Origin of the sequence: Oribacterium sp. WCC10, from assembly GCF_900113415.1 — a bacterium.
Classification (GTDB): Bacteria; Bacillota; Clostridia; order Lachnospirales; family Lachnospiraceae; genus Oribacterium.
Genome location: NZ_FOPH01000005.1, coordinates 1 through 57,671 on the forward strand (window position 1 = coordinate 1; position 57,671 = coordinate 57,671).

Annotated in this window: 48 protein-coding genes, 2 pseudogenes and 1 other annotated feature; of the genes and pseudogenes, 7 read left to right on the forward strand and 43 right to left on the reverse strand. The window is 42.4% G+C overall.

What is annotated here, in order from left to right:
- Nucleotides 1–397: 397 nt before the first annotated feature.
- The 7 genes from pfkA to hprK form a co-directional block, all read right to left on the reverse strand.
- Entirely contained in the window at nucleotides 398–1,375 is a 978-nt protein-coding gene (gene pfkA, locus BM294_RS04835; protein ID WP_091205386.1) for a 6-phosphofructokinase, read from the reverse strand.
- Between the two features lie 154 nt (nucleotides 1,376–1,529).
- Nucleotides 1,530–5,012 (reverse strand): DNA polymerase III subunit alpha, encoded by a 3,483-nt coding sequence (locus tag BM294_RS04840; RefSeq protein ID WP_091205387.1) that lies wholly within the window; start codon nucleotides 5,010–5,012, stop codon nucleotides 1,530–1,532.
- 149 nt (nucleotides 5,013–5,161) lie between these two features.
- Nucleotides 5,162–5,422 carry an HPr family phosphocarrier protein gene (locus BM294_RS04845; protein ID WP_091205388.1) on the reverse strand — a complete coding sequence of 87 codons (261 nt, stop codon included), beginning with the start codon at nucleotides 5,420–5,422 and terminating at the stop codon, nucleotides 5,162–5,164.
- Nucleotides 5,423–5,506: 84 nt separating this feature from the next.
- Nucleotides 5,507–6,205 carry a DNA-binding protein WhiA gene (gene whiA / locus BM294_RS04850; RefSeq protein ID WP_091205389.1) on the reverse strand — a complete coding sequence of 233 codons (699 nt, stop codon included), beginning with the start codon at nucleotides 6,203–6,205 and terminating at the stop codon, nucleotides 5,507–5,509.
- A 222-nt stretch (nucleotides 6,206–6,427) separates the two neighbouring features.
- The gene (gene rapZ, locus BM294_RS04855; protein ID WP_091205390.1) at nucleotides 6,428–7,291 is read right to left on the reverse strand and encodes an RNase adapter RapZ; all 864 of its coding nucleotides are present in this window, start codon (nucleotides 7,289–7,291) and stop codon (nucleotides 6,428–6,430) included.
- Nucleotides 7,276–8,208 (reverse strand): UDP-N-acetylmuramate dehydrogenase, encoded by a 933-nt coding sequence (gene murB, locus BM294_RS04860; protein ID WP_091205391.1) that lies wholly within the window; start codon nucleotides 8,206–8,208, stop codon nucleotides 7,276–7,278. The genes rapZ and murB overlap by 16 nt, the downstream gene beginning before the upstream one ends.
- Before the next feature lie 62 nt (nucleotides 8,209–8,270).
- Nucleotides 8,271–9,212: an HPr(Ser) kinase/phosphatase gene (hprK, locus tag BM294_RS04865; protein ID WP_091205392.1), complete on the reverse strand. Its 942-nt coding sequence runs from the start codon at nucleotides 9,210–9,212 to the stop codon at nucleotides 8,271–8,273.
- Nucleotides 9,213–9,566: 354 nt separating this feature from the next.
- On the opposite strand from hprK, the gene murI reads away from it, so the two are divergent.
- The 6 genes from murI (at nucleotide 9,567) to BM294_RS04895 (ending at nucleotide 17,793) form a co-directional block, all read left to right on the forward strand.
- The gene (gene murI / locus BM294_RS04870; RefSeq protein ID WP_091205393.1) at nucleotides 9,567–10,385 is read left to right on the forward strand and encodes a glutamate racemase; all 819 of its coding nucleotides are present in this window, start codon (nucleotides 9,567–9,569) and stop codon (nucleotides 10,383–10,385) included.
- A gap of 309 nt (nucleotides 10,386–10,694) precedes the next feature.
- Nucleotides 10,695–10,922 (forward strand): preprotein translocase subunit SecG, encoded by a 228-nt coding sequence (gene secG, locus BM294_RS04875; protein ID WP_091205394.1) that lies wholly within the window; start codon nucleotides 10,695–10,697, stop codon nucleotides 10,920–10,922.
- A 72-nt stretch (nucleotides 10,923–10,994) separates the two neighbouring features.
- Complete coding sequence (gene rnr / locus BM294_RS04880; protein WP_175494514.1) at nucleotides 10,995–13,160, forward strand: ribonuclease R; 2,166 nt, start codon at nucleotides 10,995–10,997, stop codon at nucleotides 13,158–13,160.
- A 141-nt stretch (nucleotides 13,161–13,301) separates the two neighbouring features.
- Nucleotides 13,302–13,784 (forward strand): SsrA-binding protein SmpB, encoded by a 483-nt coding sequence (gene smpB / locus BM294_RS04885; protein WP_091205672.1) that lies wholly within the window; start codon nucleotides 13,302–13,304, stop codon nucleotides 13,782–13,784.
- Nucleotides 13,785–14,045: 261 nt separating this feature from the next.
- Nucleotides 14,046–17,330, forward strand: coding sequence for a response regulator (locus BM294_RS04890; RefSeq protein ID WP_175494516.1), 3,285 nt, complete (start codon nucleotides 14,046–14,048; stop codon nucleotides 17,328–17,330).
- A 37-nt stretch (nucleotides 17,331–17,367) separates the two neighbouring features.
- Nucleotides 17,368–17,793 carry a response regulator gene (locus tag BM294_RS04895; protein ID WP_091205396.1) on the forward strand — a complete coding sequence of 142 codons (426 nt, stop codon included), beginning with the start codon at nucleotides 17,368–17,370 and terminating at the stop codon, nucleotides 17,791–17,793.
- Between the two features lie 108 nt (nucleotides 17,794–17,901).
- Here the strand turns inward: BM294_RS04895 and pheT are convergent, their stop codons facing one another.
- The 32 genes and pseudogenes from pheT to BM294_RS05050 all read right to left on the reverse strand — a co-directional run bounded on the left by pheT (nucleotide 17,902) and on the right by BM294_RS05050 (nucleotide 53,504).
- Nucleotides 17,902–20,340: a phenylalanine--tRNA ligase subunit beta gene (gene pheT / locus BM294_RS04900; RefSeq protein WP_091205397.1), complete on the reverse strand. Its 2,439-nt coding sequence runs from the start codon at nucleotides 20,338–20,340 to the stop codon at nucleotides 17,902–17,904.
- 25 nt (nucleotides 20,341–20,365) lie between these two features.
- A pseudogene (gene pheS, locus BM294_RS04905) lies at nucleotides 20,366–21,316 on the reverse strand (phenylalanine--tRNA ligase subunit alpha); the annotation flags it as partial.
- 235 nt (nucleotides 21,317–21,551) lie between these two features.
- Nucleotides 21,552–21,802 (reverse strand) — a binding site (T-box leader).
- 77 nt (nucleotides 21,803–21,879) lie between these two features.
- Nucleotides 21,880–22,401 carry a cyclic pyranopterin monophosphate synthase MoaC gene (gene moaC / locus BM294_RS04910; RefSeq protein WP_091205399.1) on the reverse strand — a complete coding sequence of 174 codons (522 nt, stop codon included), beginning with the start codon at nucleotides 22,399–22,401 and terminating at the stop codon, nucleotides 21,880–21,882.
- A gap of 85 nt (nucleotides 22,402–22,486) precedes the next feature.
- The gene (locus BM294_RS04915; protein ID WP_091205400.1) at nucleotides 22,487–23,545 is read right to left on the reverse strand and encodes a sulfate/molybdate ABC transporter ATP-binding protein; all 1,059 of its coding nucleotides are present in this window, start codon (nucleotides 23,543–23,545) and stop codon (nucleotides 22,487–22,489) included.
- Nucleotides 23,546–23,700: 155 nt separating this feature from the next.
- Nucleotides 23,701–24,384: a molybdate ABC transporter permease subunit gene (gene modB, locus BM294_RS04920; protein WP_091205673.1), complete on the reverse strand. Its 684-nt coding sequence runs from the start codon at nucleotides 24,382–24,384 to the stop codon at nucleotides 23,701–23,703.
- 42 nt (nucleotides 24,385–24,426) lie between these two features.
- Nucleotides 24,427–25,413 (reverse strand): molybdate ABC transporter substrate-binding protein, encoded by a 987-nt coding sequence (gene modA, locus BM294_RS04925; RefSeq protein ID WP_091205401.1) that lies wholly within the window; start codon nucleotides 25,411–25,413, stop codon nucleotides 24,427–24,429.
- Between the two features lie 44 nt (nucleotides 25,414–25,457).
- On the reverse strand, nucleotides 25,458–26,381 hold the full coding sequence (gene mog, locus BM294_RS04930) for a molybdopterin adenylyltransferase (protein WP_091205674.1): 924 nt from the start codon (nucleotides 26,379–26,381) through the stop codon (nucleotides 25,458–25,460).
- A gap of 17 nt (nucleotides 26,382–26,398) precedes the next feature.
- On the reverse strand, nucleotides 26,399–27,400 hold the full coding sequence (gene moaA / locus BM294_RS04935) for a GTP 3',8-cyclase MoaA (RefSeq protein ID WP_091205402.1): 1,002 nt from the start codon (nucleotides 27,398–27,400) through the stop codon (nucleotides 26,399–26,401).
- Between the two features lie 17 nt (nucleotides 27,401–27,417).
- Nucleotides 27,418–28,455 carry a molybdopterin-binding protein gene (locus tag BM294_RS04940; protein ID WP_091205403.1) on the reverse strand — a complete coding sequence of 346 codons (1,038 nt, stop codon included), beginning with the start codon at nucleotides 28,453–28,455 and terminating at the stop codon, nucleotides 27,418–27,420.
- A 23-nt stretch (nucleotides 28,456–28,478) separates the two neighbouring features.
- Entirely contained in the window at nucleotides 28,479–28,850 is a 372-nt protein-coding gene (locus BM294_RS04945; RefSeq protein WP_091205404.1) for a winged helix-turn-helix domain-containing protein, read from the reverse strand.
- A 271-nt stretch (nucleotides 28,851–29,121) separates the two neighbouring features.
- Entirely contained in the window at nucleotides 29,122–30,066 is a 945-nt protein-coding gene (locus tag BM294_RS04950) for a histidinol-phosphatase HisJ family protein (RefSeq protein ID WP_091205406.1), read from the reverse strand.
- A 150-nt stretch (nucleotides 30,067–30,216) separates the two neighbouring features.
- Nucleotides 30,217–30,990 (reverse strand): spermidine synthase, encoded by a 774-nt coding sequence (locus tag BM294_RS04955; RefSeq protein WP_091205407.1) that lies wholly within the window; start codon nucleotides 30,988–30,990, stop codon nucleotides 30,217–30,219.
- A 252-nt stretch (nucleotides 30,991–31,242) separates the two neighbouring features.
- Complete coding sequence (locus BM294_RS04960) at nucleotides 31,243–31,770, reverse strand: NUDIX hydrolase (RefSeq protein WP_091205409.1); 528 nt, start codon at nucleotides 31,768–31,770, stop codon at nucleotides 31,243–31,245.
- The gene (gene hisI, locus BM294_RS04965) at nucleotides 31,767–32,138 is read right to left on the reverse strand and encodes a phosphoribosyl-AMP cyclohydrolase (RefSeq protein ID WP_091205411.1); all 372 of its coding nucleotides are present in this window, start codon (nucleotides 32,136–32,138) and stop codon (nucleotides 31,767–31,769) included. The genes BM294_RS04960 and hisI overlap by 4 nt, the downstream gene beginning before the upstream one ends.
- Nucleotides 32,139–32,358: 220 nt before the next feature.
- Complete coding sequence (hisF, locus tag BM294_RS04970; protein WP_091205676.1) at nucleotides 32,359–33,117, reverse strand: imidazole glycerol phosphate synthase subunit HisF; 759 nt, start codon at nucleotides 33,115–33,117, stop codon at nucleotides 32,359–32,361.
- Between the two features lie 10 nt (nucleotides 33,118–33,127).
- Nucleotides 33,128–33,847 carry a 1-(5-phosphoribosyl)-5-[(5-phosphoribosylamino)methylideneamino]imidazole-4-carboxamide isomerase gene (gene hisA / locus BM294_RS04975; RefSeq protein ID WP_091205412.1) on the reverse strand — a complete coding sequence of 240 codons (720 nt, stop codon included), beginning with the start codon at nucleotides 33,845–33,847 and terminating at the stop codon, nucleotides 33,128–33,130.
- A gap of 36 nt (nucleotides 33,848–33,883) precedes the next feature.
- Nucleotides 33,884–34,543 (reverse strand): imidazole glycerol phosphate synthase subunit HisH, encoded by a 660-nt coding sequence (gene hisH / locus BM294_RS04980; RefSeq protein WP_091205414.1) that lies wholly within the window; start codon nucleotides 34,541–34,543, stop codon nucleotides 33,884–33,886.
- Nucleotides 34,544–34,569: 26 nt separating this feature from the next.
- Nucleotides 34,570–35,856, reverse strand: coding sequence for a histidinol dehydrogenase (gene hisD / locus BM294_RS04985; RefSeq protein ID WP_091205677.1), 1,287 nt, complete (start codon nucleotides 35,854–35,856; stop codon nucleotides 34,570–34,572).
- A 92-nt stretch (nucleotides 35,857–35,948) separates the two neighbouring features.
- A complete protein-coding gene (hisG, locus tag BM294_RS04990; protein WP_091205416.1) occupies nucleotides 35,949–36,605 on the reverse strand; it encodes an ATP phosphoribosyltransferase in 657 nt (218 codons plus the stop codon).
- On the reverse strand, nucleotides 36,602–37,690 hold the full coding sequence (locus BM294_RS04995) for an ATP phosphoribosyltransferase regulatory subunit (RefSeq protein WP_091205418.1): 1,089 nt from the start codon (nucleotides 37,688–37,690) through the stop codon (nucleotides 36,602–36,604). The genes hisG and BM294_RS04995 overlap by 4 nt, the downstream gene beginning before the upstream one ends.
- A complete protein-coding gene (hisB, locus tag BM294_RS05000; protein WP_091205419.1) occupies nucleotides 37,690–38,283 on the reverse strand; it encodes an imidazoleglycerol-phosphate dehydratase HisB in 594 nt (197 codons plus the stop codon). Before hisB ends, BM294_RS04995 begins: the two co-directional genes overlap by 1 nt.
- A gap of 185 nt (nucleotides 38,284–38,468) precedes the next feature.
- A complete protein-coding gene (gene hisC, locus BM294_RS05005; protein WP_091205420.1) occupies nucleotides 38,469–39,581 on the reverse strand; it encodes a histidinol-phosphate transaminase in 1,113 nt (370 codons plus the stop codon).
- Between the two features lie 276 nt (nucleotides 39,582–39,857).
- Nucleotides 39,858–40,124, reverse strand: a complete 267-nt coding sequence (locus BM294_RS05010; protein ID WP_175494518.1) for a hypothetical protein — start codon at nucleotides 40,122–40,124, stop codon at nucleotides 39,858–39,860.
- 365 nt (nucleotides 40,125–40,489) lie between these two features.
- Nucleotides 40,490–47,221 carry a hypothetical protein gene (locus BM294_RS05015; RefSeq protein WP_242944422.1) on the reverse strand — a complete coding sequence of 2,244 codons (6,732 nt, stop codon included), beginning with the start codon at nucleotides 47,219–47,221 and terminating at the stop codon, nucleotides 40,490–40,492.
- Between the two features lie 51 nt (nucleotides 47,222–47,272).
- Nucleotides 47,273–47,434, reverse strand: a pseudogene (locus BM294_RS16790) (type IV pilin protein); the annotation flags it as partial.
- 5 nt (nucleotides 47,435–47,439) lie between these two features.
- Nucleotides 47,440–47,991, reverse strand: a complete 552-nt coding sequence (locus BM294_RS05020; RefSeq protein WP_091205423.1) for a hypothetical protein — start codon at nucleotides 47,989–47,991, stop codon at nucleotides 47,440–47,442.
- Between the two features lie 10 nt (nucleotides 47,992–48,001).
- Nucleotides 48,002–48,361 carry a type IV pilus modification PilV family protein gene (locus BM294_RS05025; protein ID WP_091205425.1) on the reverse strand — a complete coding sequence of 120 codons (360 nt, stop codon included), beginning with the start codon at nucleotides 48,359–48,361 and terminating at the stop codon, nucleotides 48,002–48,004.
- Nucleotides 48,362–48,400: 39 nt separating this feature from the next.
- On the reverse strand, nucleotides 48,401–49,246 hold the full coding sequence (locus tag BM294_RS05030) for a hypothetical protein (RefSeq protein WP_091205426.1): 846 nt from the start codon (nucleotides 49,244–49,246) through the stop codon (nucleotides 48,401–48,403).
- 14 nt (nucleotides 49,247–49,260) lie between these two features.
- Entirely contained in the window at nucleotides 49,261–49,956 is a 696-nt protein-coding gene (locus BM294_RS05035; protein ID WP_091205427.1) for a hypothetical protein, read from the reverse strand.
- Nucleotides 49,957–49,973: 17 nt separating this feature from the next.
- Nucleotides 49,974–51,068 carry a hypothetical protein gene (locus BM294_RS05040; protein WP_091205429.1) on the reverse strand — a complete coding sequence of 365 codons (1,095 nt, stop codon included), beginning with the start codon at nucleotides 51,066–51,068 and terminating at the stop codon, nucleotides 49,974–49,976.
- A 15-nt stretch (nucleotides 51,069–51,083) separates the two neighbouring features.
- On the reverse strand, nucleotides 51,084–52,454 hold the full coding sequence (gene pilM, locus BM294_RS05045; protein WP_091205431.1) for a pilus assembly protein PilM: 1,371 nt from the start codon (nucleotides 52,452–52,454) through the stop codon (nucleotides 51,084–51,086).
- 171 nt (nucleotides 52,455–52,625) lie between these two features.
- Nucleotides 52,626–53,504, reverse strand: a complete 879-nt coding sequence (locus tag BM294_RS05050; protein ID WP_091205432.1) for a prepilin peptidase — start codon at nucleotides 53,502–53,504, stop codon at nucleotides 52,626–52,628.
- Between the two features lie 362 nt (nucleotides 53,505–53,866).
- Between BM294_RS05050 and BM294_RS16535 the strand changes: the two genes are divergently transcribed.
- Nucleotides 53,867–54,427 (forward strand): hypothetical protein, encoded by a 561-nt coding sequence (locus tag BM294_RS16535; protein WP_091205434.1) that lies wholly within the window; start codon nucleotides 53,867–53,869, stop codon nucleotides 54,425–54,427.
- Nucleotides 54,428–54,545: 118 nt separating this feature from the next.
- Here BM294_RS16535 and BM294_RS05060 read toward each other — a convergent pair whose 3' ends face one another.
- From BM294_RS05060 to BM294_RS05075, 4 genes are all read right to left on the reverse strand, one after another.
- Complete coding sequence (locus BM294_RS05060) at nucleotides 54,546–55,061, reverse strand: hypothetical protein (protein WP_091205435.1); 516 nt, start codon at nucleotides 55,059–55,061, stop codon at nucleotides 54,546–54,548.
- A gap of 168 nt (nucleotides 55,062–55,229) precedes the next feature.
- The gene (gene fliY / locus BM294_RS05065) at nucleotides 55,230–55,841 is read right to left on the reverse strand and encodes a flagellar motor switch phosphatase FliY (protein WP_091205437.1); all 612 of its coding nucleotides are present in this window, start codon (nucleotides 55,839–55,841) and stop codon (nucleotides 55,230–55,232) included.
- Nucleotides 55,842–56,069: 228 nt separating this feature from the next.
- Nucleotides 56,070–56,813: a PspC-like choline-binding domain-containing protein gene (locus tag BM294_RS05070; protein ID WP_091205439.1), complete on the reverse strand. Its 744-nt coding sequence runs from the start codon at nucleotides 56,811–56,813 to the stop codon at nucleotides 56,070–56,072.
- A gap of 174 nt (nucleotides 56,814–56,987) precedes the next feature.
- Nucleotides 56,988–57,563 (reverse strand): prepilin-type N-terminal cleavage/methylation domain-containing protein, encoded by a 576-nt coding sequence (locus BM294_RS05075; RefSeq protein ID WP_242944424.1) that lies wholly within the window; start codon nucleotides 57,561–57,563, stop codon nucleotides 56,988–56,990.
- Nucleotides 57,564–57,671: the final 108 nt, after the last annotated feature.

Below are 57,671 nucleotides of genomic sequence, written 5' to 3' on the forward strand. Positions count from 1 at the left end.
ACGGTGTATTCAGATGGTTTATTAAAGTTACCCTCAAACCAATAATTTCAAAATTTTGTTTAAAACCTATTGACTACTAATAGTTTGTCACCTCATTGTCTCCCTATTATCTTCTCATCATCTCCTTATTATCTTCTCATTGTTATAGCGTCCACTACTCAAGATACAACACATCCCTACTTCCTGAGCACACAGTATAAACAGTTAAAATTAAATGAAATTCTTTTATGAATACAAAAAGTGACCCCTCAAAAAGAGATCACTTCTAAAAATACTATATGATATTTTCATCCGATCATCCTGACTGAATATATGCTCCGATATCCCTGAACCGGAACTGTATCCAGTACTGTTGCTAAATTCCGAAAAGATATCAGTAAATCACAGGAATCACCAATTATCTTACAAGCAGATTTGCAATTCTGAACTGCTCCTCAGGTATATCCTTCTTCATCTGGAGAGCCTCCTGAATATCGAAATCAACAAACTCACCATTCTTGTAAGCTACGACTCTGTTTGACTTACCGTCACGAAGGAGCTCTGCTGCCTTGGCGCCCATCATAGATGCATAGTAACGATCCTTACAGGTTGGTGAACCACCACGCTGGATATGTCCAAGGATAGTAGCTCTTGTCTCGATACCTGTAGCTGCCTCAATGCGCTTAGCCATAGATGTGCTGTGCCCGATACCCTCAGCATTGATGATGATGTAATGCTTCTTTCCTCTCTTACGTGCCTCGATGATACGGTTGATGATAGACTGTTCGTCGCCATCATAACGCTCAGGGATAAGAATCTCCTCAGCTCCGTTTGCAACGCCGCACCAAAGAGCGATATATCCGGCGCGTCTTCCCATAACTTCGATGATAGAACAACGCTCATGAGATGTAGAAGTATCTCTGAGCTTATCGATAGCTTCCATGGCTGTATTTATAGCTGTATCAAAACCTATAGTGTAATCTGTACATGCTATATCAAGGTCGATGGTTCCCGGAACTCCGATAGTATTGATTCCCAGTGCAGAAAGCTTACCTGCGCCTCGGAATGAACCGTCTCCACCTACAACAACCATACCGTCGATGCCATGTTTTCTGCAGATTTCCGCACCACGCTGCTGACCTTCAGGGGTTGTAAACTCCTTACATCTTGCTGTGTAGAGTATAGTACCTCCATGGCTGATAGTGTCTGATACAGAGGTTGTATCCATATCTACGATCTCTTCCTGAAGGAGACCTGCATAACCTCTCATGATACCTTTAACCTTAAGTCCTTCATGAATCGCCGTTCTTACAACAGAACGAACACAGGCGTTCATGCCCGGTGCATCTCCGCCGGATGTTAAAACACCAATTGTCTTCACAGCTTTTGCAGCCATAGTAGTTCCTCCACATTTTGTCAAAATTCTCTCATAGCCATCTCTGAAAGTCTTTAAGCCGAGATAAATCCGTCATCTCAACTAAACTTTTTAATAGGTTTACTACAGGAGATACCTGCTGAAATAATATTTCAAACTGAGTTTATATAATAGTTTAGTTTTGTTCTTTTTTCAATACTTTATACGTAACTTTGACATTTTTTTCACCAAGTAAAGTGTTCAGCTTGTTCTGAAGATTCTCATCTATATGAACCGCCTGGTCACGATTCAATCTCTTAACAGCCTTTTCCTGCCTGAGATAGATGCCAACAACGTCATCACCCTGATGTTCATATAATATACGGTCAATCCGGGGTTGTAAAGAAATGTAATGTTCCTTTGAATCAAACTGCAGCCACAATTCCTTTGGTGCATCGCTGAAAGCATAGATATTGTCAGCTATCAGCTTACTGTCTTCGTCATCCGAGGTAGTGACATGACCGTATATAAATATCTTTCTGTCAACCGTAAGAAGCGGTCTCTTTAGCTGATAGGTATTGGGGAACACAATCACTTCCACTGTCCCGACCATATCCTCTATCTGTATAAATGCCATCTGCTTCTGAGTTTTCGTAGTCTTGGTCCGTACATCCGTAACAATACCGCCTATGGTAACACGCTGCTGGTCTCTGAGATTCGATCTTCCGGTCTCGGGATCTCGCTTGAAATCATGACTTCCTGCTGTGACATTGGCCTTTATAACATCTCTGTACTCATCCAAAGGATGACCGCTGAGATAGAATCCCAATGCCTCCTTCTCAAACTGCAGAAGCTCTCCCTGAGGAAACTCGCTGAGTTTCGGCAAGCGTATCTTAAACTCATCGGCTTCCTCGCTTTCTGAACCCAACAGATCCGCCAGTGTCATTTGCCCAGCCATAGAATTGACCTTTTCCTTCATTTTGTTATCGATGATCATCGGAAGAACTGCAATCTTTTCCCTTCGATTTCCTGGAAACTCATCGGTACCGCCGGCCTGTATAAAATACTCTATGGCACGTCTGTTAATGTTCTTTTCCGATACTCTGATGACAAAATCCTCAAAATCCTTAAACGGCCCATGCTGGTGTCGTTCCCTGATGATCTGCATGGCTGCGGTGCGTCCCACACCCTTTACAGCACTGAGTCCGTACCTTATAGCCCCGTTTTTAACAGAGAAACCTACTTCAGCCTCGTTTACATCAGGAGGAAGTATCTTTATACCGAAAGACTTGACCACATCAATATACTCGGCGGTTTTTGCCATATTATCCATAAAAGATGTCATAGTCGCCGCAAAAAATTCCGCAGGATAATAACAACGCAGATATGCCGTCTGATATGCCACCACTGCATAGCACGCTGCATGAGACTTGTTGAATGCATACTTCGCAAAATCAATCATCTCGTCGTATATATGGTTTGCCGTCTTTTCATCTATGCCATTTGCAATACACCCCGGGATATGTTCCTCTTCGTTTCCGTAAACGAAGTTCTGGCGCTCCTTCTCCATGACCGATGTCTTCTTCTTACTCATGGCACGACGAACCAGATCAGATCTTCCCATAGAGTAACCCGCAAGATCACGGACTATCTGCATAACCTGTTCCTGATAAACGATACAGCCGTAGGTATTCTCAAGTATGGGTTTGATCTCCGGGCAGTCATAGGTTATAAGCTCCGGATGTCTCTTACCCTTGATATACTTCGGTATAAAATCCATAGGCCCCGGTCTGTAAAGTGCCACACCGGCTATGATATCTTCAATGTTTTCGGGTTTAAGTTCCTTCATGAAGTTCTTCATGCCAGCAGATTCCAGCTGGAATACGCCCTCGCACTTTCCTGCCGAGATCATCTGATATACCTTCGGATCATTGTAATCCATATTGTATACATCGAGATTCGTGCCGTAGGACTCATTCACGTACCTGATTGCATCCTTTATAACTGTAAGTGTTCTCAAGCCAAGGAAATCCATCTTGAGAAGTCCAAGCTCTTCTATGGTCGTCATGGTAAACTGAGTAGTCAGAGAACCATCAGATCCCCTTGAGAGCGGCACATAGTTAACCACGGGCTGTCCCGAGATAACCACTCCTGCCGCATGCATGGAGCTGTGTCTGGGAAGACCCTCAAGTCTTCTGCTCATGGATATGATGCGTCGGGTCTCCTCATCGGACTCATACATCTTTCGAAGCTCAGGATTGGACTCCAGAGCCTTATCAAGTGTCATATTGAGTTCATTGGGCACCAGCTTCGCTATGAGATCACACTTTGCATAAGGAACATCAAGAACACGCCCCACGTCCCTGATAACACCCTTGGCAGCAAGCGTACCGAAAGTGACGATCTGAGTCACGCTGTCCTTCCCGTACTTTTCCGTAACGTAATCTATAACCTCCTGACGGCGTTCATACTCGAAGTCCACGTCCACATCGGGCATGGTAACTCGTTCAGGATTGAGGAAACGCTCAAAGATCAGGTTGTATCTCATAGGATCTATGTCGGTGATGCCTATGGAGTAGGCAACAATGGAACCTGCCGCAGAGCCTCGACCCGGGCCTACCGATATGTCGTGAGTCTTTGCAAAATGTATGTAATCCCACACTATAAGGAAATAGTCTACGAAACCCATGGAGGTTATGGTATCAAGCTCATACTTGAGACGATCCCTGTACTTGTCTGCTTCCGAACCGTAACGGTCTTTGAGTCCCTGTTCGCAAAGCTCTGTAAGATAGCTCAATGATGTATATCCATCAGGCACCTGATACTTTGGCAGATGGTAATGACCGAACTCAATCTCAACATTGCATCGCTCTGCAATCCTGTGAGTATTGTCCAGAGCCTCTTCGGCATAAGGGAAAATGGCTCTCATCTCATCTTCGGACTTGATATAGAACTGTCCCCCCGGATACTTCATACGGTTCTCATCAGAAACCTTCTTTCCGGTTTGGAGACAAATCAATATGTCATGCGCCTCTGCATCGGCTTTGAATGTATAATGAATATCGTTTGTCGCCACCATGGGTATGCCGGTTTCTTCGTGAATCTGCAGGATTCCTGCATTGACACGTCTCTGTTCGGGATAGCCATGATCCTGAAGTTCCAGGAAAAAGTTGCCTTCGCCAAATATACCAAGATAATGAAGTGCTGCCGCCTTTGCCTCATCATACATATTGCGGGCAAGATTTCTCGAAACCTCCCCGGCGAGACACGCCGAAAGAGCTATGATACCTTCATGATATCTTTCAAGGATTTCATAGTCTACTCGCGGCTTATAGTAGTAGCCGTCTGTAAAACCTGCTGATACTATCTTCATGAGATTCGCATATCCTGTATCATTCTCGGCAAGAAGAACCAGATGATAGTATCTGTCATCCCCTTTTGTGATCTCTCGGTCAAATCTGGATCCTGAAGTTAGATATATCTCACAGCCAATGATAGGCTTGATTCCCTGTTTAACGGCCTCTTTGTAAAAGTCTATAACGCCGTACATGACTCCATGATCTGTGATAGCCATGGAATCCATACCCAGCTCCCTGCATCTCGATATCATCTCGGGAATACGTCCCGCACCATCCAAAAGACTATATGATGTATGAACATGTAAATGTGTAAAAGCCATCTGTTACTCCCGGTTAAAAAATCTAATGCTGTAGATTATATCACACTATATAAAAAATTAGAATATACGTTCTTTAAAATAGTCAAAAAGAAAGGACAACCGCATCATAGCGACTGTCCTACATCTTCGTATAAATATATAGTTATCAATCAAACTGCTACGCCCTGAAGATACTCTGAGATAGCATCCACTGCAGCATCTTCATCTGTACCTTCAGCGGAAATGTTGATCTCCTGACCGTTGTTGATACCGAGTGCCATCATACCCATGATAGACTTTGCATTCACTTTTCTTGGGCCTTCAGCCATGTAAATGCGTGACTCATATCTACTTGCGATCTGTACAAGCATAGCAATCGGATGGTCATCAGCTTTCTTTGGTAAATTTACTACCACATTTGTGTCCTTCATATTTGTCCTCCATGAAGATCAGCTAGATGTCTGCAATGAAAACTCTGATTCACATTGCTAACTAACAAAAAACTTTACTTCTTTTTATACTCCCTCGGCGATCTTTTTACGTATACCGTCGGCAATACTTGCCAACTTCCTCATACGATGATTGGCACCGCTTTTTCCAATCGGTTCACTGAGACGTTCAGCCAGTTCGGTAAGCGATGCGTTCGGGTCTTCCAGCCGCTTCTCTGCGATCTCTCTCAAACCGGGATCAATCTTCCGAAGTCCCAATTCCCTTTCTATCAGCTCTATATCAGCAACCTGTCTGATACCGGCAGAAACCGTGCGCTGAAGATTCGCAGTTTCACAATTAACGCGACGATTCACCTTCTCGCTTACTTCTTTAAGTATACGAACATTTTCAAATTCCATCAGACCATCAACTGCACCGATCAGATTGAGCACATCGGATATCTGAGCTGCGTCCTTAAGATATACAACCAGGTGTCCGTTGCGATCCATGATCCTCGGTTCCAGCCCGAATGAACCAAGTCCATCCGAAATACGATCTGCATCAACCGCATCATCACATACAAACTCCAAATGATAATCCTTTTTTGGATCTGTAACTGAGCCGGAATTCAAAAAGCGTCCCCTGATAAATGAACGGGTCTTAAAATCTTTAGAATCGACGTTTCCAATATTAATAACTTTTTCATAAGCTGTAAAGTCTTTTTTCCTTAACTCATCCTTTACTCTGCCTGAAAAAGAAATCCTGTTTTTTGATTCCTGAGCCATAACATCCTCCGGGCATTATATAAAAGTATTATAATACTCCTATAAAAGCTCTGACCTTTTGGTCAAAATCTTCTATAATTGAGAGAATTCGGCATTTTTAAGTGAAAGCAAATTTTTTCCGCATAGAAGAAATATACAATTATTCATAAAGTTCATAAGAAAAATTGTATAAGGTTTCACCCGGATAATGCTTGATAATGCTTAAAAATCTTAAACCTTCTCTCAATGATATATATCTCTATGGTCTATGCGGAGTCCGTAGTCTGCTGTTTTCTTTAATTTTTCATAAAGAAGACTTGCAATAGTGACAGAGCGATGCTTTCCACCCGTACATCCTATGCCGATAAGGAGCTGGTTTTTTCCCTCTTCGATGTAATGAGGTATAAGGAAATTCACCATATCCAAAAGTTTCGTCAGGAACTCATCAGCCGTACCGTCCTTCTGAACATATGTCCTTACATCCTGCTCAAGTCCGGTGTGGGATCTGAGTTCGGTAACATAATAAGGATTAGGAAGGAATCTCACATCAAATAATAGATCCGCATCCTCAGGTATCCCATACTTAAAGCCGAAACTAAGTATAGTCACCTGCAGATTCTCATAAGGATAATGCTTTTCGAAAATATCTGCAAGCTGCCTGCGAAGTTCTTTGGTGAGAAGGTGAGTGGTATCGATGATGCAGTCTGCATTATCCTTAAGCCACGACATCTCCTGACGTTCAGCCTCTATTCCGGTCTCGACTCTTCCATCCTTACTGAGAGGATGCGCACGCCTTGTTTCCTTGAATCGCTTTATGAGTGTTTCGTCGGCAGCATCAAGGAACACAACTTCATAATCGACATTCCCTTTTATATCCCAATTGTCAAATATCTCTTTAAGGAGAGGCAGATCTCCGCCGGAACGAACATCGATGCCGAGGGCCGCCTTCGATATCTGACCATTACCGTCAGCTATGAGTTCGGCAAACTTGTCTACCAGAGGAATAGGCAGATTGTCTACACAATAGTATCCCATGTCCTCCAGTGACTTAAGTGCGATGGTCTTCCCCGCGCCGCTCATGCCTGTGATTATCAGAAGTTTCCCCATAGCTTAACCTCCGGAGTAAGCTCAACTCCCTGTTCCAAAAGCACTCTCTTACGGATCTCTCCGATAATCCAGTAGATATCCGAAGCCCTTGCGGTTCCGTCATTGATCACGAATCCACAGTGTTTCTCACTGACCTGCGCTCCTCCGTGACGATAGCCTCTCAGTCCGCAGTCCTCTATGAGTTTTCCTGCGAAGTGCCCCTCAGGTCTCTTAAAGGTGGAACCGGCAGAATACTTATCTATAGGCTGTTTTTCCTTACGTCTGTTCTGATAATCAGCCATCAGCTCCCCGATGGCCTTCTTATCGCCCTTTTTCAGTGCAAATGTTGCCGCCACCACCACATATTCCTTCTCAGGAACGATGCTGTGGCGATATCCGAGTTCCAGGTCAGACGTTTTTAATGTAAGCTGCTTTCCGTCCCTTGTCAGAACTTCAACAGTTTCAAGTACATCCTTCATCTCTGTGCCATAGGCACCGGCGTTCATGGTTACGGCGCCGCCTACTGTTCCCGGAATACCTCTTAATGCTTCCATACCCGCAAGACTATGATTCGCTGCAAACTGTGCGGTTTTCCCAAGAGAAGTTCCGGCAAGCGCACGAATGCGATAAATTTTACCATCTGAAACTGCTTCTTCAGATGATTTCAATTTGCTTTCTTTGCCTGATACAGCATCTTCCAGAAGTTCGATTCCGTCCAGTGACTTTCCGATCTCTATAACAACCGAATCAACACCGCTGTCGCTGACCAGAAGATTTGTTCCATTACCTATGATCTGATACGCAATGTCTTCATCATGAAGAAACTCAATAAGTTTCCTGAGCTCATACTCATCCTCCGGGATGGAATAAACTTTTGCAGGTCCCCCCACCTTGAAGCTTGTATGCTTCTTCAGCGGTTCATTCTTTAATACTTTCATATACCTCCAAGTTATATCGCAAGCGATTTATATGTTTTCAAGGCATCTGCCTCAAAAGCACATCATCCTTCATTATTGGCTTTCATATTCGCTGTAACTCTGTCATAGAGTACCTGGGCAGCATTGTAACCCATCTTCTTTGCACGGTTGTTTACAGCCGCACACTCTACGATGATGGCAATGTTTCTGCCCGGACGAACCGGTATATCATAGCATATAACTTTGTTTCCTAAAAACTCTGTGTAATTATCCTTAAGTCCGAGTCTGTCATAGTCCTTGTCCTTTGACCACTCGGCAAGCTTGATGACCATGTTTATATTCTGTGTATCCATAACACACTCAACACCAAACATCTGCATTACATCTATGATGCCAATGCCTCGAAGTTCGATAAAATGCTTAGTTATATCAGGCGCAGAACCTACAAGTGTCTCATCACTGACTTTACGGATCTCGACAACGTCATCAGATACCAGTCTGTGGCCGCGTTTGATAAGCTCAAGGGCAGCTTCGGACTTACCGATACCACTGTCTCCCATGATGAGAACACCTTCACCGTAAACATCAACAAGAACACCGTGTACAGAAATCATAGGTGCCATCTTCACCTTCAACCATCCGATGATCTCGGACTCAAGCTCGGTTGTAGGTCTTCCCGACTGAAGAAGAGGTATCTTTGCGGCACGGCATGCCTCTATCATACAGCTGTCCGGTTCAATGTTTCTGGCGTATATGATGCATGGGATTGGATACTTTGTTATGGCATCATACTTGGCACGACGCTGGGGAGCCTCAAATGTCATAAGATAGGCATTTTCAACATTACCTATGAGCTGAACTCTCTCCGAATCAAACTGATCAAAGAATCCTGCAAGCTGTAATGCAGGACGGTTTACATCAGGAATATTAATGAATTTATCGTCTGTTGAAACCTCCGGAGTAAGGTTTACGAGCTTTTCTCTCTTGATAAGTTCACTTACGCTGACTTTATCTACACTTGTCATGATGACCCTCCATTCTTAACGAACATAATTAAGATAAGTATATTTTGACAAGGTGAAAAAATCAACTTGATGAAGTTTCACAATGCCGCAAACTTTAACCATAAAAATTTCTCTTTGACACTTGCGCCAATAACCGGATATTTCTCATTGCACTCGAACCACATGTCCGGTCAAACTTGATTTACAAAAAGAAAGGTTCTATGATTATTCTTACCCGACGTGTGATATGACATTGTCACACGTATGATGTAAGTATCAAAAGTACCTGCCACTCACTGATTAGCGCCAACACTCTCGTGTGCATAGAGCAGGAATCCTTACATCATTTTATTTTTTGATTTTGGAGATTTTGTAATGATTTCAAAAAACTCTCCCATCGGCGTTTTCGATTCAGGCGTCGGCGGGATTTCCGTGCTTCGTATCTTAAGGCACGATATGCCCAATGAAAACTTTGTTTTTTTCGGAGACAGCATCAACGCTCCATACGGTGAAAAAAGTGATGAACGGATAAAAGAGATGTGTGATGATAATATCCGTTTCCTTTTTAAAAAGGACGCCAAGGCCATCGTCATCGCATGCAATACAGCAACCTCGGCTGCAGCTACATTTCTGAGAGAAAAATATCCCGACACCATAATCGTGGCAATGGAGCCTGCCGTAAAACCGGCCGTGGATAAATCCGAATCCGAACATCCTAAAGTGCTTGTTCTGGCGACCAAATCAACGATTCATGGCGAAAGACTGCATCATCTTATAGGCCGTTTTTCGGAAAATGCAGACATTTATCCTGTTGCGGCTCCGGGTATCGTTCCTCTTGTGGAGTCGGGAAAAGAAGATTCCGAAGAACTCCTTCAGTATTTAAAGGAACTTCTGAATCCTTTCAGACGTAAGGAAGACGGCGGCGAGGGCAATCCTGTTGACAGTGTAGTGCTTGGATGCACACATTTTCCTTTTGTGACCGGCAAGATAAAAGAAGCTTTAGGCTATGAAGTTACATTTTACGATGGTGCATACGGAACCTCCCGTGAGACAAAACGCCGTCTCAAAGAGGCCGGTCTTCTCACAGACAGCACTGAACCCGGGAAGATCGAGCTCTACTCTACTGCGGAGGGAGACAATCCCACAGCTCTTGAAAAAAGACTTTTGGAACTCCCATTCAAATATGAACCTTAATGATGAAAGAAATAAGTATTATTGCATGATGTGATCAATAACACATACAGAAATGCAAAGAATGGGCATCAGGCTTTCGAGTTGAAAGGAACATCGCGTGCCAACATGTACGAGCCGGATGTACGCAGTACAGCAGGGACGATCATGTTGGCACGCGGGTATACTTTCAACTCGAGTGAGCCGGTGCCCGCCCTGCATTTTCGTATCTTTACTTATATCACCTTAAAGTTTAGCTTGAAGTTTACAATAAAGCGTGTTATAGTACCATGGTATTTTGAATCTATCATATGTATAAGGTGGTGAGGATTTATGAAAATCGCACTTGTTATTATATTTTGTATCATCGGTATAGCACTTTCTGCTATTATTCTTATGCAGGAAGGTAAGAGCGCAGGTCTCGGTGCCATTTCCGGTATGGCTGAGTCATACTGGTCAAAGAACAAGGGACGTTCTATCGAGGGAGGACTTGAGAAGTTTACCAAGTTCGCTGCTGTTGCATTTTTTGCTATAGCACTTCTTCTTGATGTTATCTGGTGATTTACATTTAGTTGATGACGTTATATAAGCCTGCATACATATAGTATGCAGGTTCTTTTTTTAGGAGTTTTTATGGAGGATTATCAAAAGGATAAGCTAGCCAGGCTGATCGTGGATCTCGTTAAAGACAAGATCTATCAGCCTATGAAAGCAAAGGAAATGGCCAATCTCATCGGTATACCAAAGGCCGAGAGAGCTGCTTTACAGGAGGTTCTTGACAGACTGGTATCCGAAGGAAAGATCGGCATTTCACAGAAAGGCAAGTACGGACGCACAGAAAATTTCACTCATGTCGGTACATTCACAGCCAATCAGAGAGGCTTCGGATTTGTAAGCCTCGAAGGACATGAAGACGAGGATGATATATTCATTCCCGCTGATTACATCGGTCAGGCACTTGACGGAGACAAGGTCAGAATCATCATCACCAAAAATGCTGATTCCGACCACCGCTCGGAGGGACATATCACTCAGATACTTGAGCATGCCAACAAAGAAATCGTCGGAATATACAGAAAAAACAAGTCTGTGGGTTTTGTTGAGCCTGACAATCAGCGCATACTTAAGGATATTTTCATCCCTCAGGGACGTGATATGAGGGCTGTAAACGGTCACAAGGTTGTAGTGAAGATACTTAACTACGGAGACGAGAAGCACAAGCCGGAAGGTGTTATCAAAGAGATCCTCGGTCATATCAATGACCCGGGCGTTGACATTCTTTCCATAGTAAGAGCCTATGGTCTGCCGGAAACATTTCCGAAGGATATCATGAAGGCCGCGGAGTCTGTACCCGATACGGTTCCCGAAAATGAAGTTGCTTTGAGAAAAGACCACGACTTCAGGGATCTCACTACAGTCACCATCGACGGTGAGGATGCAAAGGATCTGGATGATGCCATCTCTCTTCAGTATGACGAGAAAAATGAGATGTACAAACTGTATGTTCATATTGCGGATGTTACACAGTACGTGACAGAGCACTCTCTCATCGATCAGGAGGCTCTCAACAGAGGAACTTCCGTTTACCTTACAGACAGAGTCATCCCAATGCTTCCCAGAGTTCTTTGTAACGGCATCTGCTCTCTCAATGAAGGCGAAGACAGACTGACCCTTACCTGTATCATGGATATCGATAAAAACGGCAAGATAGTGGATCATGAGATCTGTGAGTCTGTAATCCATTCAAACAAGAGAATGACCTACAACGGTGTTCATTCTATTCTCACCGGGGAAGAACTTAAAAACGGCGAAGACATAGAGTCATATCTTCCATATAAAGATCTGCTGTTGAGAATGTATGAACTTTCCAAACTTCTCCGCAAGCGTCGTCATGAGCGCGGCGGAATCGATTTCGACTTCCCTGAAACCAGGATCCTTCTTGATGAAAAGGGCAAGGTGACTGAGATTCTTCCTTATATACGTAATGAAGCTCATATGCTTATTGAGGATTTCATGCTGGCGGCCAACGAAACTGTAGCCGAAGATTTCTTCTGGCAGCAGGTTCCGTTTGTATATCGTGTACACGAAAAGCCGGATCCCGAAAAGTTCATGGCTCTCGGAATGGCTGTTTCCAATTTCGGTCATTTCATAAGAATGCGCGACGAGGAAAGCATCAGACCAAAGGAGGTTCAGAAGCTTCTCGAGTCCATAGAGGGTTCTCCTGAAGAACCTATCATCAAGACCATGACTCTTCGTTCCCTGAAGCAGGCAAGATACTCGACAGAATGCAGCGGTCACTTCGGCCTTGCAGCCAAGTATTACTGCCACTTTACTTCTCCCATACGAAGATATCCGGATCTTCAGATACATCGTATAATAAAGGAAGACTTAAGGGGCGAACTCAAAAACAAGCGTCTTGAGCATTATAAAAAGCTGCTTCCGGTTGTAGCTGACCGCTCTTCCACTCTTGAAAGGCGCGCTGATGAAGCAGAACGAGAGACTGATAAGCTTAAAGAGTGTGAGTGGATGCAGCATCATCTCAATGAAGAGTTTGACGGAGTTGTTTCCGGGCTCACAAACTACGGAATCTATGTTGAGCTTCCAAATACAGTGGAAGGTATGGTATCCTTAAGATTCATAGACAGTGATTACTTTGTATTCCACGAGGATAAATATGAGCTTGTGGGTGAACGCACAGGAAAGGTTTACCGTCTCGGTGACAGAGTACGCGTCAGAGCCATCGGCGCGGATAAACTCACCAGAACTATAGACTTTCAGCTGTTAAAAAACGAAGAATAAATCATTTGCACTGATTCAACGAAGTGGATGTCTAATTATCATCCACCTACTTAGGCTATACAGCAGACACACTTTTCGCTGTATCATATGATCAGTGTTTCTCCGGAAGTTTATCTTCCGGGAGATTACGGGAGGACTTATATGGCAAATTACGGAAAAGAAGAAGGCACAAAGCTGATTGCCAACAACAAAAAAGCATATCATGATTATTTTGTAGATGAGACCTTTGAGTGCGGAATCGAGCTTGCCGGAACTGAAGTCAAGTCACTGCGGCTCGGCCAATGCTCCATCAAGGAAGCCTACTGCGGCATCAGAAACGGCGAAGTCTATATACAGGGCATGCATGTCAATCCTTACGAGAAGGGCAATATCTTCAACAAGGATCCATTGAGAGACCGTAAACTCCTCATGCACAAGTCCGAGATAAACAAGATCCTGGGACGTCTCAAGGAGCAGGGCTATGCTCTCGTTCCTCTTCGTGTTTACTTCAGAAAGTCTCTCGTCAAGGTAGAAATCGGCCTTTGTCGTGGCAAGAAGCTTTATGATAAACGTGCCGATCTTGCAAAGAAGCAGCAGAAACGTGAACTGGAAAGAGATTTTAAGGGCGCAAATCTGAGAGTCTGAACTTATTACCCGGTCCATATAATTTGCAGTCTGTCATTTTGGAATGGTCATACCTGGTTGAAGCCTTGCTGCAATCGACCTGATTCCGGATTCATCCGTTAACGGATTTTACCCGTTGTGATTACGTCAGTTTTCATGTTTTTATAATGTATACATCCCCTTATGTTTTATGCGAAATATTTTTGTATAAAACATAAGGGGATTTTTATTATCCCTTAATTAATATCTGCCGATATGAAATATGATGTAGTGACGGTTTTAATGGATGCAGATAAATGGTGGGTTATGTATCAAAAGACATTTGTAGTACATAGTCTGGCTGAAGTAAAAAATGTTGTTGAGGATCCTGATTTAAGAGGATTTTTCACCAACACCAAAGATGCTTATGTCCAGATCTATACAGCGAAAATACATGAAGATGATCTGAAGGAAATGCTTGTCATTCTGCATACTTCCTTTCCCGGTATAAAGACTGCGGGTATGTCTCTGTTCGGAACTCCCGATATCAACAATGACTATGCCGCAATCATGAGTTTTATGTTCTTTCATTCATCTCATGCCGAAACATTCATATATGATTTCACGACAATATCCGAGGAAGACGGAACCAGAGAGCTGAACACATTGTTCAGAAGCAGCAGTGACCTCAAAGCTGTTGCTCTTTATCCGGTCGGTCACTCCATCGGAATATCCAGAATCATAGATGATATTTCAGCAGGACTTGATGATATACCGTTTTTTGGAAGTCTGGCCAGCGCACATCTTGACGATTTCTCGAAAACCATTCTGCCATATTCATTTACCGATGAGACCGTAAAATACGGTATGGCTGTGGTTGCATTTTACGGAGAGGAACTGAATATTCTGATAGATGCCTGTCTCGGATGGAAACCTCTGGGCCGTACCTTCACGGCACACATAAACAAGGATATCCAGTTAAGAGTAGGTGATACCTGCCTTGAGAAACTGGATGATACGCCGGTTGTTGAACTGTACAAGTATTATCTTGATGCAGATGTTGACACTTATAATCTGTCCAATATCACAGAATTCCCTATTCTGTTGGCAAGAAACGGCATCCCTATGGTGCGAATACCGTTTATGGCAGGTGATAACGGTGAATTCTACTACTATGGAGATATAAATGAAGGAGAAAGGGTGCAGATAGGCTACGGAAACCCGAGAGAAATACTTCGGGAAGCCGAAAAGCTCAGTCTCAGAATGCAGGATTTTGTGCCTGAAGCATTAACCTCTTTTATCTGTGTCAGCAGATACATGCTCCTTGGAAAACGTTTCACAATTGAAACCGATGACTTCAAAAGGATACTGCCGCAGGCAACCTTTGCCCACGGTGCAGGTGAGATATACAAATATCGCGGATTCGGCGGAATGCTCTCAGGTTCCATAGTATCCATCGGTATGCGTGAAGGACCGATAACCGAGTCTATGACGAGAACCAGTTACCGTCTCGGGCAGGAGCTTAGACCAAATGGTATCGTTCCTCTTTCAGAGCGACTTGTGTCCTATCTTGAAAAGACCTCTTTCGATTTGAATGAAATGGCTATCAAGGCTGATCAGGCAAACAAAGCGAAAAGTGAGTTCCTTTCAAGGATGTCACATGAGATCAGAACTCCTATAAATGCCATCATGGGTATGAACGAGATGATTCTGAGAGAATCCACAGACCCGCACATTCTCGGTTATGCCGGAAGCATCGCAACTTCAGGAGAACTTCTTCTCGGAATCATTAATGATATCCTTGACTTTTCAAAGATAGAAGCCGGAAAGATGCCTCTTATTCCTACCGCTTTTGACCTTTTGAAGCTGATTGTCGACCTTGTTCAGATAACAAGACAAAATTGCGAAAAGAAGAATCTGAAGTTTGAACTGATACTGAATGAAGACATGCCATATATGCTTCATTTTGATGAGAAGGTTCTGAAACAGATCATCAGCAATATACTCTCAAATGCCGGCAAGTATACAGATGAAGGCAAAGTCACCTTTTCACTTGATTTCGAAAAGATAGATGACAACTATGAAAACCTTACTGTTCATGTCATTGACACAGGTATAGGTGTAAAGCCGGAAGACCAGAAACGTCTTTTCGTGGATTTCGAACGGTTTGATGAACAGAATCACCGTACCACTCAGGGAAGCGGTCTCGGTCTTTCGATAGTTCAGAGACTTCTTGAAATGGCAGACAGCAAGCTTGAATTCACATCGGAGTACGGAAAAGGTTCTGACTTTTACTTCACTGTCAAAATAGAAGTATTACAGTGGGATACCATACGTTCACATAAAGATGATTTTGATCTGAATATTTCTACAGTCAAACATTATCACGAGTCTTTCCGGGCTCCTGATGTCAGGGTACTTGTTGTAGATGATGTGGAGGTCAACAGATTTGTATTCCGCTCTCTTCTAAAAAAGACGGAGTTGAATATCACTGAAGCCTCCGGAGGTCAGGAAGCCATAGATCTTTGCACCAAAAACAAGTATGATCTCATCTTCATGGATCACCTTATGCCGGATGTGGATGGTATCAAAGCATTCCACTCTATAAGAAAACTTGATGCGGACTGGACGCATGATGTTCCTGTCATTGCACTTACTGCCAATGCCATAAACGGTGCCAGGAATATGTATTTGGAAGAAGGCTTCATAGATTATCTTCCAAAACCCATATCTCCTACCCATTTAGAGGCAAAACTGATACAATATTTACCAAAGGATAAAGTTCAGATAGTTGAGGACGAAGATACCGGCAACTCCGATCCACCCGGATTTTCTGTCATGGGAGGAAGCAGAGCCATTGACGAAGCCGCCGGTATGGTTCAGGCTTCAGGTGTGGATATCATATCGGGTCTCAATTACTGTGGCGATATCGTAACCTACCAGAAAGCCCTTGTAAGCTTTGTGGAAAGTATACCAAACCACCTTGCAACTCTTAAGCATTGCAAAGACACACAGGATATTAACGGATTTATACTTGTATCGCATTCCGTAAAGAGTACTGCAAAAGCCGTAGGTGCCACACAACTCGGAAGGCTTGCGGAGATACTTGAAAAGGCTGCAAAAGCCCACGATTTCGAGACCATCATTGAACATGCACCGATTTTCGCAATGAATCTCAGTGCTATTCAGGAGAAATTAAACCCTGTGGTTGCACAATATAAACAGTATATGGCCGTCGGTTCACAGAATCCTTTAATAAAGCATTCTTCTGATTCCGAGAACAATAACCAGAATACAACGTCTAAAGATAGCAATAAATCATCTAAAGGAGAATCAAAGGATATGATGCAAGACCCGATGGAACGTATAGGAGAAATCCATAAACTTAATGGAGAAGAGACGGTTCAGGCCGTTAAGGTTCTTAAGCAAAAGGCAGATGAATTCGACTTTGATTCCTGCGAAAAGCTTGTGGACTTTCTTGCAGCACAGTCTATTTCCAAAGAAATAAAGTCTACACTCATGGAAGTAAAAGCTGCACTTGAAGATATTGACTGGGATAAGGTTCAAAGTCTTCTTTCAGACTTATGATGCCAAATCATTGTATTTTATAAACAGGTAGGTATATATGGCTACAGATGAAAAAAAATTAATATTACTGGTTGATGATGATATCATGTACCTCAAGATGCTTCATGGCGCCATGATGCAGCAATATCGCATCGCTATGGCGAAAAACGGTGATCAGGCACTGGCTTATCTCCAAAAAAACAAACCTGATCTTATACTGCTAGATTATATGATGCCTGTCAAATCAGGCCGGGAAGTTTTCTATACCATGCATGATGATCCTGAGCTCTGCGACATTCCTGTCATTTTCCTGACGGGTGCCAATGACACTGAAAGCGTCATGGAAGTCCTGAAGCTTGGACCCGCAGGATATGTACTTAAGTCCACATCTCTCATGAAAATAACCGAGACTGTCAATAAATTTTTCAAAGATCAGGCCAGAGCACTTTTAGGCGATGATGGCCCGAATGCAGATTTTGTTTAAGTGCTATAAATTAAAAGCAACTTCGATTGCACAGACCCCAAATGATTAAATTTGGGAATCTGTGCAGTACGAAGTTGCTTTTTTTATTCCGATACAGTGATATGTTATTTAGCTTCTGAGTGATACTCCGAGTCTCTCAAGACCGTTAAGAATCTTCTTAACCACTGCGCCGATCTCATCATCAGTAAGAGTATGATCCTGGGCACGAAGTGTAACCTTATATGCCATTGACTTGTATCCTGCAAGAACCTGGGCTCCTACATATACGTCAAAGAGTTCAACATTCTCACAAAGCTTACCTGTTCTCTGGATAAGGATGTCCTCGATCTGACCTGCTGTAACATCAAGAGGTACAAGCATTGAGAAGTCACGGCTTACTGAAGGGAACTTTGCAAGAGCTGTGTACTTGATGTCATCATTAACAAGAGGGTAAACCTCCGGCATGTCAAGAACCGCAACGTAAGCTCTGTCACCGATTGAATAGTTCTCAAGAACTGTAGGATGGATCTCACCAAGGAAACCGATGACCTTCTTGTTGTAAATGATATTGGCACGACGTCCCGGGTGAAGGAATGGCTTTGTGCAGCCCTCTGCATCATAGTGGAAACGTCCGGTGATACCAAGCTGGTTAAGTATATCCTCAACATCACCCTTCATTGTAAAGAAGTCACCCTCTCCGATTGAACCGAGAGTAAGTGTCATTCTCTCATCAGGAAGCTCAGTTACAGGAAGAGCCTTAGGTATATAGACATTAGCCATCTCATAAAGCTTTGCCACCTTGTTTCTACGGTTATAGTTTGTAGAAAGAGATGTAAGCATTCCGTTCATGCTGGAGGTTCTCATAACAGAGAAGTCCTCACCGAGAGGATTGGAGATTCTGATCTGCTGCTTCTCTGCCGCATCCTCAGGGAACAGAAGCTTATCATAAACCTTTGGTGACTCAAAGCTGTACATATAAGCCTGTGAATAACCAAGTGCCTGAGCATAATGTCTTACTCTTTCGTTTACCATAAGGTCAGGAGCAAGGCGGCCTGCTACATCCGAACCACCGGGAAGTGTGGTAGGAACATTGGCATATCCATAGAATCTTGCAATCTCTTCAGCTACATCGCACATACGGTGGATGTCCTGACGGAATGTCGGTGCTGTAACTGTGAGGCTGTCGCCGTCAGCATCAATATCTGTCTTAAGCTCGATACGCTCAAGGTACTCCTTCATCTCCTGTGCTGTAAGATCGAATCCGATGAGAGCATTGATATCGGAAGCCTTGCACTTGACTACTGATGGCTCACGCTTTACAGGGTAAACATCAATGATGCCTCCCACAACCTCACCGGCCTGAAGTTCTTCGATAAGAGCACATGCACGGTTAATAGCTGACTCGGCAAGGTTTGGATCAAGTCCCTTCTCGAAGTAAGCGGAAGCATCTGTTCTGTCGCCTACCTTACGTGCACTGAGTCTGATGTTGGTTCCATCAAATGTAGCGGCCTCAAATACCATGGTCTTAACATCATCGGTTATCTTTGAATTCTGTCCGCCCATGATACCTGCAAGACCGATAGCACCCTCTGCATCGCAGATAGTAAGAACTGTGTGGTCAAGCTTTCTCTCCTGCTGATCAAGTGTCTCAAAAACATCTCCGTCAGCTGCGCGCTTAACGATGATCTTGTGACCTCTGATCTTGTCGTAATCATAGCTGTGCATAGGCTGACCATACTCAAGCATAACGTAGTTTGTGATATCAACGATATTGTTGATAGGACGAATGCCGGCGCTTGCAAGACGGATCTGCATCCACTTTGGTGATGGAGCGATCTTTATATTCTTAACCATTCTTGCTGTGTAACGTGGGCAAAGGTCTGTATCAACAACTTCAACTGAAAGATAGTCATGGATATCTTCGTTGTTTCCTGACTTCTCTTCCTTAGGCATATGGAAAGCCTTCCTGAATGTCGCAGCACCTTCTCTTGCGATTCCGATAACGCTGTAACAGTCAACACGATTTGATGTGATCTCATACTCATGGATTGCATCATTGAATCCAAGAAGTGTAGGAGCATCCTGTCCTACTTGAGTTCCCTCAGGGAAGATATAGAGACCCTCTTCAGGTGCCTCAGGATAGAATTCACGGCTTGAACCAAGCTCTTCGATAGAGCACATCATACCGAAAGACTCGATACCGCGAAGCTTTCCTGCCTTGATAGGTACTCCATCCTCAGGCATCTCTCCACCGTCATGTCCACCGGCAACCTTACCACCGTCAAGAACTACAGGCACAACATCTCCAACCTTCATGTTCTGGGCACCTGTTACGATCTGAACATTCTCAGCCTCTCCTACATCAACCTGGCAAATCCAGAGGTGATCCGAGTCAGGGTGCTTCTCCATAGACTTAATCTGACCTGTAACTATCTTATCAAGATTTTTATTTAAAATGCTGCAGGTCTCAACCTTTGTACCGGTGAGAGTTACTGCATCTGTCCACTCCTTAGGAGTGCAGTCAAGATCAGGAACGTATTCCCTGATCCAATTCATGGATGTATTCATATTGATTCTCCCTTGTTAAATAAAATCAGAACTGGCTGAGGAAACGTGTGTCGTTCTCATAAAGAAGACGCATGTCATCGATCTCATACTTAAGAAGTGCGATTCTCTCAAGACCTACACCGAAGGCAAAGCCCTGATACTCTTCAGGATCGATTCCGCACATCTCAAGAACGTGAGGATGAACCATACCGCATCCAAGAATCTCAATCCATCCCTCGCCCTTACAGAAACGGCAGCCCTTGCCACCGCACTTGAAGCAGGAAACATCAACCTCTGCTGACGGCTCTGTGAACGGGAAGTGATGAGGACGAAGCTTTGTCTTTGTATCCGGTCCGAAAAGTTCCTTTGCAAATGTATCAAGAGTTCCTTTAAGGTCTGCAAATGTAACGTGCTTATCGATAACGAGACCCTCAATCTGATGGAATGATGGAGAATGTGTAGCATCCACTGCATCAGAACGGAAAACTCTGCCCGGGCAGATCATACGGATAGGAAGCTTGCCCTTCTCCATAACTCTCGCCTGAACTGATGATGTCTGTGTACGAAGGAGGATATTCTCATTGATGTAGAATGTATCCTGCTCGTCTCTTGCAGGATGTCCTGCAGGGATATTGAGCTTCTCAAAGTTGTACTCGTCAAGCTCTACTTCAGGTCCTTCAACAACCTCATAACCCATACCTACGAAGATTCTCTCAACTTCCTCAAGAGCTCTTGTATTTGGATGTGCATGTCCGTAAACCATCTTCTTTGCAGGAAGCGTAACATCGATCTTCTCTGCTGCCATTCTCATTTCCTTGGCCTTATCCTGAAGGGCTGTCATATGCTTCTGAAGTTCTTCCTCAACTTCCTGACGGATAGCATTGACCATCTGTCCGAACTTAGGCTTCTCCTCAGGACTTAAGTCTTTCATTGACTTAAGAAGTGATGTGATCTCACCCTTCTTTCCGAGGAACTTTACGCGGATATCATTAAGTGAATTGATATCCTGTGCTTCACGGATACTATCCGAAGCAAGCTTTTTAAGCTCTTCCAACTTTGTGTTTTCCATTTGATTCTCCTTCTACATAATTGGGAACTTGCCACTTTTTATTAACGGGCAGTAAAAAGAGTCACTACCCGATTTCGCATCAGCCACCACGTGTGCATCAGTACAGGTACAACGCCAGAGTGGAGACTTTACAGCGAATAAAAAAAGTCCCTGTGTATAAATACACAGGGACGAAAATATCGCGGTACCACCCATCTTCCCGATACATGCCTTTAGTTTCGTACAGAAACATAAACACTGCATCAGACTCTCAATATGCTTAACGCGCATCAACGTTTCAGACTACTGTAACTTCACCTGAACAACTCCGGTGGGAAAATTCATACCAGATATCTCTGAGACCGCTCTCAGCGCCTCACGGTCACTCTCTTTCAGAGATGCTTCTGTACTACTGAACACCATCAATGTCTTTTAGTTTATTAATTTAAAACTTGTTCTATGATATTTCTTTCACCTGTAAAAGTCAAGTCATCTTTTACCCCCGGAAGTTTTCAACTCTCATCTGCCCCATAACCCTTGTCAGATGCATCAAATCTAAAGTCCCCGCTTTTTCCGCCATCCTTTTCAACAAGATGTATATCACTCATGATCATCCTCTTGTCTATGGCTTTACACATATCATAGATAGTGAGAAGTGCGACATTGACGCCTGTCAGCGCCTCCATCTCAACACCGGTCTTTCCCTCAGTCTTCACCTGACAGAAAGCCGTGATGGAAGTTGTCTCCCTGTCCATCTCAAACCATACCTTTGCATTGGTAAGAAGCAGAATGTGACACATGGGAATAAGTTCTGATGTTTTCTTTGCACCCATGATGCCCGCCACCTGGGCAACCGTCAATACATCACCCTTTTTTATCTTCTTACCTTCAATCGCGTCAAATACTTCTTCCGTTACCTTAATGGTTCCTCTGGCAAGCGCCATACGTCTGGTAATGTCTTTACCGGACACATCCACCATGTAGGCATTACCATTATCATCAAAATGTGAAAATTCATTTGTATTATCAGTCATATAAAACCTCTGTTATAAAACTCATGAAACAGAAACACACGTCATATTACGACGTGTGTGTCCGTTTCTCATGTAAAAACATCTTCTATCGGAGAAACAGCACATCATCTTCCCTGAACTGAAGATAGTCCGGCATTCCATTTTCCCTGATGTCTTTTGCAACATCCCTTTGGACAAACCAGCTTATGAGACACTCCATAGAAAAGTCCGGTTTTTCAGGCTTAACATAATAATTTGTCTCAAACTGAAGCTCCGCTCTGGAATATAGCGAAAATCTCACAGCATTTTCGGGACGATCCCCCCAGACAGGAAGGAAGTGGTGGGCTCTGTATCCTATGTAATGTGTTCCGGCGGGTACTTCCTTCTCAAATCGAAGCTGTATCCCCCAGTCAAGTGCATTGACTCTGTGGGAATCCATGACTTCGACTTTTGAAAAGTTCTTGCAGCCGGTAAGCATTGCCGCCGACTTAGTGCCGGGAGAAGCAAATATATCCTTCGTTAACCCATGATTTGTGACCTTACCTTCATCTATGATCAAAAGTCTTTCACTGAAGCGGTATATCTCATCTCTTGAATGTGAAACCATGATAACTGTTCCGTCGTAGTCATCAAGCATTGACATCAGCTCCACCTGCATTTTGTCCTTGAGATAAATGTCGAGAGCCGAAAACGGTTCGTCCAGCAGTATCACATCCGGCGCATAGGCCATGATCCTTGCGATGGCAACCCTCTGCTGCTGTCCGCCGGAAAGCTGTCCGGGCAGTCTCTTTTCGAGTCCCTGCAGACTGAACTTTTTTATCATCCTCTGCACAACAGGATAATTATATGCTAAAGATCCCCTCAGCCCGGCTGCGATATTTTCCTCCACAGTCATATTGGGAAAAAGCGCATAGTTCTGAAACAAATAACCTGCATTTCGCATCTGAGGTTTAATGTTTACATGCCGTGCAGAATCATACAGAGTGTGTCCGTTAAGGCTTATCATTCCCGAATCCGGCTTAACGATTCCTGCTATAGAACGAAGAGTCATACTCTTTCCCGATCCCGATGCGCCGAGAATCCCTATTCGTTTTGAATCTTCCCTGAAGCTTACATCCAGCGTAAAGCTTTCAAACTTTTTTTTGATATTTACTTCTATTGCCATTGTTTACTCTAATAATTCAAACGATGTAAAGGATATGTTACCTGCTTTGGGCTAATGCAGCATGCGATGCTGGTATCAAACGTCACTATACCAACAAAGTTTCAAATCAACGTGCAAGCACGAGATTTGGTACTTTTGACCCTTATATCATCATACTACTTTTTCGCAGAAATCCTGCTCATAAGAAGCATCAGCACAAATGCAATAGCCACAACTATCAGAACCCATATACCCGCCGTGATATAGTCCTGATCCATCATCACCATGGCGATGCGTTGTGATATGGTCGCAGTCTTTCCGGGGATATTTCCCGCAAGCATGGATGTAGCCCCGTATTCTCCAAGAGCTCTCGCAAATGTCAGTACCGCTCCGCTCAGTATTCCCGGAGAAGCGCATGGAAGCATTACCCTGCGAAAAATGTCGTATTCGGACATTCCCAATGTTCTTCCTGCATTGATCAGATCCCGATCCACAAGTTCAAAGGCCGCTCTTGCATTTCTGTACATAAGAGGAAATGCTATAACCGAAGCGGCGACGACGCACCCCATCCAGCTTTGTATCACCTTTATGTTGAAATTGTCCCACAGGAACATCCCGAGTGGCCTTCTCCTTGAAAAGATCAGCAACAGGAAAAATCCTGCCACCGTTGGCGGCAGGACCATGGGAAGTGTAAGTATTCCATCGATTACAGCCTTCGCTTTTGCATTAATATTCATGACCTTCCAGGCTGTGAAAACTCCAAGGAAAAAACATATCACTGTTGCAACTATTCCGGTTTTCAGGGATATCCATAAAGGACTCCAGTCAAGACTTGATAAAAGTTCAGCCATCTGATTGATGCTCCTCATATAACATACGGAAATGCTGATTTAAGTGTTTCCTCAGTTCTGAATATCAGTGTCAAAGTAATACTTCTCAAAAACTTCCTTTGAAGCATCACCTGTAACGTAGTTCACGAAATCAAGAGCCGCTTCTTTTTCCTTATCGTCGGCTTCCTCATTAACCACCTGTGCTATAGGGTAGATGACATTACCGCTAAGCTCATAAGGAACCTTCTCGATAATCTCTACCTTGTCCTCAAATCCATAGGTATCAGAGTAGTAGGTTGTTCCGACTTCGCATGAACCCTCGGTGACTGCGGCAAGTACCTTTGAAACATTGGACTGCTCTGAGATCTCTACACCATTCAATGCATCCGATATTTCCTGCGTTGTTATCTTTGAAGCGTCGTCTGTCTCCGGAAGAAGTCCGAGTTTTATCATTGCTTCTCTCGTATACTTTCCAACAGGAACCGTTCCGTCTGCGAGTGCGATGGAAGAAGCATCACTGATATTCTGAAGTCCTGTCACCTTTGTACCGGAATCCTTAAGGGTAATGACACAGACCTGATTGTTAACCACATTTTTTCTTGTATCCGGTACTAGAAGTTTTTCTTCTGAAAGCTTATCCATCTGCTTCTGAGCAGCCGAGAAAAATACATCACATGCGTATCCCTCTTCAATCTGTGAAAGAAGCTTACCTGATGAGTCCGCATTGAAGACAATGTCTACTTCAGGATGAATCTCATTGTAATTGTCAGCAATTTCCTGCATTACATTCTTAAGCGATGCAGCTATGAAAACCTGAATCTCGGTTTTTTCTCCGGTTTTATCCTCAGCTTTTTCTGAATCTTCTACAGATTCTTCTGCTGCTTCCGAAGTGCCTTTGACTTCTGAACTGCCTGCTTGTGTCTCTGCAGTTTCCTGAACCGCACTCTCATTTCCGTTAACTGTGGTGGTTTCTGTCTTAGCTTCAGGTGTTCCGGTTCCGCAGGCTGTAAGTCCCAAAAGAATAGATACAGACAGCATGACCAATATAGATTTTCTCATATCTTTCTCCCCGATAATATAAATGGCCTGAATGTCAAAAGTCCTCAGTCTGTTGCAGTTCCTCTGAGTATCCCGATGCCATGCTCGATAGTGCCAAGCAGGAACTCCAGATCCTCGCGACAGGCTTTAGGACTGCCAGGCAGATTAATGATCAGAGTTCTCTTTCTGATACCTGCCGTCTGTCTTGAAAGCATAGCATGAGGAGTAAACTCCATGCTGTAGTTTCTGAGTGCTTCACCGATACCCGGAACTTCTCTGTCACAGACAGCCTTTGTTGCTTCCGGTGTAAGGTCACGAACGCTGAATCCTGTGCCGCCTGTGGTAAAGATTACATTAACCTGTCTCTGATCTGCAAGTCGCATAAGCTCCATCTCAAGACGTGGTCTTCCGTCCGGAAGCACCATCTGCTCTATAATCTGGTATCCCTTCTCCTCAAGTCTCTCCCTTATGGCAGGGCCCGACTTATCTTCATAAACACCCTCTGATGCTCTGTCTGAAAGTGTGATTATGGCTGCTGTTAAAGGTCTCTCCGGATCCGCAGGAATCATGGTTATCTCCATACCCGGCTTAACCTTGCCACCCTTCAGAACTATGGTGAACACACCTTCTCTTGGCATGATGCAGTCACCCATAACCTTATATATCTCGCAGTGACTGTGACAAGCCTTGCCCACCTGAGTGAGTTCAAGAAGACAGTCTCCAACCTGAAATCTTGTACCAACCGGCAGGTTCTTCAGGTCAAATCCCTCGCAAACGATATTCTCGCCAAAGGCACCGAAATCCACCTCAGCTCCCTTTTTACGAAATTCATCTATCTTTTCAAACGCAAGCAGACTAACCTGTCTGTGCCAGTTGCCGGCATGTGCATCTCCGACGATTCCCCACTCCGGTCTGAGTTCGATTTCCTGAACCGGCTTTTTCTGGGTTCCTTTCTTCTCACTTGTGCATACAGCTAATACTTTTCCCATAATATCTCCATCCTTTATCATCCGCCAATCTCTATCATCTCTCTGGTTTCAGTTATCTCTGCAAGCTTCTCAAAGCAATGAGCTTCCGGCTTCTCCAAAACAGATTTCCTTATCAATGAAACCAGCTCATCCTGTCTCTTTTCATAAGCCCCGGTATCTACACCGGCATAAGAAGCAAAAACTTCCCTGATGTCATAGGTTTCCCCATAGCAGAGACAAGGCTTCAACTTTCCGGTAACTGTAAGCCTGATTCTGTTACACTCACTGCAGAACTTGCCATGTATGGCACTGATGAACCCTATGGATCCCATGAAACCCGGAATTCTCACATATCTGGCAGGTCCGTTTCCGTGAATACTTACATCTTCTTCCATATCAGGGAAAATCTGCTCTAGTCTGTCCTGAAGCTCTTCATTGTATATGACATCGAACTTTTTACCGTAACCTATAGGCATCATCTCTATAAATCTGACATCTACAGGTTTCTCTTTGGCAATCCCTGCAAGCTGCAGCCATTCCTGATCATTCATCCCTCTCTGAAGAACTGTGTTGATCTTTACTCTGATACCTGCTGCCAATGCCTCTTCCATGCCTTCTATCACATCTCTGTGCTTATCAAAACCGGTAATATCTCTAAATACTTCCGGCCGGAGCGTATCGAGGCTGATGTTAACAGCATCAAGCCCTGCAAGCTTCAGTTTGTCAATATTTTCTTTCAGAAGCACACCGTTTGTAGTCATGGTAACCTGTTCCACACCCGGCAGTCTCTTCAGTCTTCCGACAAAATCAGCGCAGTCCTTTCTCACCAAAGGTTCTCCGCCTGTGACTTTGAATTTTGTAATGCCGCATGTAACGGCTGCTTCTGCAATCTCCAGCAGCTGCTCATAAGAAAGTACCTCAGGCATAGGTACCTTCGGAACCTTCATTCCATTTGGCATGCAGTATCTGCAGCGAAGATTACAGCAGTCTGTGATCGACATTCGCATATAATCGATCGTTCGATTGAATCTATCCAACATTTGTCTCAAATCCTTCTTTATGCTCCCTGAACTCCAAAGGAACAATTAGGGAAAATACATGTTTTACAATGCATACAGTAGCCGCCCATTCCAAGACGAGCTATGTCTTCTCCGGTCAGCACCTCACCAGCCAGTATTCTCGGAAGCATCAGATCAAATATGGTGCGCTTCTCATGCATTACACAACCCGGAAGTCCAAGCATAGGTATCTCATTGTTCTCACCTTTATATGCGAGCATGAACATGGCTCCCGGAAGAACAGGTGCACCATAGGTCACAACATTATCAGCAGTATGACTTAAGGCATAAGGAGTCTTGTCGTCGGGGTCAACGCTCATTCCACCGGTACATATAACCATGTCGGCACCCGCTGCAAGCACCTTTCTGATACAATCGATAACCATCTCCGGATCATCGGAACTTATCTCATGAGCCACAACTTCCGAACCGAAAGCCTTAAGCTTCTGCTCGATAACCGGAGTAAATGTATCCTGAATGCGACCGTAATAAACTTCATTTCCTGTGGTGACAAGTCCCACCTTTTTCTTCTGATACGGAAGAAGCCTGAATATCGGCTCATCTCCAACCTGAGCCTTGATATCCTCCATCTTTGATCTCTCTATAGCGAGAGGAATGACTCTCATACCCGCAATATGCTGGCCCTTCTTAACCGGAAAATTGTTGTGTACGGAAGCGATCATCATCTGTCCGTAATTATTTACACGGAAAAGTCTTTCACTGTCTATCTTGAGGAGTCCGTCACACTCAGCGATAAGTTCAAGCTTACCTTCCTTTATATCTTCACTTCTCGTAAGATTATCATTTCTGCAAAGATCATAGAGAACCTGAGCCGCATCATTTTCATGCATCATCTCGTCGTCCTCTTCCCAAATGTAAATATGATCCTTACCCACTGAAAGAAGCACCGGGATATCCTCTTCCCTGATGACATGCCCCTTACGAAAAACCGGTCCCTTTTCTACGTCCTTTATGATTCTGGTTATATCCTGACACAGCATCTGACCTACTGCATCTTCTGTTCTCATCAATTTCATTGTTCTGATCTCCTGACGTTTTGTCACTCAGCGTTCTTAAGCCATTCGCCGTTGTGGAATATCTCGTTGTACTTCTGCACACATACCTCATCCATCTCATGTAAAAATCTTTCGTACAACTCGATGATCTTTTCCCCATGCTCGGTAAGGTACGATTTTCCTCCGTCTTTTCCACCCTGGCAACGTTTGACCACACTGTATCCCAGGGTTTCTTCGCACTCGTGAATAATGCTCCATCCCTTACTATAAGAGATGCCACACTTCTCACAGGCTTTCCGCACACTTGAAAAAGCATTGATCTGCTTAAACAGCGCCACACTCTCTGCACCCAAAAAAGGCTTTGACCCGCATATCTGTATACTCAGTTCCGGTCTAAAGTGACATTGGCTTTGCATATTAAACTCCGTTTTTTCTCAACTAAACTCTTGCTCCCATGGTAAATTCAACAAACATATAAGATATATTTCACTCTTATACTTACATACAGCCGTTTCGAAAAATATCTCTTCCACAGGCATGTGCTTAATAAAAACATTCCGCATATAGCCTGATCTATATGCGGATATGTTAAAAATTTACCATTGTTATATTGTAGTACAAAAAATCCAAAATGTTATACTGACATGAATTGTTTATCGTATTTTCTCGGATACAAAGATTATTTCATCAAAGCATCAGTTTCTTCCAGAACAGTCTCCGTCCATTATCGGATCTTGTATTAAGAGCCTCTCTGTAAAGTTCCGGATCGTCCGAATCCTTCATTTCTCTCACGAGAATGTTTACATGTCGGAAGCCAAGCCCTTTAGCCGTTTCTATAGCTTCGTCAAAACATCCGTCAAGGAGTTCCTTCTGATGAGCATCTGAAGATATAAGTATCTCGCCGCCAAGTTCCCGGAGATATCTCAAAAGTTCTGTTCCCGGATATGCTTCTTTTTTTCTTCCTCTGTTTACTGCACCAAGGTTAAGTTCAAACGGAATACCGTATCCGGCAAGCTTCTCCATAGCTTTACGTGCGGGTACCAGATATTTTTCGGAGGTCTCATCAAGGAAATGTCCACCATCCTCCTTTGAAAGATCGTTAAATCTTGTTATGAGATCAAAGTGTCCGATAAATGCAGGCTTCATCCTATCGCATATAAGTGCTTCAAATGCATAATACCGCTCAGACATCTCATAGAAGTCATCGTGAAAATATTTTCTGCAATGATCATGAAGCAGATCTACCGACGCATCGACTCCGCATATGTCACAATCCGGTTGATTTTCGCGATGTGTTCCATAGGGCACTGTCCGGTTCCATACATCACTTCCCTGTACAGGTACAAAATGAGTAGAACCTATATAGTACTCGGTATCCTCAGCCGCATAAGGGTCATAAACATTATCAAGCTCAACACCTCTTATGATGTCGATGTCCTCGCGGTACTGTTCCTGAAGCCTCTTTATCTCCCTAATATATGCCGGGATGTCCATTGAAACTCCGGGATCCACATGTCCGCTGAATCCAAGTTCTGTGAATCCTTTCCTGACAGCTTCTTTAATCACGGATTCCGGAGTGTCCGATCCATCGCAAAATGTTGTATGTGTGTGAAAATTTGCATTAATCTTCATATATCCTCCCACCTCTAATCACAGAGAAGAAGTGTTTATCAGTATTTCCTCAAAGTCTCAGAAGATGACACGTACTCTCAGAATAATTGATACTTCGTATCGAAAATCCGGCCAAAAAATCGCTTCAAAATACGTTCACACAGAAATCTGTCACATCTCAAAGGGTGCATCCGAAGCAAAGAAAATGCAGTTCTGCGGGACGTATGGATTTATTTCTTCATCACATTGAAGAAGAAATGTATAGTTGAATACTTCAGAAAATACATCCATATCCTCTTTTGCCTTTGCGTATCTCGGACCTCTAAGCGGAATAACCATATTGGCGGCATAGATACCGTTTTCATTGAGACACGCCTTAACAAGCTCTGCGGATTTCTTGAGGAGAGAACTTGATTCATGTCCGACATAAGCATCATTCAGTATCACATCGTATCTAAGGTCTAAGGCATTACCCGCTTCTCTGATGCTGAGCGCTCTGTCGATGAGAAACTTATTGCCATCCCCGACTATAATCTGCAGATGCTCTCCGGCTTTTTTTTCGAGTTCACCGAGACCGAAGTATCTTCGTGCGGTATCTATAACCGGTTCGCTTATCTCGATGGCATCCATATACTTATCCGGATACATCCCAAGATAATACTTAGGATATGCAAATCCTCCCCCACCGATAAGAAGAGTTCTCTTTATATTCTTGTTCAGACTGAATATCCAGTTGAAGCTTTCCATATAGTCAAAAGGAAGCTCAAACTCCATCTCAGGATCCGTGAACTGAGCCGACTGCATGGCATCATCCACTAGAAGAAAACGCATATGTTCTCCATCATAAAAACCCTCACAGACTTCAATGTGTCCTGTGAGGGGGTCTTCTCTTGTATAAAGAGTTTTACGCTCTTCGATATATTCATCTATATTGAAATTTTCCATCAAATATCCTTTTCAAGCAGGAATTCCTATATCAGTAGACCGCAAATGCTGTTGACACTCGCTGATTAGCGCCAACGCACACATTCGTATGCATTGAGCAGGAATCCTTATGATTCCTTTGAAACGCTCAAAGCCGCGTGGCTCCTTCGATTAAAAATCGAAGGCAGTTATGCTGCTGAACACTCAAACTTGGGTCCTTTTGCAGTGCAATGAGCCAAACGCGCCGGACAGGTAATCAGCAAAATGTCACGACTATGTCCTGTTAAGCGCCTGCAGGAGCCTCTTATAATGCAGGAATTCCGAATTTTTATTTAGACCTGTGATCTCGTCTATTGTAGCAAAACGATGATCGATAGCCTCTGATTTCTGGATATTAACATCATTCTCATTAAATGGGAATATAAAGTGATAGATATCTACAAAATAGTTGTCGCCTCTTTCGAGATCCTCATTCATATAAGAGTATATCGGAGTTCTCTGATCCATCGGACACACAGTCACGTCAAGTCCGGTTTCCTCCTGGACTTCTCTTACAACTGCATCAAACGAAGACTCGCCTGCCATGGAAGCGCCTCCCGGAATCTCCCAGGCTCCCGCTGCCCACTTCTTGTCCAGGGCTCGGCGGGTTATGAGCATCCGCCCGTCAGAAGGTCTTTCAAGGATGGCAAGAACATACATCATGAACTCGCCTTTTTTGAGTGGCGTTTTCCTGTCGGCTATACGTCCCGTTCTCTCCTTTTTATCATTATAAATATCCATGTATTCTATTTTCTGACTCATCTGATTCTCCCTATAGGCTTGTTCTCCGGCCACTCCTTCCGAAGCGACTCGTCGAAACAGCTGTCATTTCCCCGGTGGCAGGCAGGTCCGTCTTTCACCACCTGCACAAGTATGGCATCATTATCACAGTCCGCTTCCATAGTTACGATATGCTGATAGTTTCCGCTGGTTGCTCCCTTCAGCCAGAGTTCCTGACGTGAGCGGGACCAGAAACAGGTACATCCTTTCTCAAGAGTGATTCCCATGGACTCACGATTCATGTATGCGAGAGTCAACACCCTCTTTGTCACATAATCCTGAACTATACATGGTACCAGCCCCTTTTCATCAAACTTCACCTTATCAATGTCAAATGCTTCTATCGCCATACTCTCACCCCAAATCCATCTTTCAGAAATATCTTCACATTCAGTAAAACTCACACTATGTGATCCATACCGTTTTCAACCGAAGCGCATAGTTCTGCATGAACATATGACGTAAGTGTCAAAAGTATTTGCCACTCACAATGATGCGCTGCACGTACACATTCGTGTGCAACGTGCTGCATCAACATATCATTCGGGCAAAAACATGAATAGATACCATTTACAGTCTCACCGGAATACCTTCCTCTTTCAGTGTCTTCTTAAGATCACCGATCTTGACTTCACCAAAATGAAATATAGATGCCGCAAGTCCTGCGGAAATATCCGGTATCTCATGGAAAAGATCTACGAAATCCGAGATTGATCCAGCACCTCCTGATGCGATGACAGGAACCTGTACGATTTCATTAACAGCCTTCAGCATCTCAATATCAAAGCCCTTTTTAACTCCATCAGTGTCAATGGAATTGAGAACCACTTCACCTGCTCCGCGCTCCACTCCTTCCTTTATCCAGTTAAGGGCATCCATGCCGGTGTCGACTCTTCCGCCGTTAAGGAATACATGGAAGCTGTCATCCACGCGCTTTGCATCAACAGAAAGGACAACACACTGATTACCGTATTTTCTGGCCGCCTCATCAATAAGTCCCGGATTCTTGATGGCACCGGAATTGACCGAAACCTTGTCCGCGCCACATTTTAAAACCCTGTCAAAATCCTCTACTGTGTTGATTCCTCCACCCACCGTAAGAGGGATGAAAATCTGACTGGCCACTTCTGTAAGTATATCCGTAAAAAGTCTTCTTCCCTCGAAGCTGGCGGTAATGTCATAGAACACCAGCTCATCGGCTCCGCAGTCACTATAATACCTGCCAAGCTCAACCGGACTGTTTACATCCTTGAGTCCCTCGAAATTTACGCCCTTTACCACACGTCCGTCTCTCACATCAAGACATGGAATTATTCTCTTCGTAATCATGTTCTCTCCATCACCCTTCATTCACAAGCTTCAACGCATCTTCAAGCTTTATGGCTCCGTTATACATCGCCTTTCCGAGAATGGCTCCGTATATATCCATCTTTTTAAGTGCTCTTAAATCATCAAGCGTTGAAACTCCGCCCGATGCGGTAATGTCTATACCCTGAAGTCCGGAAAGCTTATCATACAGCGGAAGATTGGTGCCCTTCATTGCTCCATCCCTGGAGATGTCTGTAACGATAGCTGTTTTTACACCCATGTCTCTAAGGTTAAGAAGAAAGTCAAACATGTCCACATCGAGAACTTCCAGCCAGCCCTTTACAGCTACCTTTCCATCCTTTGCATCAACTCCGACCGCTATCTTCTCTCCCCACTTCGCAACCGCCTCTTCGAGAAATGCTTTGTCCGTTACAGCCTTGGTTCCGAGGATAACTCGTGATACTCCTGCGCTTAGATATTTATCGATAGTCTCAAAACTTCTGATTCCTCCGCCTATCTCAATATTGAGACCTGTCTCCTTTGCGATGGAACTCACCACATCGAAGTTTGGTGTTGTCCCGTCCTTTGCTCCTTCGAGATCTACGAGATGCAGCCACCTGCCTCCCATGGCCTCGATATCTTTGGCGGTGCCCAACGGATCTTCACTGTAAACCGTCATCTGTGCATAATCGCCTTTTACAAGTCTCACCACCTTGTGGTCATAAAGATCAATTGCCGGAAAAAGAAGCATAAGTCCTCCTATTTGCTAAGTGTATCGGGATTCCCATCAAAGTTCCGCAAATGCCTTCAGTATCTTAAGTCCCACTTCTCCGCTCTTTTCCGGATGGAACTGTGTACCGAAGACATTGTTATTCTGTACTGCTGCGGTCAGAAATGATCCATACTCGGCTGTTGCCGTAAGATTTCTGACACATTCAAATGCCGCATAGCTATGCACAAAATAAACGTGATCTCCCTCTTTTAAATCCTTAAAAATCGGAGATCTGCCGTTAGGAGCTCCGAATGCGTCACATTTTGCAGCTGATAATCCATTTCTCTCTATAAAATGAAGACTGTTCCATCCCATATGAGGAATATCCAGATTCTCAGGTATCTCCCCTTCTATAGGACGAACCACTCCCGGAACCAGTCCCAGTCCCTCATGTTCGCCATATTCATAGGACTTTTCAAACAGAAGCTGCATTCCCAGACATATTCCCAGAAACGGCTTTCCTGTTGCAGCCTGCTCCTTGACAAAATCAAATAGTCCTTTATCTCTCAGTTTTTGAACCGCGTCACCAAAGGCTCCTACTCCCGGAAGAATGACATGATCCGCATTCTCTATGATTTCCTTTTCTGATGTAACTACAGCTTCAGCTCCTATAGAAGCTATGGAACTTTTCAGTGAAAACAGATTTCCTACTCCATAGTCAATTATTGCAATCATTTACTATCTCCTGTCACAGATGGTCGTCAGTCCCTGTCCTCTTTGCCAAAACGAATATCTACCGCACGGGCGTGTGCTGTGAGTCCTTCTCTTCTTGCAAAAAGTGAGATCTTGTCATAATCATTTTCCAATGCTTCCTTTGTGTAGTAGCTATACTGCATCTTCTTAACGAAGTCATCCACTGAAAGCGGGCTGTAGAAACGGGCTGTTCCGGATGTGGGAAGTGTGTGATTCGGGCCTGCGAAGTAGTCTCCGGTAGGCTCTGCATTGTAACGTCCAAGGAAAACCGAACCTGCATTCTTTATAAGAGGAAGATAATCAAACGGCTGGTCAACGCATACTTCCATGTGCTCAGGAGCTATACGGTTAGCCACATCGATACCTTCCATCAGGTTGTGAGCAACTATTATCTTTCCGTTATTCTCTATGGAAGGACGTGCAATATCCTCTCTTGTAAGCTTCTTAAGCTGAACCTCCAGTTCTTCCTGAACTGCCTTTGCAAGCTCCATGGACTCTGTGATAAGTACAGCGGAAGCATTTTTATCATGTTCAGCCTGACTTAAGAGATCAGCCGCAACAAATCGCGGATCTGATTTTCCGTCTGCCAGTACAAGTACCTCTGAAGGGCCTGCAATCATGTCGATACCAACCTGTCCGAATACCTGCTTCTTTGCTTCTGCCACAAATGCATTACCCGGTCCAACGATCTTGTCGACTCTCGGTATTGACTCCGTTCCGTATGCAAGGGCAGCAACCGCCTGAGCACCGCCTACCTTAAATATACGTCCCACTCCTGCGACGTGTGCCGCCGCGAGGATATATGGATTGACACTTCCTTCTTTATTGGGAGGTGTGACCATAACGATCTCGGATACTCCCGCAATCTTTGCAGGTATGGAATCCATCAGAACCGTGGATGGATAAGCGGCTGTGCCTCCGGGAACATAGAGTCCCACTTTCTCAAGAGGGATCACTCTCTGACCCAGGATGACACCCGGCTTATCCGCCATTATAAAACTGTTTCTAACCTGCTTCTCGTGAAATGCACTGATGTTCTTTGCAGCTTCCTCAAGCACAGCGATAAACTCCGGCTCCACCTTTGTAAGCGCATCCTCGATTTCCTTTTCAGAAACCAGGAAATCCGAAAGCTCTACATGATCAAACTTTGAGCTGTATTCCTTTAATGCTTCATCACCCTTCTCTCTCACATGGGCGATGATATCCTTAACGATATCCTCTACACTGCTGGTTGGTTCAAAACGGGCGAAAATCTCTTCATCCTTAATCTTTCCCATCTCAAAAATCTTGATCATCACTTTTCCTCCGGATTGTCTGCCGACCTGGATTCCTGTCTCAGCCGGCATCATACTCATGATTCTTACTGATTACTTCATCACATATTTTGCTAATGCTCCAGCTTGATGGTATCCACCTTCTCGCCGCTTGTAACTATCCCTGACAGGCCGTCTCTCAGCCGCATGATCTCCTCATGTTTGAACTGATAGCTCACCTTGTTGCAGATAAGTCTCGCACTCACGGGAACCACTTCCTGAAGCACGGTAAGATCGTTCTCGCGAAGAGTATTGCCGGTCTCAACGATATCGAAGATAACATCACTGAGGCCGAGAAGCGGCGCAATCTCTATGGAGCCGTTCAGCTTGATGATGTCAATGTCTCTGCCGATGGACTCATAGTATTTGGATGCAACATTTGAAAACTTGGTAGCCACTCTTAAAGTGCGTTCTTCATTGTCATAAAAATCCTTCGGGCCGGCCACACACATACGGCACTTGCCGATACCGAGATCCAAAAGCTCATAGATATCCGGCTCGTACTCAAGAAGAATATCCTTTCCGCAAACACCGATATCCGCTGCGCCTCTCTCAACATATATAGCCACATCCGACGGCTTGACCCAGAAGTAACGTACCCCTTTTTCTGTATTTTCAAAGGTCAGTTTTCTGTTTTTTTCAAGAATCGCAGGACAGTCAAAGCCTGCTGCAGCCATCATGGAATAGGTTTTCTCACCAAGACGGCCCTTTGCCAATGCAATGTTAATCATATTTCAGCCGCCTCCTTTTCTGCCTCACATAATGTAAGCACCTTACGTGCTTTTATCTTGTGCTCCATCTTTGAAAGCTCATCAAGACGAACGCTTCTGACCTTGGAGCCTGCACGGTTAAATGTTTCCACCACCGCTGCCACCTTTGCCGGAGTATCACTATCTCCATCATAGGTGATGAGATAATCCACATCATACTCACGTACCTTTTTCAGATAATTCTCGACTGTATCGAGGTAAAGCGCAAATCCAATGGCTCCGACATCACGTCCCATTTTCTCAGGAAGCTTGTCGTATCTTCCGCCTGAAAGAACAGTGAAAGGAATATCTGCTACGGCTCCCTGGAAGATAAGTCCGTTATAGTAATCCATGGAATTAACCAGAGAGAAATCAAGATAGATGGAATCAAGTACACCAAAGCTGTCAAGGATAGACGCAAGCTCAGACAGATGAGCAACCATCTTTGCCGAAACATTGGAAATCGCATACTTCTTGAGCTCTTTCACTCCTTCCTTAAACGGCTTATAAAGATCCACCATACCTTTAAGTGTCACTGCGCTTGCCTCTGTGAGCTTGCCCTGTTTCACCAGATCATCAAAACCCGCGGCAGACTTCATGGAGAACAGCTTGACAGCTTCCTCTTCGGTTTTCTCACTGAGTCCCATGGTCTCAAACATTTGCTTCAAAAATGCCGCGTCCGAAACTCTGATGACATATCTTTCAGATACAAGCTTGAGCGACTTTGCAGCCAGAGCGATGACCTCCGCTTCGCTGTAGGAATCAATCCTGCCGATGCACTCTATACCGGACTGCGGAATCTCATGATATCTGTTGTCCTTGGGGCGATAAACAGTCTCGTTATAGTAAACCTTTTCTTCACCGCCAAGATTGGACTTTATGATGCTGAGTGTCACATCAGGTTTAAGCGCAAGAAGAGAGCCGTCAAGATCTGTAAATGTGATCAACTGGTTGGACTTAAGAAAATCCCTGTTGTCTGCGTAGAGATCATAGGGTTCGAACTTCGTCATCTTAAACTGACGATAGCCGTATCTCTCATATAAATCATTAAATTCAGAAGTATTCATCAGGCCAGTACCCCCTTGGTGCTAGGAATATCAGTTCCGAAACGCTCATCCATAGAAACAGCCTCTCTGAGGGCACGGGCAAGTCCCTTGAAACATCCCTCTGCGATATGATGGCTGTTAAATCCGGCAAGCTCTCTCATATGAAGAGTTATGCCTGCATTCTGAGCGAAAGCTGTCATAAATTCAGTTATAAGCTGTGTGTCGAAAGTTCCGATTTTTTCTGTAGGAAACGGTATATCTCCGTAGAATCCGCCTCTTCCGCTTACATCAACGGAAACAAGTATCAGCGCTTCATCCATGGGAAGGGTGAGACTTGCATATCGCCTGATTCCCTTCTTGTCTCCTAACGCTTCTTTCAGTGCTTCACCCAATGTGATTCCTATATCCTCTACGCTGTGATGATCGTCCACCCAGGTATCTCCCTCGCAGGTGAGACTCATCTGAATCCCGGAATGTCTGCTGAAAAGAGTCATCATATGATCAAAGAATCCGATACCTGTTTTGATCTCAGATTCCTTTCCGTCTCCGTCAAGATCAAGCCAAAGGTTCACATCTGTTTCATTTGTTACACGATTTATTTCCGCTGTTCTCATTTACACACCCCGTTTAATTTAATTCCGAACATCCCATGACGTGAGTGTCAAAAGTCGACATCGAATCGTTTCGCGCGGCGCGCTTTCACGATTCTCCCACATTCTCACTGCCAGACCGCAAAAAATCCTAATGCATTCCATGTGGCGCATGCCATATCAATACCTGTTCGTCTTATTTCATCTCATCACGAATCACATCTCATGTCGGGATAACTCAATATCTGAGATATAGCATCGAGAAGTACATCCATCTCTTCCCTTGAACCAATAGTGATTCTGTTAAAATTAGAAATCTTCGGATCATTGAAGTGACGAACCAGAACCCCTCTGTCCTTCAATGCCTTATACAGCTCTCCGCCCTCTATCATATTGCTTTCCGCAAAAAGGAAATTGGTTTCCGACGGAAGAACTCTGAAACCAAGACCTTCAAGTGCAGTCTTCGTATAAGCTCTGTTTTCCTTTATCTTCTGACAGTTCATGTCAAAGTATGCCTTGTCCCTAAGAGCCTCCACCGCACACTTCATGGAGATTCTGTTCACATTGTAAGGATTGTTGGAATTTCTCAAGGTCTCCATGTCCTGTATCAGTGCTTCACTTCCGATGGAGAATCCCACTCTGGCACCTGCCATGGAACGTGACTTTGAAAATGTCTGGGTCACCAGAAGATTCTCATACTTTCCGACAAGTGCGACCGCTGATGTACCTTCTTCGGCAAAGTCCACATAGGCTTCATCGATGATCACAACGTGGTCTCTGTTTGCTTCACAGATTCTTGAAACATCCTGAAGACTTATGGCGATTCCGGTTGGAGCATTCGGATTCGCTATGACGATTCCTCTGCCTATACCCTTGAAATTACCGTTCTCATCCTTCTCTCCGAGAAATGCCTCGATATCAACAGTGAAGTCTGCTTTCAACGGTCGTATATCTTTCTCCACATGATTTAGATCAGCGATAACTTTATAGAAGCTGTATGTCACATCCGGAAATGCAAATCCGTCTTCACCGAACGCCATAAATGCATAATTCAGACACTCGTCGGAACCGTTTCCGACAAAAACATTTTTGGTATCGACTGAAAATGTTTCCGCAAGCTGTGCCTTGAGCGGCTTCAGCTCAGGATCGGAATAGAGTCTCAAATCTTCTGCTTCTTTGGAATTCACCGCCGCAATAACTCCCGGTGCCGGCGGAAACGGTGACTCATTGGTATTCAGCTTCACATACTGTTTGTCCTGTGGCTGCTCTCCCGGTGTATATGGCTCTAATTCCTTGTATAATGAGTTAAAAAATTTAGACATGCGGCACCTCTTTCCCGATACTAAATCCGATAGTCAGTCGATTTCTCATCTATCATTAAGTATAACATCATAGCAAATCTTTCTGCCATAACATTTCCTTATGATTGAGATAGCGATGTTGGTTTGACTCTCTGTTGTTATGCCTTTGTACTTTATTGATTTATCATGGTAGCACATTAAAGCGTTATGGAAATAATACAGACCTGAACCACATCTGTCAAGCAGAATGTGTATTCAGGTCTGTCATAGTAAGATTAATAATAATTCATGGCACGATCAGTCATCATTCACTTCCGGTGCCGAATCTTCTCTATCTTCATCTTTATCTTCATCGTCTCCCGTAAGAAGTGCGGACTCATCATTTAATGCACCATCAACAAGCTTGAACAACTCAAGCGTCGAACGAAAATATCGTGTTTTTCCTGTGTCCGCCCAAAGCACACGCCCCTTCCAGGTTTCATGTTCCTGTCCGAGAATCTGTATAACAAATACATTCTCCACCCTGTTTGGCGCTCTTTTTTTATCTGATGATATATCCTTCATGTTGCCTCCTGTTATGCTTTATATCATTAGAAACGGTAAACATGTATCACTATAAGTGATTATAACCACATTTTCTTTATATTTCAAATTGTCTGTTGACGACGATTATTCAGATAATTCTGTAAGTACCATATCCACTACCTCCGCTCTGTGAGCCAATAGAAAATCCTTCAGGATATCTTCATCATATTGATCTTTTCAATATTCCAGTATAAAAAAGTCATGCCGGAGAATGCATATCACATGACTCCGGCGTGTCTTAAACAACGTCTCATATGTTGTTTCATCCTTGTGAATAGCCATTCACAATTTCCTAAGAAGTCATTTATTCAAGTAGCTTTCTTTTACCACCTCAAGGATTAACATCACCAGTCACCGAAGAAAACCAGCTTAGGTGTGCCAGGTCCGAGATAGGCATTAACATCCGTCCAGTTCTTGTAAGGATAATATACAGCCGGATGAGCGATATCATGATGGTGGGTATTTTCTTGTAACGTTAATGTACCATCTTCTGTACTACCAAGAATGTGCGCAGGGATGCTTTCATTCAAAGGATCATATACATTATCCTTGATAATACTCTTTACGGTACCGGAATCAGCATCAAATGCTATTGCAGGCATTGCATTGTTATAGAAATCAATATAATAAGAATCATTTATTTGGGTACTTGCCTCTGTTCTGCCTGCAAATGTTCCATTCTTATAAGAATTTGGACGATTTGCGTTGACATATCCATTCGTATAACAATTATTGATCACAATATTCCCACTAGCGATACCTATAAAACCTCCAATGTAATCAAAAGTCTGCCCATGATTGGTTGCAGTCGAAAAATTGGATTTCATTGATGCGGTAGAAAAGCACTTCTGAATACCAACATCTATATTTCCGGATGCGTTACCGATAAAGCCACCTATGCCTCCTGCACTATTTGCAATAATATTGCTAAGTTTCTGGCCAGCACTGGAATATCCACTAGAATAGCAATTTGTTATTGTTCCGGCACAGTGTTTTGTTGCCATTTCTTCGCCTTCTTGGCCTATATAACCGATAAATCCACCTATACCATTGCCACATCCGTTTATATATGCAGATGAAAAACTGTTTTTTATATCGATATTTCCGGATGCAATTCTTCCAATTAAACCTCCTACCGAGCCGTCACCCAGTGAGTTTAATCCATTATATATCTGTCCTGTTGTACCAGAAACTCCGACACCATTAAAATCCAAATTACCACTGTTTACTAAGCCTATCACTCCTCCTGAATATCGATATCCATAGATACTTATGTTTCCGTTCACGTAGACATTTTCCATCTTGATATTCGACAATGCTTCACCAACCAATACGCCTGAGGATTGAGTAGAGTACACTGACGGATTATTCATTACAAGATTCTTTATTGTTAGCGGTCTTTCCACCTTTGCAAATAATCCCGAATTATTTCCACTGTTATTATTCGATCCCAAATTGACTCCGTGAATTGCATGATTCTTTCCATCATATTCATTGATATGATGATCATACAACGGATACATCGAAGACTGTGTAGTCAACAAAGCCGGATAATCGATCCTGTAAATATATGAATCCGGTAATTCTGTTAAGTAAGGTTTTGTATTTGCTTTATACTCACCAAGACCTGCAGCATAAGTCCCATCGTCCTGCCAATATATATCGTCCGTTTGTTCAACATACTTAATGTTATACAGAACTCCTGAAACATCTTTATCAAGATTCTCAAGATTTCTGCTGTTTGATATTTTTGCAGTATAAGTACCGTCTCCGTTATCCTTCAGTGCTTCAAACAAACTGTTTCCAGAATCATGTGGTGCACTTGAACTAACTACATCATCAAGAGATTTGCTCGTGTAAACTGTAAGTTCTTCTCCAGCGACACTTCCGTTTATTTTTATCAGATACCTACCCTGATACTTTGAAATATCATCGATATAAAACTCTATTTTTCCATCTCTGATTGAAGCTGAATATGACCCATCCGAATATATATTCACCCAATTCAGACCAACCAAACGCTCAGTACTGCATATCACATCACCATTATAAGTAACTCTAAATATGTTATCGTAACCGCTGGCAGTCTGGACTCTAATATATGTCACATTACGTACTGTATCGGGATAAACTTGTTCTATTGTTGTCCCCTTGGTCTTATCATTAATATTTATATAAGCCGTAAGTCTGTTTTTATTCTTCAGCTTTATAGGTGATAATGTCTCCGGCTCCACCCAATCGCCGTAGAAAACAATCGGTGTACCCTTATGTACATTATCCTTATATGGGAATTCATCAGAATTTTTATTAAATGTTTTAACCTCCACATTGGATGCAAACTCATTAATTATGTCGCCTGAATCACTCTCAACTCTATTTATGCCTTGAATTTCATACGGTGGCAGATTAGCAGGATTTCCAAAGTTAATGTCATTAAATCCAGTATAATTATTATAGTTCTCACCTATTAATACATAGGTGTTTATAAATTTAGCACGCAGTTCTTCTGTGATTTCAGACGCATTTTTATAATAGTAATGACCTACAAATGAAGCCGGCATATCCGTTCCATTATATACCTTTCCTTCCACATAGCATCTCTCATATGTTTGATATCTGTGCTGAAGTCTTCCGACAAAACCTCCAGCCGCACAGTCGCTTACAGTATAAGTCCCATTAGCACTCTCACAACAAACAGATGCCGTAGTGAAACAATCGCTTATTGTCGTAGGGTAATTAATATCAGTACCTATATATCCAAAAAATCCTCCAACTGCTATCTGACCACAGATGTTATATCCTCCTTCACTTCTTATTTCGAACTTTTTCGACATATCAATGTCACTTGAAGCAACCTCAGTCACTGCAGAGCCATCAACATAATCCTGTCCCTCACTCACATGTCCTCCAACAAAGCAGAACGAAATATTGGTTGTGGTCTTAGGCTTAAATCCTCCTATCAATCCTCCGGCACAACGCGAACAATTATCAGCGTATACATATGAAGAAGAACCGCAATGACTTATTGTATATTTTCCTCCTGTTGCACTTCCTATTACACCACCGGCATTGGAGTTATCATTCTTAACAAGCTTATTATCATATAAGGTCCTGACTAAAGCATCTCTTCCGTAAATAAATACCTGATTTATGATGAGCTCTCCATCCGATAAAACATTACCAATAAGACCTCCGGCATTACCATTTTCAGAAATAACCGCAGATTGAACAATGGAAAGATCATGAATATTCATTTCCACGTTATTATCAAGATGAATTAACCTGAAGAGACCTGCACTGGCACAGTTTTCAGGCTGTGTGTTATCATTATCCGACTTTACTTTTCCGTTATATATGAGCACATTATATATAATGTGTCCATTACCATTAAACTCTCTAAGCTTTTCGTTTATAATTCCGTAAAAAGCATTTGACGCTGTAATCGGATCGGCATTTGAATATGCATAAATATTTATATCAGAAGAGTTATCTGATTCTGTTTTTATTGCAGTTATAAAGTCCGTTTTGGAAGGTGCATTATTCAATTTGTGCGCATCCTGAGCATTCCAGTATAAATCACTGCAAAGCAAAACTTTTGAATAGTCTTCATGTACATTAGATATATATTTATCTACATTCTGAAGATGCCTGAAATTTGTGATAAGAGCTGTATTATCATAAGCGCTCACGTTTCCGGTACCCGGATTCACTATCGCTGTAGCCGGATTTATATCGCTGTAGTATGACTTACTATAACTTGAATTATCGGATCCATCCGCGAACAAACTATTGGTCACACCGGCTATAGGCCATACATTAGTACCTGAGGTTATGGCATCAGCTGCTGTTTTTCCTTCATCTTTCAGCTGTGTCCATGAAATAAATCCCGACTCTACAGTAACTCGTATATCTTCTCCTGCCTTTAAGCTGCTAAACAAGGATGCAAAATTACACTCCGGAGTAGTTATATCATCAAGATAGATATGGAATTCCGTATTATCACCGTTTGGGATTACCTTAGAATTGATGAAATCAGGAACTGCAATATCATCAGAACCTGTTGTTTCTTCCCCTTCAACCCCAGTTATATTTGTAATCGCCTGGTCTTTATCAATAAGGCTTACAGAACTTGTAGTGAGGTCTAATTGCATATATGCGATTTTCTTACTGCTTATACCCTCAATAGCCATAGAGGCATAGTAATGTCCTCCGACTTTATTGATCTCAGAAGTAGGCACAGTTATGATAGCCGCAAGTTTAACAGAATTACTCAAACTTAGTTTAAGTATCTCCTCTTCGTTGGATCCGTCAGCTTCAATAACAGGCCAGTCACCGTAATGATGATTCGTAAGCTTACCCTTGACATTATCATCCGTACCTGAATAAAGCTGTCTGATTGTCTTATATGGATATTTACCTTTGTTTGCAGACTTTGGTTCCTCTTTCAATGAGTCATCCCAGGGATCAGCATCCAATTCTGTATCATCTGATGTTACTTCTTCTCCAACAGTCGCAATGATATTGTCTACGTCACTATCACCTTTGCCTGTTAATTTATTAAAATCATTTCCTGATTTTTTATCTTTTCCTTTGAAGAAATAGTTATTTCCACTGGCAGTGATTGAACCATATCCGATAAAACCACCGGCAGTTCCACCATCATGAACTCCGACTAAACCGGTACAGTAGCAGTTATTTACAGATACGCCTTGTCCTCTTCCTATGAATCCCCCCACTGTGCCTGTAGAATAAGCAGAACATGTTGTGTAGGAATCCTTGACTAAAACAGAAACTGAAGACATGCCGATAAAACCGCCGGCATTACCGTCGGAAATTACATTATAATTTTCAACAGAGGCTACCTTATTTGCATTTGAACCGTAAACACCGTGTTTACCATCCAGGTCATCCTCACCATTTCTTGTATGTCCGGATGAATAGCAGTAGTTTATATTATTAGTACTTCCCCCACTGATATTACCAACAAAACCACCGGCGTTTGCAGATGCAAATACATAAGATGAACCGTAGGTGTTTTCAATTGTAAGTCCACCTTTTGATTCACCTACTATTCCTCCGGCATTATTTGCGCCGCTAACAGTACATTTACTCTTTCCATAAGCATAGCTGGAATCTATATCCAGTTCTCCACTCACTGTTCCGACGATACCGCCAGAGGTTCCATTAGTTGAATCTACACTGATAACCCCACCTTCGACATAACCTTGATTAATGGTGAGCTTTCCTTCGCAGTCACCAACCAATCCACCGGACGAATTACTTGTTGCTGCAGAAGTGCTGATACTAACTTCATTACCGGATACAATAGAATTAACTATTGTAAGATTTCCAGCACAATCACCAACAAGACCTCCTGCACTGCCACCACTAGAGCTTACCTCTGTTCTATTGCCTGTAACTGTGCTATTTCTAATAATTGCACCATTATCACTATGCCCTAAAAATGCTGCAGTATCGTTTACTCCGTTTATTACAGAATTAATAACTGTGCAATTATTTATTTTTACATCATTAGTACAATGACCTATGAGTGCTGCAGTGTCATTTGCACCGTTTATTACAGTATTTATAACGGTACAACTTTTAACTACTACATCATTACTACTATGACCTATGAGCGCAGCAGTATCATTTGTACCATTATAACTGCTATCCTCTACTGTAAGATTTTTAACTGTGAATCCGTTTGAAACTTCAGAAATTACTCCCGTGTGATTATCTTTCCCTGAAGTTGCATATAGATTTTTGATACTTTTTCCATTTCCATCATATTGAGTGAGATATTTATTTGAAATTCCATAATAACCCGGATCAGGTGAACCATCTGCGTCATGATCCGATGAACCCTTATAGTCAAAAATACACATTGTGTTCTTTGAATATGAAGTTCCTTTGATTTCATTTAGTTTATTAATGAATTCATCATATGAAATATGATCAACTTGTACTGCATTTGTAACCTTTATTTCGTTTGCCAGTTCAGATAAGCCTGAAACGTTTGATTCTTCAACAAATGTTACATTTGATATGTAAGTTGCCAAATTTTCAAGATGACGAATGTTATTTTCATCTATCCATGCTGTACCTCCTATATTTCTATAATAAAGGCTATTAACTGTATATTCATCTTCGCTTCGTATTGTTATGGGAACCGAATCTGTCTTCACTGTAATCTCAGCTACTATATGTACATCCTCTCCCGGAATAAGATATTTAAATTCTTTATAAAAATGGCCATTTGAATCTGTTATATCATCAAGAGCTATAGTATAAGTGTTTGTATCAGCCTTGTATGCTCTAGGAATAGCATAATGTACTTCTGGATCTGAAGTACCGTTGCTATAGATTGAATTAAAGTCCCCTGTCCGATTTAATACTATAGTCTGAGTATTACCGCTTGTTTTTCCTGTTACAATAAGTTTAATCTCATGGTCAGGATTATATTCATTGGGGTTCTTTATCTCTGCCCAAAGTATAGCCTCATTTTTCACCGTTAGTTCAAGCGGTTCAATGTCATCTTTAAAAACTATATTACTAGCATCTGAACCATACCATCCGATAACACTATCTTCAGTTTCTGGTAAATAATGAATCCTATTTTCTTTTATCTTTGCGTGATAAAGATTTTTATTATCAGACTCTTCAGCTGCCTCTTCAGGAATGAACTCATGTATCTTTGAAGTGCCAAAAAAAGTGCTCGCATGCCCGGAGTAAAAAACATCAATCACGTTAGCATTCTTGGCTTCATAAGCAATAATATAGTTACCATCATCTGCCACGGATTTATCGATTGAATTGTCCGGCAACATATATGATAGTATATCTAGTTTTTCGTGATAGATCTCTGTTGACGTGCCATTATAAGGAACAAATCGATAATCTGCTTCCGATGTTGAATCACCATCGTTTCCATCATATGGTTTTCCGGAACAATTATAACCTAATGAAATACTATCCTTATTATTCTCGTAAAATCTTTGATACTCTCCACTGACATACGCCTGACTGAGATGATTTTGTGCAGCAATAAAGATTTCTTTTGCCGTATTATCCATCTCAAGAGAATGAAGACCTCTTACATATCGATTTACCGCAACAAAAGAAACTCCTGCCAGAATCGCCATTATGGCGATAACTACCAGAAGTTCAGAAAGCGTGAATCCAAGATCATTTAATCCTTTTTTACTTTTCGAATCCGGTTTTTCTATTCTTTGTTCACGTACACCGATATTATGTTCATCTTTTTTCTTTATTATTCGATCTACCATAACATTTAGCCATTGATTACCTGTATCTTTATAACTATGTCATCATCTGGATTCGTGTTATCATTAATCCCTATGATACGTTCATTTTTTTTATTTTCTACCCATAGTTTTTCTATTTCAAAATAATTATATGTAGAATTATATGAAACATTCCAATTGGTGATAAATTCATTATTCTGATAAGAAACAAGCGGTTCCGGTGAAGTATATGTACCGTCTGTTTTTTTATAGCTTTTACAAATTCCCTTTTCTTCATCGAAACTTATACGCACTTCTCGATCATCAATAAGAAAAAATGTAGCAGTATTACCACTCGCTTGTATTGTTTTTTGGGTATCTGCATATGACAATTCGTCGGTAAGAAGTACAATTGTATTAGATAAAAGAGATTCAGCATCCGCATATTCTGTCACCTGACGATATGCTTTAACCGCAGTAGCCATACCTGTTGTTATCATGATACCAACCAAAGACATAATAAGAAGAGTCGTAAGTGTCTCAGTGAGTGAAAAACCATCTTTGCTATTTATTTTTCGATATATGCATTCACCATTCATATCATTCTTTCTAATAGCTATAAATCAATCTGTTCGATGTCTCGGCATCAGAGGAGGCTGATTGATTAAAATAGATCTTTACTTTGTAGTAGTTATCATCTGTACCAAATACAAGAGGTTCTTCAGTATCTTCTTGATAAAATTTCACTTTACCGGTATTACTGTTTTTCACATCATCATCTTTAACAGACATCTTCGAATTCCATTCATAGTAATGCTTGAAATTCTGTTCTCCTAATTCGATAATACGTTTTGACGCTACGATCATGGATGCAAAAAGAATCATTGCAAGGGCAGCAATTAGTGTAGAAACTAAAGTCTCTGTTATCGTTTCTCCTTTTTGGTTTTTTATAATATGCAAAAATTTCATATTTATTCCTTAATTACAGTTAGAGACGGTTTACACAAATCACTCCTCTGTTGTAATAACTTTCTCTAAAGATGTAGAATTGTATTCCAATCTATATTTACGCTCTATTTTATCTGAAGTTTCACTAGGTGACGAAACATTCTTCTCCTCATACTTCATCTTTAGTTTAATCTCATATTTATTACGTGTATCGACTGAATCATCATTTTTGAATGTTAAAGTTAGATTACCTCTTGAATCCATCTTTGCTGTCATCTTGACTTTCAAATCTCGTTTTTCTTCAGCACCATCAAAAACTTTAACCATATACTCAAATTCATCAGTTTCCTTTTTTTCCCCCTCTATGAACCACGGGTCATAAAACTCCTTTGGAGGCGAGTTTGGTAATTCATCATCTTCTTCAACAACAGCTCGAAGCTTCGTATTATAATTACTAACATTTTCATTAAATAATAGCGTATATAAAATATCATTACCTAAAGCAGAATCTGGATCTATTTCATTTCTAACCTCTGTACCGCCACTTTTATAAACTCTTTCAACTTTTGGTTCTTTATAATCATATTGTTTTTCTTTTTCTTCATCTTCATCCTCAGTTTCATCATCTTCTTCAGCATCAGAATCATCATCTTCAACTAGGATTATGTCTATTTCTTCTGTCACTTCAATAGATTCTTTTTTCAGCCGTTCCTCTACAAACTTCGCAGCTGACCTTACAGCATAGAAATTCTGATCTCTTTCTCTCATTCCATCAAGTCCGCCTGTTGCCACCGTCGCACTCAGAAGTATCATACTTCCCGTCACTGCACATACTATGAAGAACAAAAGAGCCAGCATCAGCGTTGCACCGTTATTTGATTTTAACTTTTTACATACGCTGTACATTTGGCTCCTCTTTATCACTCACCTGCTATAGACTCCGCGATTGTCTCCAGCGTATTTCGCTGAAGCTTTGAAAAATCGGCTTTTCCTAGACCTATGTAGTCATTCGGATCAGTTGAAACTGAAGTATCAAGTCCGGCAGTGGACTCCGCTCCTATAAGTGTTTCATAGAAGACAACATTGAGACTGCAATTGATGGGACTGTTCAGCACACTTGCAATTTCGTAAGTATTATTCCTGTTGTTTACTGCACTTAATGATATATCCTTGATCATGCAACGATATCTGCTGTCATGTATCTGCTGGATGATCTTTCTGCATATCTGATAGTTAGCCGCAGTGAAGCTGATCTTAATGTTTCTACGGACCGTATCATTATCCGCCACAGGTGTATCGAAGCTGAAGTTGTAGCTTTCAGCCATAGGTACGAAAATCGAATTAAGAAGCGACGCCTCAGCCTTGAAATTATCATAGGTAGAAACTACTCCATTCATCTTTTCCTGATTTTCGGATACCTCGTCCTTCATGGCCTGGATTATCTCGGCCTTTGCCTTTTCCGCTTCTATCTGCTCTTCTATGATCGTAGCATCCGCAGCTTCTATCCTGTTGTTTACAGAAACATATATGAATCTGTAATACACAAGGCATAGCAGGATGATTGACAGTACCAGCAAAAATGCCTTTTCAATTCTTGTAAACTGTTTGTTAAGCATTCCTTCTCCTTAGATTCTTATCCTAAAGGTGAACCTCCCTGGATAGATATGGAACCACTGCCAAAGCCTCCCGGAGTATCGATGTATACATTCTGAGTATTGGCAGCCGCTGCATTCGCCTGAGCCTGAGCTTGAGCTGCGGCATATGCTGCAGCCTGCTGTTGCTGCGCCGCCTGCTGCTGTGCCAGTGCCTGCTGATTAGTCGAGCCTGAAGAAGACTTTGACTTCGAGGATGATGATGACGATGACTTATTAGAAGCCTTCGACTTTGTATCATTAGATCCCGAAGTACCTGAAGCTGCATTACCGGAACTTGTTTCGCCGGAAGCTTCCGTTTCAGTCGCAACTACAGTTTCCGCTGCCGGAGCGGTCTCCTGCTCTCTTATCTCAGGAACATAAGCATTATCACCTGTGGCAGGACCCGTAGGACTTGCATCCAGATACTGATCCACTGCTTCCTCGCCCATGGATATCGCTGTTGCAACCTCATCAGGTGAACGGAAATAAATGGTTATGGTGGCGTCCACGTACTGAGGATTCAAAACACTACCATCCTCGTCCACAACCACCTTGTTCTTATCCTGATCCACGGTGTTCGCTGTCTTTGCGGTTACATAGTTCACATACTCGGACTCCTCCAGAGACTTGATGATCTCCGGAATCAGATGTGCATCTACGACACAAAGCTTTATCTCAGCAACATTACCTGACAGATTGATATTCTGGATATCGCCGTTGTACTGGATACGGGTGTCGATAATGTTCAGCATCGTCACCGAGTCCTGAGCCACTTCTTCATCGGAAGTCAGATAACTGTTTCCGTAATGGCTGTACTCTGTTCGAACCGCAGCATACTCATTGTTTTTTGCCTGAATCTCCTGAAGTTCCCGCTGCTTTTCCGCAAAATAACTCTCCGCATCATCCGCTTTTTTCAGTTGTCCACTCACTGCAAACTTCTGGAAGAAGAAAAGACATACGAGATACACACAAAATACAGCCAGTGTAAATACGATATCTCTCGTCTTCCTCTGCTTGTACATGAGGTTGATACGTTTTTTTACAGGGTACTTTTTCCTGCTGTTAAGCTGTATCCTGCCAGAACTTTTTGCCATTGAAGTCAATGCCCCCTATTTTTTACCATACCCGCTTTCGAACTGTCTTGTAAGTTCTTCTATGGCTCTGTTTGTACTATCATCTTCGCCTAATGTAACAAGTTCATCTTCATCACTGCTGCCAAGGCTGACAAGTATATCCTCCGGCTTCTCTTCGGCGGGAATATCTTTCTTTTCATCTTCGCCGATGGTAGAAATCTCCGGTACATCTGAAACCGGTAAAGACTCAACCTCTTCCTTTTCAGAAGTCGATTCATCAGATGCTTCCGTCTGTACTGTTTCCACAGCCTTTTCATTATCTTCAAGTAATTCTTCAGCTTTTGACTGTTCATATTCATCTATATGCTTTGCAATATGCTGAAGCTCAGTGTCTGTAAGTTCAGTAAACTTTTCATCAGGGTCTATGGTTACGCCGTAACTCTGAGGACTGATGATAAAATCTGTTCTTAACTCATCATCCTTGATTGCATAAAGATAGCTTATAGGCTTCACAGGCAGATTTAATGTCTCCGAGATCATCTTTACAAGCTTCTTTACATTGCTTCCACCTCCATAGTAGTAGAGAGTATCTATAGTATTGGAAGTATTACTGTAGCTGTAGAAGTTTAAAGCTCGCATGATTTCTACGGCTCTGCTCTCATACTGCTGGATAAGCTCAGGATGTGACTGAATGTTTCCGAGATTATCCTCTTCCGCAAGTCTGGCGATATGTATGTCAGCGCTCTGAATGTCAGCTATCTTCTCTGCAAATGATCTTCCACCCGGTTCCAGACTTCGTGAGACATCATAGGTTCCGTGTCTGAAGAAATGAATCTTGAAGCTCTGATCTCCCATATCAAGCAATGCATAGTCCTTATCCTGCGGCACCTTGAAAAGCTGATTGTATTTTTCAAGTATGCGCTGCAATCCTATGACATCCGGCACAAGTCCGACAGGTTTTAACTTTGCATTCTTCGCCATGGTTCTGTAATGGTTGATAGTCTCCTTACTGCATGCCACAGCAAGAAGCTTCATGCTCTTCTCGTCACTCTCTATCACCGCATAATCATAGAAATACTTATCGGTACTTTCTGAAATGTAGTCATGAAACTCAAAGGGAAGGTTCAACTCCAACTGCTGAATGTTCATTCGCGGAAGTTCAACCGTACGTATATAAGTACCGTTCGTGGGGATACTGAATATGGCATTTCTGCATTTTATGCCATGAGCCTTGAGAGTATCTCTCAGAAACTCTGCCATGGCATCCCAGTACACTATCAATCCGTTTTTTACAGAATTGTCCGGTACATTCTCATAAAAAAATTTTTTCAGATGTCCTTTTACGACATAGGAAACCTTGATTCTGTATGTACCTATGTCAATTCCGACCACCTTATTAATTCTCATCCCAACCTCTCAACTATATATATTGACGTGAGTGTCAAAAGCTTTGCTTCTCAAAACCGCCAGACTTATTCGATTACCAGGCGAAGGCTTTCTAGTTGCAACATAACTGGAAGATATCATTCCCTCTGTGTCCTTATTTTTAGATTCGGATGACATATGCACCAAATCGTTTCATCCTAGAAGTCTCATATACCAGTTTATAAAGTCATTTCCAAACATGACTGAAATCATCGTTGCCAGAGAGATAGCCGGCCCGAAAGGAATCCTGTTTTTCCTGAGAAGAACCACAAAGAGAAGCCCTATGATGCAGCTCAGTATCATATTGAAAAAGGATACAAACACGCTCATGTAAAGACCGGTCACGAACAAAAGCTTAATGTCTCCGCCTCCCAGTGATTCCTTTCCGGAAAGCCTGTCGAACAGAAGCGACATGAGCAGCATAAACACCGAAATCCCAAAGCCGCTTATAAGTCCTCTTACGATCTCTTCTCTCATTATCATCAGAAATGACATTTCCCCATAACTCTGTCCTGCGAATGCCAAAGGAAACATCACGTCAGAGACTTTGAGATATGAAGTTATTCCGACACCCTTTGACATTGCTATAAGCGGTAATGTCAACAGCCACCAGAATATGCCAAAAGCATGGAACCAGTCCGGTATCGTAAAGGTCTTTAAGTCAACAAGACTAAGACCCGTAAGCATTACCGTAAGCCCCATGTACCTGAGGGAAACAAACGAAACATCATATCTGTATACTATCGCTGCAAATGCAATTCCCAGAAATATCTCCACACATGTGGACTCAGGACTTATCACTGCTCCGCAATAATTACATTTTCCCTTTGATCTTATATATGAAACTATGGGAATCAGATCCCAAAGTCCAAGCTCCTTATTACAAACATCACAATGAGAGCGTCCCTTCAGAACACTCTCCCCCGCCACGATACGCCATGCCATACAATCCACGAAACTTCCGAATACTGTTCCGAACACGAAAGAAATGGCAAGAATATATATCGTCAAAGCTATACTGATCTGGTACATATATTTCCTAAACTATGGCGTGAGTGTCAACTATCGATTAGAACCGTTATGCACTTTGTGCTCACGCATTCCCACTGTATTCAAAAAATATTTTCTCTATATTTTCAATATCGGCTGAATATACTATAAATATTATCATTTTACAATATTTACGAGCTTTTTAATTGAATGTCAAAAATTTGACAATTTGCGGAAAATATTAAGTTTTTTAGTCATTGGATTGATTTTAAGAATCGAGATGCTATACTCTTATTAATTCATAGATTGTGCCGGTTTTTATATATTTTACCGGCATGTAGCATTGGCCCTTCGCAAAGCGAAAAACTCAATGGGCTGATGTTCCCAAGTGAGGAGGGTAAGATATGAAGTTAAGAAAAGTTTTAGTTTCCGGAATTGCTGCGCTTATGATCGCAGGTTCATCATTCTCAGCTATGGCTGGTCAGTGGATGTCTTACGGTTCAGCATGGTACTATATTCAGGACAACGGACAGTTTGCTACTAACAAGTGGGTTGGCAACTACTACCTTGGTTCAAACGGTGTTATGCTTACAAACACATGGACACCTGACGGCTACTTCGTAGGCGCTGACGGAAAGTGGATTCCAAACGCAGCATCAGCTGACGTAAACAACAGCCTTTCACTTATCGGTGTTTACCAGTGGACATACACAAAGTCAGCAGGTGGCGCAGTTTCTTACGCAACATACACTGATACACGTTCCGTATCTGTAAACAATGATAAGTCTCTTACTGTTATCCAGCAGACAAACGGACAGGGCAACGCTGTATCACAGGTTTCATTCCGTGGAACAAACCAGTACGTAAGTGTTATCAACAATCTTGAGTACACATTCCCGGGAAACGGCGAGCTCATCATCAGATCTACTGACGGAACAGAGATGCACTACGCAAAGATCGCTTAAGAGTATAGGCATTAAGATATAATCACATTTGGTTTCCTTTATCGGGAACTGTTTCATAAAAGAAAGAGGTTCTGAGATATCAACTATCTCAGAACCTCATTTTTTTGCATCTACTGCCTCAGACCACCCTATCATATGTAGACTTTTCCTCATCCAATAAGAAATCTTCATCCAATGAAACCGTACTCTCCGCATAAAGCGTACCTGCACGATGGGCTACCGAAGAGTGATTGATCTTTGCATTACGTAACTCTTCGTTTGTCTTTGCCTGTTTCAAAAGACGTTTATATTCTTTTAATTCACGATCTCTGTTTTCTACTTTACGATATGTCTGCGGATCATACTGCTGAAGATAAGTCTTCTCACTGGCGGTAAGTATATCTCCGTTCGCCACTTTACGCTTCAATGCTTCCAAGCTCTGCTGGTTCGGACGTTCAAACAGGACTTTACTGCTTTCTTTAGTCTCTTCTGATGAACCGTCTTTGAAATCCTTTCGCTCGGACGACTTGTGCGACTCATCAAGCTTATTGTTATTCCTGCTTCTCATCTCTAAATACTGTTGCCATCGACTTTCCGTACTGATTCGTTCAAGGTTATCGTATCTGGCAACACCTTCAACTGCCTGATAACTCATAGGGGTACCTCCTTGTAATAAGCGTGCCGCTCTCCTTCGCAGCTTCAGCTATGATTTTACATAGGTGTGCTAATATTTATTTAAAGTATAATATAAATATTTTAAATAGAAAACCCCTTATATATAAATTTATCGTGTCGACGGTATTTAAATTTTTTAGACAAAATGCTATATTTGTCCATTTTTCTTCTTTAAAGTAAATTTCTCTACCATTTCAACGGCAAATGAAATCGGATAAAGCTGCACCATGGTGGAATGGATCAGATCTCCAATGTCCATCTTAAAAGCAACCTTTACGAACTTGTCCTGTGACGATGAGAAAATCTTCTCAAAAGTTTTAACACTGTCTACATCGATCTTGCATACCTCAGGCGGACTGATGTCAACCATACGATCAAGCAATGCAGCCAGAGACGTTGCCGACGCACCCATCATCTGGTTCATGGACTCTGAAATGGCACTGAGATGAAGATCATTAACCTCCCCCTGATTGTTGGTGCCGTCTCCACCCATCATGAGATCAGTAATAGAGATAACATCCGGCTGCTGGAGTATGAAAACATTGTTTCCGTCAAGTCCCTTTACATAATGAATCTGAACAAAAATACAAGTCTTCTCGTAATCATCCAATGCTTCACTTCTGTTGATGATGCTGACTCCCGGTGTTGTGATATTAACAGGCTGATTTACCATCATACTTAAGTTAGTAGCTGCATTACCCATACTGATATTGGCGATTTCTCCCAAAATATCTTTTTGCTCGTTTGTTAATTCACTCATTAGCGTTCCCTCGATAAATTTATACATGATATATCCGTAGCTATGCACAGACACAGCCGTAGTCTTATATTTATTTATCGGTTAAAGATATATATTCATAAGGTTATTTATGAGAAATTCGAATTCAAAAAGTTCTTCAATGGAGTAGGGAAAACACGCCCACGAGTGACAGCCTTATCACAAAAAAATAAACGCCGATCATTTCCAGACCGGCGCTTCTGTTCATATCTATTTACTTGTAACAGGCCAACTTCTTGACATATGGCCGTCACTGTCAAAAACGTAATTGTAATTGTCTATGACTCTTTGTTCTGATTTCACCTTTTTACCGTTCGGTTCGAAATAGAACCAGTAGTCTATGTACTTACCCTCGGAGTCAACATATACATGAAGCTGCTCCCATCCTGTTATCATGGAACCGTCCTTCCATGTTCCGAAATAGTAATCTGCTTTTGTCCATGCTCCGCTATCCTTATCCTGAAGCTTCACATCACTGCTGTTGACCCATCCATAAAGCATATGTCCATACCGGTCAAATGCATATTTCTTGCCTTCTATAGTGAACAGCTTGTCACTTGTCAGCTTGCCGGTTGTTTTGTATGCCTTACCATCTTTCCCAAAGTAATACCACCAGTACTCAGAATCATGATTCTTTCTTTCACCGGATTCCATGGCCACAGCCTTCCAGCTGTCTGTCATCAGCTTTCCGTTGTAATCCACATAATAGTAGTTTGTTTCCTTGTTAGTCTGCTCCACTATCATCTGGTTTTTGGCAATCACGCCTGTAGAATCCAGATAGAACCAGTATCCGTTGGCCGATTTCCATGTCTCTGTAGCGATACTTCCGTCATCATTTATCCACCGCCAGCTACCGTTTGAATCATCCCAACCGGCAGAAAATGCTGTGAAAGCCATAAGCAGTACCATAGTCCCCATTATCGCACAAGTTCTGACTATACCTTTTAATGTCATATCTACTCACCCCTGTTTGAGTCAAAAAATTGCCCAATATTATTATAACAGTTCAGGCTACAATAATATCGAACAATTTTATTTAAGATAATTTTTTGTCCATGTAGAAAAAGACATATCCTTCTGTTTTATCAAATAGTATTTGGAATAGATTTATCTTGACGAATATAAATGTCAATTCAAATAATAAGTAAGTTTAGGTGGATTATTTCCGCCAATAAAAGGACGCGTGTTACCCGTTTGGAGTACCTTCCAGGCAACTTCAACACGCTTTTGAGGGCCATTCGGAAAAATTGAAACCTGACATACGGCCTTTCTGTAATCAAGTTTTGGATTATAAGCCAATTCACCATTTATTCCGTACAAGACTACACCGCCGTCAAGACTGGCACCTTTTCCATAAGGTTTCAAACCATCATCAATAGACCCATCATAGTTATATTTAGAGAAAACTCCTTTATCAGCTATGTAAATTGCAAAAGCATTGCTTCCGTCAGCACCATCCCCACCGCTGGCCGTATACCACTGCATACCTGCCTTTAATGCAGATTGTTTTCCTGTGACACCCTCATAGTAAAACTGCTGTCCTAAAGATGCTGCTGCTCTCATCGTATGGATATCCACAGTTTCCCTTGATTTTTCAAGATTTTTTTGAAAAATAGGTATGGAAATAGCCACAAGCACACCGATGATTGCAACTATTATCAATAACTCAGCAAGAGTGAATCCTTTTTTATGTCTGCCTTTCAATCTTCTTCCCCCCTCGTGATTAATAAACATACACGAACACGATCATACTCATCTTCAATAAAACACGTAGTTATTCACTTATATTTTAATGTAAATTTGATTTATAAT

Excerpts from the sequence above, each read along its gene's own strand:
- pfkA (WP_091205386.1), bottom strand. The coding sequence starts at position 1,375 with ATGGCTGCAAAAGCTGTGAAGACAATTGGTGTTTTAACATCCGGCGGA.
- BM294_RS04840 (WP_091205387.1), bottom strand. The coding sequence starts at position 5,012 with ATGGCTTTTACACATTTACATGTTCATACATCATATAGTCTTTTGGAT.
- BM294_RS04845 (WP_091205388.1), bottom strand. The coding sequence starts at position 5,422 with ATGAAGGACACAAATGTGGTAGTAAATTTACCAAAGAAAGCTGATGAC.
- whiA (WP_091205389.1), bottom strand. The coding sequence starts at position 6,205 with ATGGCTCAGGAATCAAAAAACAGGATTTCTTTTTCAGGCAGAGTAAAG.
- rapZ (WP_091205390.1), bottom strand. The coding sequence starts at position 7,291 with ATGGGGAAACTTCTGATAATCACAGGCATGAGCGGCGCGGGGAAGACC.
- murB (WP_091205391.1), bottom strand. The coding sequence starts at position 8,208 with ATGAAAGTATTAAAGAATGAACCGCTGAAGAAGCATACAAGCTTCAAG.
- hprK (WP_091205392.1), bottom strand. The coding sequence starts at position 9,212 with ATGACAAGTGTAGATAAAGTCAGCGTAAGTGAACTTATCAAGAGAGAA.
- murI (WP_091205393.1), top strand. The coding sequence starts at position 9,567 with ATGATTTCAAAAAACTCTCCCATCGGCGTTTTCGATTCAGGCGTCGGC.
- secG (WP_091205394.1), top strand. The coding sequence starts at position 10,695 with ATGAAAATCGCACTTGTTATTATATTTTGTATCATCGGTATAGCACTT.
- rnr (WP_175494514.1), top strand. The coding sequence starts at position 10,995 with ATGGAGGATTATCAAAAGGATAAGCTAGCCAGGCTGATCGTGGATCTC.
- smpB (WP_091205672.1), top strand. The coding sequence starts at position 13,302 with ATGGCAAATTACGGAAAAGAAGAAGGCACAAAGCTGATTGCCAACAAC.
- BM294_RS04890 (WP_175494516.1), top strand. The coding sequence starts at position 14,046 with ATGGATGCAGATAAATGGTGGGTTATGTATCAAAAGACATTTGTAGTA.
- BM294_RS04895 (WP_091205396.1), top strand. The coding sequence starts at position 17,368 with ATGGCTACAGATGAAAAAAAATTAATATTACTGGTTGATGATGATATC.
- pheT (WP_091205397.1), bottom strand. The coding sequence starts at position 20,340 with ATGAATACATCCATGAATTGGATCAGGGAATACGTTCCTGATCTTGAC.
- moaC (WP_091205399.1), bottom strand. The coding sequence starts at position 22,401 with ATGACTGATAATACAAATGAATTTTCACATTTTGATGATAATGGTAAT.
- BM294_RS04915 (WP_091205400.1), bottom strand. The coding sequence starts at position 23,545 with ATGGCAATAGAAGTAAATATCAAAAAAAAGTTTGAAAGCTTTACGCTG.
- modA (WP_091205401.1), bottom strand. The coding sequence starts at position 25,413 with ATGAGAAAATCTATATTGGTCATGCTGTCTGTATCTATTCTTTTGGGA.
- mog (WP_091205674.1), bottom strand. The coding sequence starts at position 26,381 with ATGGGAAAAGTATTAGCTGTATGCACAAGTGAGAAGAAAGGAACCCAG.
- moaA (WP_091205402.1), bottom strand. The coding sequence starts at position 27,400 with ATGTTGGATAGATTCAATCGAACGATCGATTATATGCGAATGTCGATC.
- BM294_RS04940 (WP_091205403.1), bottom strand. The coding sequence starts at position 28,455 with ATGAAATTGATGAGAACAGAAGATGCAGTAGGTCAGATGCTGTGTCAG.
- BM294_RS04945 (WP_091205404.1), bottom strand. The coding sequence starts at position 28,850 with ATGCAAAGCCAATGTCACTTTAGACCGGAACTGAGTATACAGATATGC.
- BM294_RS04950 (WP_091205406.1), bottom strand. The coding sequence starts at position 30,066 with ATGAAGATTAATGCAAATTTTCACACACATACAACATTTTGCGATGGA.
- BM294_RS04955 (WP_091205407.1), bottom strand. The coding sequence starts at position 30,990 with ATGGAAAATTTCAATATAGATGAATATATCGAAGAGCGTAAAACTCTT.
- BM294_RS04960 (WP_091205409.1), bottom strand. The coding sequence starts at position 31,770 with ATGAGTCAGAAAATAGAATACATGGATATTTATAATGATAAAAAGGAG.
- hisI (WP_091205411.1), bottom strand. The coding sequence starts at position 32,138 with ATGGCGATAGAAGCATTTGACATTGATAAGGTGAAGTTTGATGAAAAG.
- hisF (WP_091205676.1), bottom strand. The coding sequence starts at position 33,117 with ATGATTACGAAGAGAATAATTCCATGTCTTGATGTGAGAGACGGACGT.
- hisA (WP_091205412.1), bottom strand. The coding sequence starts at position 33,847 with ATGCTTCTTTTTCCGGCAATTGATCTTTATGACCACAAGGTGGTGAGA.
- hisH (WP_091205414.1), bottom strand. The coding sequence starts at position 34,543 with ATGATTGCAATAATTGACTATGGAGTAGGAAATCTGTTTTCACTGAAA.
- hisD (WP_091205677.1), bottom strand. The coding sequence starts at position 35,856 with ATGATCAAGATTTTTGAGATGGGAAAGATTAAGGATGAAGAGATTTTC.
- hisG (WP_091205416.1), bottom strand. The coding sequence starts at position 36,605 with ATGATTAACATTGCATTGGCAAAGGGCCGTCTTGGTGAGAAAACCTAT.
- BM294_RS04995 (WP_091205418.1), bottom strand. The coding sequence starts at position 37,690 with ATGAATACTTCTGAATTTAATGATTTATATGAGAGATACGGCTATCGT.
- hisB (WP_091205419.1), bottom strand. The coding sequence starts at position 38,283 with ATGAGAACAGCGGAAATAAATCGTGTAACAAATGAAACAGATGTGAAC.
- hisC (WP_091205420.1), bottom strand. The coding sequence starts at position 39,581 with ATGTCTAAATTTTTTAACTCATTATACAAGGAATTAGAGCCATATACA.
- BM294_RS05010 (WP_175494518.1), bottom strand. The coding sequence starts at position 40,124 with ATGAAGGATATATCATCAGATAAAAAAAGAGCGCCAAACAGGGTGGAG.
- BM294_RS05015 (WP_242944422.1), bottom strand. The coding sequence starts at position 47,221 with ATGGATAATACGGCAAAAGAAATCTTTATTGCTGCACAAAATCATCTC.
- BM294_RS05020 (WP_091205423.1), bottom strand. The coding sequence starts at position 47,991 with ATGAATGGTGAATGCATATATCGAAAAATAAATAGCAAAGATGGTTTT.
- BM294_RS05025 (WP_091205425.1), bottom strand. The coding sequence starts at position 48,361 with ATGAAATTTTTGCATATTATAAAAAACCAAAAAGGAGAAACGATAACA.
- BM294_RS05030 (WP_091205426.1), bottom strand. The coding sequence starts at position 49,246 with ATGTACAGCGTATGTAAAAAGTTAAAATCAAATAACGGTGCAACGCTG.
- BM294_RS05035 (WP_091205427.1), bottom strand. The coding sequence starts at position 49,956 with ATGCTTAACAAACAGTTTACAAGAATTGAAAAGGCATTTTTGCTGGTA.
- BM294_RS05040 (WP_091205429.1), bottom strand. The coding sequence starts at position 51,068 with ATGGCAAAAAGTTCTGGCAGGATACAGCTTAACAGCAGGAAAAAGTAC.
- pilM (WP_091205431.1), bottom strand. The coding sequence starts at position 52,454 with ATGAGAATTAATAAGGTGGTCGGAATTGACATAGGTACATACAGAATC.
- BM294_RS05050 (WP_091205432.1), bottom strand. The coding sequence starts at position 53,504 with ATGTACCAGATCAGTATAGCTTTGACGATATATATTCTTGCCATTTCT.
- BM294_RS16535 (WP_091205434.1), top strand. The coding sequence starts at position 53,867 with ATGAAGTTAAGAAAAGTTTTAGTTTCCGGAATTGCTGCGCTTATGATC.
- BM294_RS05060 (WP_091205435.1), bottom strand. The coding sequence starts at position 55,061 with ATGAGTTATCAGGCAGTTGAAGGTGTTGCCAGATACGATAACCTTGAA.
- fliY (WP_091205437.1), bottom strand. The coding sequence starts at position 55,841 with ATGAGTGAATTAACAAACGAGCAAAAAGATATTTTGGGAGAAATCGCC.
- BM294_RS05070 (WP_091205439.1), bottom strand. The coding sequence starts at position 56,813 with ATGACATTAAAAGGTATAGTCAGAACTTGTGCGATAATGGGGACTATG.